General features: G+C 37.8%; 46 protein-coding genes and 1 tRNA gene (2 of these 47 only partly in view). 15 read left to right on the top strand and 32 right to left on the bottom strand.

From position 1 onward, the window contains the following. The 6 genes from D9O48_RS03065 to D9O48_RS03040 all read right to left on the bottom strand — a co-directional run. Positions 1 to 1,103: the 5' end (the start) of an outer membrane beta-barrel family protein gene (locus tag D9O48_RS03065; protein ID WP_126970451.1), read on the bottom strand. It extends 1,288 nt beyond the left edge of the window; the window shows 1,103 of its 2,391 coding nt (coding positions 1-1,103); its start codon is at positions 1,101 to 1,103; its stop codon lies beyond the left edge, outside the window. Between the two features lie 126 nt (positions 1,104 to 1,229). Then, entirely contained in the window at positions 1,230 to 2,306 is a 1,077-nt protein-coding gene (locus D9O48_RS03060) for a helix-turn-helix domain-containing protein (protein ID WP_126970449.1), read from the bottom strand. 204 nt (positions 2,307 to 2,510) lie between these two features. After that, entirely contained in the window at positions 2,511 to 3,365 is an 855-nt protein-coding gene (locus tag D9O48_RS03055; RefSeq protein WP_126970447.1) for a retropepsin-like aspartic protease, read from the bottom strand. 14 nt (positions 3,366 to 3,379) lie between these two features. Then, positions 3,380 to 3,790: an NUDIX hydrolase gene (locus D9O48_RS03050; RefSeq protein WP_126970446.1), complete on the bottom strand. Its 411-nt coding sequence runs from the start codon at positions 3,788 to 3,790 to the stop codon at positions 3,380 to 3,382. A gap of 169 nt (positions 3,791 to 3,959) precedes the next feature. After that, positions 3,960 to 4,922, bottom strand: coding sequence for an SRPBCC domain-containing protein (locus tag D9O48_RS03045; protein ID WP_126970444.1), 963 nt, complete (start codon positions 4,920 to 4,922; stop codon positions 3,960 to 3,962). Beyond that, positions 4,919 to 5,239 carry an ArsR/SmtB family transcription factor gene (locus D9O48_RS03040; protein ID WP_126970442.1) on the bottom strand — a complete coding sequence of 107 codons (321 nt, stop codon included), beginning with the start codon at positions 5,237 to 5,239 and terminating at the stop codon, positions 4,919 to 4,921. Before D9O48_RS03040 ends, D9O48_RS03045 begins: the two co-directional genes overlap by 4 nt. A gap of 526 nt (positions 5,240 to 5,765) precedes the next feature. Between D9O48_RS03040 and D9O48_RS03035 the strand changes: the two genes are divergently transcribed. Continuing rightward, complete coding sequence (locus tag D9O48_RS03035) at positions 5,766 to 7,055, top strand: hypothetical protein (protein WP_148114539.1); 1,290 nt, start codon at positions 5,766 to 5,768, stop codon at positions 7,053 to 7,055. Between the two features lie 3 nt (positions 7,056 to 7,058). Then, positions 7,059 to 8,594: a DUF4189 domain-containing protein gene (locus tag D9O48_RS03030; RefSeq protein ID WP_126970438.1), complete on the top strand. Its 1,536-nt coding sequence runs from the start codon at positions 7,059 to 7,061 to the stop codon at positions 8,592 to 8,594. A 68-nt stretch (positions 8,595 to 8,662) separates the two neighbouring features. Here the strand turns inward: D9O48_RS03030 and D9O48_RS03025 are convergent, their stop codons facing one another. The 3 genes from D9O48_RS03025 to D9O48_RS03015 all read right to left on the bottom strand — a co-directional run bounded on the left by D9O48_RS03025 (position 8,663) and on the right by D9O48_RS03015 (position 10,284). Further along, a complete protein-coding gene (locus D9O48_RS03025; RefSeq protein ID WP_126970436.1) occupies positions 8,663 to 8,896 on the bottom strand; it encodes a hypothetical protein in 234 nt (77 codons plus the stop codon). Positions 8,897 to 8,938: 42 nt separating this feature from the next. Further along, positions 8,939 to 9,208, bottom strand: a complete 270-nt coding sequence (locus tag D9O48_RS03020; protein ID WP_126970434.1) for a hypothetical protein — start codon at positions 9,206 to 9,208, stop codon at positions 8,939 to 8,941. Between the two features lie 251 nt (positions 9,209 to 9,459). Next, positions 9,460 to 10,284: a zinc ribbon domain-containing protein gene (locus tag D9O48_RS03015; protein ID WP_126970432.1), complete on the bottom strand. Its 825-nt coding sequence runs from the start codon at positions 10,282 to 10,284 to the stop codon at positions 9,460 to 9,462. Positions 10,285 to 10,656: 372 nt separating this feature from the next. On the opposite strand from D9O48_RS03015, the gene D9O48_RS03010 reads away from it, so the two are divergent. Then, the gene (locus D9O48_RS03010) at positions 10,657 to 11,751 is read left to right on the top strand and encodes a Fic family protein (protein WP_126970430.1); all 1,095 of its coding nucleotides are present in this window, start codon (positions 10,657 to 10,659) and stop codon (positions 11,749 to 11,751) included. A 549-nt stretch (positions 11,752 to 12,300) separates the two neighbouring features. Here the strand turns inward: D9O48_RS03010 and D9O48_RS03005 are convergent. Both D9O48_RS03005 and dnaA read right to left on the bottom strand, forming a co-directional pair. Further along, a tRNA-Ser gene (locus D9O48_RS03005) sits at positions 12,301 to 12,389 on the bottom strand. A 276-nt stretch (positions 12,390 to 12,665) separates the two neighbouring features. Further along, a complete protein-coding gene (gene dnaA / locus D9O48_RS03000; RefSeq protein WP_126970428.1) occupies positions 12,666 to 14,099 on the bottom strand; it encodes a chromosomal replication initiator protein DnaA in 1,434 nt (477 codons plus the stop codon). A gap of 763 nt (positions 14,100 to 14,862) precedes the next feature. Between dnaA and D9O48_RS02995 the strand changes: the two genes are divergently transcribed. The 3 genes from D9O48_RS02995 to D9O48_RS02985 all read left to right on the top strand — a co-directional run bounded on the left by D9O48_RS02995 (position 14,863) and on the right by D9O48_RS02985 (position 19,169). Further along, positions 14,863 to 16,428 (top strand): NAD(P)/FAD-dependent oxidoreductase, encoded by a 1,566-nt coding sequence (locus tag D9O48_RS02995; protein ID WP_126970426.1) that lies wholly within the window; start codon positions 14,863 to 14,865, stop codon positions 16,426 to 16,428. A gap of 499 nt (positions 16,429 to 16,927) precedes the next feature. Beyond that, positions 16,928 to 17,854 (top strand): ABC transporter ATP-binding protein, encoded by a 927-nt coding sequence (locus D9O48_RS02990; protein ID WP_126970424.1) that lies wholly within the window; start codon positions 16,928 to 16,930, stop codon positions 17,852 to 17,854. 10 nt (positions 17,855 to 17,864) lie between these two features. Beyond that, positions 17,865 to 19,169 carry an ABC transporter permease gene (locus D9O48_RS02985; protein ID WP_126970422.1) on the top strand — a complete coding sequence of 435 codons (1,305 nt, stop codon included), beginning with the start codon at positions 17,865 to 17,867 and terminating at the stop codon, positions 19,167 to 19,169. Between the two features lie 131 nt (positions 19,170 to 19,300). On the opposite strand, the gene D9O48_RS02980 is transcribed toward D9O48_RS02985, so the two are convergent. After that, positions 19,301 to 19,681: a carboxypeptidase-like regulatory domain-containing protein gene (locus D9O48_RS02980; protein ID WP_126970420.1), complete on the bottom strand. Its 381-nt coding sequence runs from the start codon at positions 19,679 to 19,681 to the stop codon at positions 19,301 to 19,303. A gap of 94 nt (positions 19,682 to 19,775) precedes the next feature. Continuing rightward, positions 19,776 to 20,774, bottom strand: coding sequence for a sugar phosphate nucleotidyltransferase (locus D9O48_RS02975; protein WP_126970855.1), 999 nt, complete (start codon positions 20,772 to 20,774; stop codon positions 19,776 to 19,778). Between the two features lie 140 nt (positions 20,775 to 20,914). On the opposite strand from D9O48_RS02975, the gene D9O48_RS02970 reads away from it, so the two are divergent. Further along, positions 20,915 to 22,195, top strand: a complete 1,281-nt coding sequence (locus tag D9O48_RS02970) for a serine hydroxymethyltransferase (RefSeq protein ID WP_126970418.1) — start codon at positions 20,915 to 20,917, stop codon at positions 22,193 to 22,195. A gap of 136 nt (positions 22,196 to 22,331) precedes the next feature. On the opposite strand, the gene D9O48_RS02965 is transcribed toward D9O48_RS02970, so the two are convergent. Further along, on the bottom strand, positions 22,332 to 22,727 hold the full coding sequence (locus D9O48_RS02965; RefSeq protein ID WP_126970416.1) for a hypothetical protein: 396 nt from the start codon (positions 22,725 to 22,727) through the stop codon (positions 22,332 to 22,334). A gap of 150 nt (positions 22,728 to 22,877) precedes the next feature. On the opposite strand from D9O48_RS02965, the gene D9O48_RS02960 reads away from it, so the two are divergent. Continuing rightward, positions 22,878 to 23,306, top strand: a complete 429-nt coding sequence (locus D9O48_RS02960) for a DUF4293 domain-containing protein (protein ID WP_126970414.1) — start codon at positions 22,878 to 22,880, stop codon at positions 23,304 to 23,306. A 76-nt stretch (positions 23,307 to 23,382) separates the two neighbouring features. On the opposite strand, the gene D9O48_RS02955 is transcribed toward D9O48_RS02960, so the two are convergent. Both D9O48_RS02955 and uvrA read right to left on the bottom strand, forming a co-directional pair. Beyond that, positions 23,383 to 23,868: a hypothetical protein gene (locus D9O48_RS02955; RefSeq protein ID WP_126970412.1), complete on the bottom strand. Its 486-nt coding sequence runs from the start codon at positions 23,866 to 23,868 to the stop codon at positions 23,383 to 23,385. Positions 23,869 to 24,035: 167 nt separating this feature from the next. Beyond that, entirely contained in the window at positions 24,036 to 26,837 is a 2,802-nt protein-coding gene (gene uvrA, locus D9O48_RS02950; protein ID WP_126970410.1) for an excinuclease ABC subunit UvrA, read from the bottom strand. Positions 26,838 to 27,098: 261 nt separating this feature from the next. On the opposite strand from uvrA, the gene D9O48_RS02945 reads away from it, so the two are divergent. Further along, entirely contained in the window at positions 27,099 to 27,680 is a 582-nt protein-coding gene (locus D9O48_RS02945; protein ID WP_126970408.1) for an RNA polymerase sigma factor, read from the top strand. Positions 27,681 to 28,023: 343 nt separating this feature from the next. Here D9O48_RS02945 and D9O48_RS02940 read toward each other — a convergent pair whose 3' ends face one another. The 4 genes from D9O48_RS02940 to D9O48_RS02925 all read right to left on the bottom strand — a co-directional run bounded on the left by D9O48_RS02940 (position 28,024) and on the right by D9O48_RS02925 (position 33,399). Beyond that, complete coding sequence (locus D9O48_RS02940) at positions 28,024 to 29,979, bottom strand: protein-disulfide reductase DsbD family protein (protein ID WP_126970406.1); 1,956 nt, start codon at positions 29,977 to 29,979, stop codon at positions 28,024 to 28,026. A gap of 76 nt (positions 29,980 to 30,055) precedes the next feature. Then, entirely contained in the window at positions 30,056 to 30,511 is a 456-nt protein-coding gene (locus D9O48_RS02935; RefSeq protein WP_126970404.1) for a protein-disulfide reductase DsbD domain-containing protein, read from the bottom strand. A gap of 335 nt (positions 30,512 to 30,846) precedes the next feature. Then, on the bottom strand, positions 30,847 to 31,824 hold the full coding sequence (locus D9O48_RS02930; RefSeq protein WP_126970402.1) for a DUF6427 family protein: 978 nt from the start codon (positions 31,822 to 31,824) through the stop codon (positions 30,847 to 30,849). Positions 31,825 to 31,842: 18 nt separating this feature from the next. Further along, positions 31,843 to 33,399, bottom strand: a complete 1,557-nt coding sequence (locus D9O48_RS02925; RefSeq protein ID WP_126970401.1) for a hypothetical protein — start codon at positions 33,397 to 33,399, stop codon at positions 31,843 to 31,845. 162 nt (positions 33,400 to 33,561) lie between these two features. On the opposite strand from D9O48_RS02925, the gene D9O48_RS02920 reads away from it, so the two are divergent. Beyond that, on the top strand, positions 33,562 to 35,538 hold the full coding sequence (locus D9O48_RS02920) for a KUP/HAK/KT family potassium transporter (RefSeq protein WP_126970399.1): 1,977 nt from the start codon (positions 33,562 to 33,564) through the stop codon (positions 35,536 to 35,538). A gap of 25 nt (positions 35,539 to 35,563) precedes the next feature. Further along, positions 35,564 to 36,268 carry an alpha/beta fold hydrolase gene (locus D9O48_RS02915; protein ID WP_126970397.1) on the top strand — a complete coding sequence of 235 codons (705 nt, stop codon included), beginning with the start codon at positions 35,564 to 35,566 and terminating at the stop codon, positions 36,266 to 36,268. A gap of 322 nt (positions 36,269 to 36,590) precedes the next feature. Here D9O48_RS02915 and D9O48_RS02910 read toward each other — a convergent pair whose 3' ends face one another. From D9O48_RS02910 to D9O48_RS02900, 3 genes are all read right to left on the bottom strand, one after another. Further along, positions 36,591 to 37,541 (bottom strand): hydrogen peroxide-inducible genes activator, encoded by a 951-nt coding sequence (locus D9O48_RS02910; protein WP_126970395.1) that lies wholly within the window; start codon positions 37,539 to 37,541, stop codon positions 36,591 to 36,593. Between the two features lie 233 nt (positions 37,542 to 37,774). After that, on the bottom strand, positions 37,775 to 38,680 hold the full coding sequence (locus D9O48_RS02905) for a S66 peptidase family protein (protein WP_126970393.1): 906 nt from the start codon (positions 38,678 to 38,680) through the stop codon (positions 37,775 to 37,777). A gap of 10 nt (positions 38,681 to 38,690) precedes the next feature. Next, positions 38,691 to 39,710: a S66 peptidase family protein gene (locus D9O48_RS02900; RefSeq protein ID WP_126970391.1), complete on the bottom strand. Its 1,020-nt coding sequence runs from the start codon at positions 39,708 to 39,710 to the stop codon at positions 38,691 to 38,693. A 211-nt stretch (positions 39,711 to 39,921) separates the two neighbouring features. Here D9O48_RS02900 and metG point away from each other — a divergent pair, with 211 nt between their 5' ends. Further along, positions 39,922 to 41,997: a methionine--tRNA ligase gene (gene metG / locus D9O48_RS02895; RefSeq protein ID WP_126970389.1), complete on the top strand. Its 2,076-nt coding sequence runs from the start codon at positions 39,922 to 39,924 to the stop codon at positions 41,995 to 41,997. Positions 41,998 to 42,095: 98 nt separating this feature from the next. On the opposite strand, the gene D9O48_RS02890 is transcribed toward metG, so the two are convergent. The 5 genes from D9O48_RS02890 to D9O48_RS02870 all read right to left on the bottom strand — a co-directional run bounded on the left by D9O48_RS02890 (position 42,096) and on the right by D9O48_RS02870 (position 46,167). After that, entirely contained in the window at positions 42,096 to 42,722 is a 627-nt protein-coding gene (locus D9O48_RS02890) for an RDD family protein (protein WP_126970387.1), read from the bottom strand. A 32-nt stretch (positions 42,723 to 42,754) separates the two neighbouring features. Continuing rightward, entirely contained in the window at positions 42,755 to 43,399 is a 645-nt protein-coding gene (locus tag D9O48_RS02885) for an RDD family protein (protein ID WP_126970385.1), read from the bottom strand. Positions 43,400 to 43,545: 146 nt separating this feature from the next. Continuing rightward, positions 43,546 to 44,433, bottom strand: coding sequence for a transglutaminase-like domain-containing protein (locus D9O48_RS02880; RefSeq protein ID WP_126970383.1), 888 nt, complete (start codon positions 44,431 to 44,433; stop codon positions 43,546 to 43,548). 132 nt (positions 44,434 to 44,565) lie between these two features. Further along, entirely contained in the window at positions 44,566 to 45,639 is a 1,074-nt protein-coding gene (locus D9O48_RS02875; RefSeq protein WP_233589165.1) for a type I restriction endonuclease, read from the bottom strand. Between the two features lie 231 nt (positions 45,640 to 45,870). Then, the gene (locus D9O48_RS02870) at positions 45,871 to 46,167 is read right to left on the bottom strand and encodes a GNAT family N-acetyltransferase (RefSeq protein WP_199750481.1); all 297 of its coding nucleotides are present in this window, start codon (positions 46,165 to 46,167) and stop codon (positions 45,871 to 45,873) included. A 228-nt stretch (positions 46,168 to 46,395) separates the two neighbouring features. Here D9O48_RS02870 and D9O48_RS02865 point away from each other — a divergent pair, with 228 nt between their 5' ends. Further along, positions 46,396 to 48,777 (top strand): 3-hydroxyacyl-CoA dehydrogenase/enoyl-CoA hydratase family protein, encoded by a 2,382-nt coding sequence (locus tag D9O48_RS02865; RefSeq protein ID WP_126970381.1) that lies wholly within the window; start codon positions 46,396 to 46,398, stop codon positions 48,775 to 48,777. Between the two features lie 107 nt (positions 48,778 to 48,884). Here the strand turns inward: D9O48_RS02865 and D9O48_RS02860 are convergent, their stop codons facing one another. After that, on the bottom strand, positions 48,885 to 50,438 hold the full coding sequence (locus D9O48_RS02860; protein ID WP_126970379.1) for a hypothetical protein: 1,554 nt from the start codon (positions 50,436 to 50,438) through the stop codon (positions 48,885 to 48,887). Between the two features lie 69 nt (positions 50,439 to 50,507). After that, complete coding sequence (locus tag D9O48_RS02855) at positions 50,508 to 53,534, bottom strand: SusC/RagA family TonB-linked outer membrane protein (protein ID WP_126970377.1); 3,027 nt, start codon at positions 53,532 to 53,534, stop codon at positions 50,508 to 50,510. Positions 53,535 to 54,176: 642 nt separating this feature from the next. Here D9O48_RS02855 and D9O48_RS02850 point away from each other — a divergent pair. Both D9O48_RS02850 and D9O48_RS02845 read left to right on the top strand, forming a co-directional pair. Then, positions 54,177 to 55,067 carry an ABC transporter ATP-binding protein gene (locus D9O48_RS02850; RefSeq protein WP_126970375.1) on the top strand — a complete coding sequence of 297 codons (891 nt, stop codon included), beginning with the start codon at positions 54,177 to 54,179 and terminating at the stop codon, positions 55,065 to 55,067. Positions 55,068 to 55,071: 4 nt separating this feature from the next. Next, complete coding sequence (locus tag D9O48_RS02845; RefSeq protein WP_126970373.1) at positions 55,072 to 55,869, top strand: ABC transporter permease; 798 nt, start codon at positions 55,072 to 55,074, stop codon at positions 55,867 to 55,869. A 2-nt stretch (positions 55,870 to 55,871) separates the two neighbouring features. On the opposite strand, the gene D9O48_RS02840 is transcribed toward D9O48_RS02845, so the two are convergent. Together D9O48_RS02840 and ftsZ are read right to left on the bottom strand one after the other, a co-directional pair. Continuing rightward, positions 55,872 to 56,798: a TIGR01777 family oxidoreductase gene (locus D9O48_RS02840; RefSeq protein WP_126970371.1), complete on the bottom strand. Its 927-nt coding sequence runs from the start codon at positions 56,796 to 56,798 to the stop codon at positions 55,872 to 55,874. Between the two features lie 129 nt (positions 56,799 to 56,927). Next, on the bottom strand, positions 56,928 to 57,671 hold the 3' end of the coding sequence (gene ftsZ / locus D9O48_RS02835; protein WP_126970369.1) for a cell division protein FtsZ. Its footprint extends 1,326 nt past the window's final position; 744 of the gene's 2,070 nt are visible here — the last part of the coding sequence; its start codon lies beyond the right edge, outside the window; it ends in the stop codon at positions 56,928 to 56,930.

The following is a 57,671-nucleotide window of genomic DNA, read 5'->3' as shown; positions in this document are numbered from 1 at the left end:
GCATAACTCAGTTGCTGAGGATCTGACAGATTCCGCGTTTCAAACCGTCCCTTGAGTATTTCTCCTGCAGGGTCTCTGAACTGTAAACTATTATCGGAGGTAGTATTTTTATCTGCTCTGTAGGTTCGAATCCATATATCGAGTGTATGTTGCTGACTCAGCCAGTAATTGGCCGATAGTACCATGTTTAAATTATTATTCGCTGTTCTGGTGAGCGTATTAGTATTCATATCATCTTCCGAGGCTAACTTTTGTAAAGCAGTATACCGGTAATAATCATCACCCAACACATAAGAGGTCGCCAAAGAGTACATTGATTTTTTTAACCGGTATGATAAGTTCAGGTTATTATCGGTAGAATAATAATAGTTTTTTCTTAATGCTGTGCTGATACTGCCTTTGATTCCCTGTTGCTGTTGCTGTTTCAGTTTTATGTCAATAATGGCCTTAAACTGGCCATCATAACGTCCGGAAGGATTTTCAATCACTTCAATCGACTCAATCATTTCAGGTAGTAATCTTTTGAGAAAAGCATCCTGCTCTTCAGCACTCATCGGTACCGGTTTACCATCGATGAACACAGCCGGAGCATTTCGCCCGGAGACCAGTAAAGTACCGTCGGGATTCACCAATATGCCCGGCAGTTTTGACAAAATATCCAATGAATTAGCAGATGCTTTGAATGGAGGATGATCTGCTACCTTCACCACTATCTTGCCATTGGCTGATCTGAAAGTCGGAGGCACTGACCGAACGACTACCTCGCTTAAAATATTTCCGGCATCTTCTAAAAGAACCGATACTTCCATTTGAGGCATTGTTGCAGATATATCAATAATTATCGCGTACGGTTGATAACCCACCGCAGATGCTTCCAGAATATACTTTGCTGCAGAAAGATTCCGGTACTCAAAAAAACCTGTCGAATCGGATTGTGTAGATTTCAAAAGAGTAGAATCTAAAACCTCTTTTAATACAATACTCACATACGAAACGGGTGTACCGGAAGAATTAATCACCTGTCCCTTTAATTGCACCTGTGCATGAACCACTTGTTTTACTGTTAGAAAACAAAGTAAAGAAAGAAAAATAGCCCTCATCATGTTTTACATTTATCGGATGAACAACCGTACAAATGTATCAGGTGAAGAATGACACGAAGTATTCCTTTATAGTTGAAGACGTCCTGATTTATAAATCAGGACTATTAAAAACCAATCGTTTATAAACTAAGCAGTAGCGGCACCTGCCTGGCCATACTTTTCTTTGTAAGCGGAGGGAGTCGTATTCTTTATTTTTTTAAACGCAGTATAAAAAGCAGATTTAGAGTTAAAACCCACTTCATAGCCGATAGCTTCGATAGAAAACGGATGGCCGGCCGCCATCATTTTACAGGCTTCTTCAATTCGATAGTCATTTACATACGAAGTAAAGTTTTTGCCCATTTGCTCATTAATAATATGCGACAACTGGTGAGTGGTCAGCTCCACAGCTTTTGCCAGAGTTGCTAAACTTAAAGCCGGATCTTTGTAAAGGGTCTGCTCCTTCATCGCAGCTTCTATCCGTTGCACCAATACCGGATTCGGAGCCTCGGTAATTTTCTTTTCTATTGGTTTCGGAGACAGTAGATAAAAACTTTTATTGCTCTTTTCTTTATAAAACCGGAATAAGATCATTCCGTATAATACCAATGAAAATACAATGGCCCCACTAAAGTAAAGATTTCCGTTCTTAAACAGCAGTGCAAACTGAAAGCTCAAATATATCAGCACATTAGCTACATAAGCTGCCAGCAGCCATTTTTCCGCAGGTTGTACATCCTTGTCTTTTCTGAAAAACGCGGCCATTACCGGCTTCAGATACCAACCTGCCAAAATGATATATATGAGCCACACCAGATAGATCGCCTGCACAATATAACTACCCCATAGTTCGGGATACAAAGCATACGGATAAACAATTCCGACCGCCAACACAGCCAGTGCACCAATAATTAACTGAACTTTCCATGATTTGGGTAAAGTAGCGGGTTGTTCAATAGCCGCACGTATAAAGAAATAAAAAAAAGGACCGATTAACAAGCAGGCAGACAATCCTATTTGCAGATAAATTTTTGCTAAAGCGGGATCAAAATAAATGAAAACAGATTTGCCGATACGGATACTTAACACAACCAGTAAACAGCCCAAAAGAATACCTGCCAGGCTTTTCTTTTTGGCTAATAGTGTGTAGTAGGTTCCCAGCATCAGGCCGTTAAAAACGCCAATGGCTCCCACAAAAAAAAGTAAGTAGGTTGAAAGATTCATTCATTACCATTGTAAATTCATACTAAAGATAGATCATTTAACAGCAATAATACAAGAGATATTTAAGCGGCTCCTCATGTTAAGCTGAGCCTATTTCTCAATCATTTATGTATCTTTTTGCTTTTAAAAAGATCAAAAAAAAACGGCTTTCCGCCATACTTGTTAAAAGTAACGAAAAACCGTTTTTTGAACGTCAGAGAATATTTATTTATCTAACTGATATATTTTTTTATCTTTTAAACTGATGGCAATCACTTTACCCAACCAGTCAATACTGAATTTACCCTCATAAATTAATCCGTCTACAAAAGTTACATCCGGACGCTCGATGCGGGCGATCGGACTACTGATAGATTGTATCTGGCCTTTGTAAAAAGTATTTTTATGCCCGGGCGCAAAATCACTTTCTTTTTCAGTGATCACAAACTCTTCAAAGTTAAATTTGAGCGTATCCATGAGATCTCTGTTCAGCCAATAAACACCAGCTCCGGCACCGGCATCCAGCATTACCTGAGCATTCGTGCTATCATCAATTTTAACCATCGTAAAAATATCCAATGCATTTCCGGCATAATCGGCAATCTGGATATCTATAGAAGCTAATTGATTTTTACCGGTTACGTCTCCGAAAATCAATTCTTTTTTATTATAGTCGATGGTAACATCCGTATCAATAAACATTTGCAGAGAAAGAATACCGTCCAGCCCCGGAATATCAAAATCAACATTCGTATAATCATAATCGGTATACACATCTCCTCCTAATACTATTTCACCTGATTTGTACAAAGATGCTTTTATAGGTTCTCCGGTAGATCGGTGTGCAATAAAAAATCTTTTCAGATTTTGTCCGTTTATCTTTTGAGCAAAAGTCTTAAAGAACATATTCAATCCTGCACCCGTATCAAAAATAAAATTTCCTTCTACACCATTTACGGTTGCTTTGATGAGTATATGTCCCTGTCCGGTTAATTCAAAAGGTACGGATGTTGTTTTTTGGTTTGTATTGTTACCGCAACTGATCAATACAAACAATAAGCATAAACGAAATAAACGCATATATCAAGTTTAAATTAAATAAATCCGTCTTTCTGAAGATAGTCAAAAGCCATGATCACGCCTACCACCTGTGCCGGTTCTTTTAAATACTCTTCCACACTAAAATATTTCACCGCTTCTATCTCATTAGACGCCTGAATATTGTTCATTACAGGATAAGTATAACAATCCTGTTCCATTATTATATTACGCTCTTCACCATAAGCCGGAGCTGTAATATGATAACAAAAGGTCAATAATTGAGGATCTAATTGCACATTTAATTCTTCTTCAATTTCCCTGATTAAAGCTTCTTTTGAAGTTTCATCACGATCTACTTTTCCACCGGGCAGATACCAGGCTTTTTTATTGCGGCTGTAAGTCAGTAACAACTTCTTATCTTTCAGCATCAACAATCCCGCTGTAGGTAATGCTACTTGCTCCATAAACAATCTTTCAGCAAATGTAAATAAAATGGATTATTTACAGGTGCTGCTTTATCACTCTTTCCGATAAAAAAAGAATGAAGTAAGAAGAGAGTTAATCTTATTCCCTTCATCACTTCATTCCCTTTACAGCTGTATTAAACAGATAAAATGATAAAAACTATAATTATTACTTCTGTTGATAGTGAATCATCCAGTTAACACCATAACGATCGGTGAAAGATGCATAATAAGCTCCCCAGAACATATCTCCTATTGGGTGTTCAACTTTTCCACCAGCTGATAATGCATCAAATAATCTTTTCGCCTCTTCTCTCGATAAAGGTTCTATATTGATGTGCATATTATTTCCGGAAGTAACGTTAAAACCCATTTCTTCAGGAGCATCGGTTGCCATGATGATGAACCCTTCCCATAACTCAACCTGCCCATGAATAATTAATTTTTTCATTGAATCAGTCATCGGAGGTGTTCCCGCCGGAGCTTCTATATCGCCGAAACGTTTCAGCTCCCCTATAATTTTCCCATTAAACACTGATGCATAAAACTGTAATGCTTCTTCGGTATTGCCGGGAAAATTTAAATAAAAAGTAGCTCTTCTGGCAGCATCCTTTTTGTATTCTTTTCTTAACTGAAATTGTGTATTGAGATAATGATCCAGGTTTTCCAATCCCATTGTAAAACCTTCCTTGAATCCCATTTCCACTATTTTCTCCAGATCAGTCAGCTGATCATATTGAATCACAATATCCACTACACTTTGTTCACCATCTGCTTTAAAGGTAAGATTCCAAACAGAACGTGGAAATGAAGTATTGATATTGCCGTTTTCATCACAAAATCCATCTTTACATGAAAAAAAATCTTCCGGATTTATTTTTATATAATCTGCAAAACTCCAGTGTTTATCGCCCTCCGGACCAACCATTGCATACAACCATCTTCCACCCTCTTTAAACTCCATCTTTTTCGTCTCTACTTTATAGGGTTGTGGTGCCCACCATTTATCTAAAATTTCGGCTGTCGTCCATGCTTTCCACACCAAGGTTACGGGTGCATCAAAGCTTCTTTCAACATGAATTTGTTTCTTTTCTTTTTCAACAGAAAAGTTCATCAGGATGGCAGGTTTCATTGTTTTTGATTTTTTAGTTGTTCTAAAACTTGATCGAGTTGCCCGAAACGTTTGTCTAGCAGAGAACGGAATTTCTCTAACCATACTTCAATTTCTTTCATTTTCTCAGATTGAAGATGATAAACAATTGTTCTGCCCTGCGGTTCCTGTTTCACCAGATCACAATCAGCCAGTACCTGCAAATGCTTAGATACAGCCTGGCGTGTTGTTTTGAAATGAGTGGCCAGGTCATTGGGTGTCATCGATTGAACCGCCAGCAAAAAAATGATAGCCCTCCGTGTAGGATCGGCTATTGCCTGAAATACATCTCTCCTCATAAAAATATATTTGCAACCATTCAGTTGCAAATATAAAAAATCTCTATTTACAACCGACAGTTTTAACAAAAAAATCGTGCTCAATTTGATTGAACAACCTTTACAAACTGAAAACCAATGATATAATTATATTTTAAAATTCCATTTTTTTTTCGTATCTTATTAGAATACACTCTTTACTTTATCACTATTATCAAATATCGTTGCCTCAGGTTTTTTATACTCACAACTTTACCCTTTTTAATCAATTTCATTCTTGTTTCCGCCCATATATTACTATCAGCTTTCATTCCGGGTAATCATAATTCCCCTTCGTTATCAATAATAATACTTTGATAAATATCAAAATAAAAAACATGAAACCTGAATCAAAAACATTTATATATATACTTTTTTATACATTCCATTATGTAGAACAATATTTCAATTTGTTTTTATGTTAATGTTTCTTTGACTATCTTACCTTACCCTATATTTAATACTAAACCAATACTTTAAAGTACCAATGAAGCCTTTTTTTATAGCAATGTCCATATTGCTCTCGCAAACACTTTTTGCGCAGGAAAACATTGAACGTATTGAAAAAATTGCCAAAGAAGTTTCAGACATTCAATACACTGCCAATAACTTAAGTTATCAGTCAGAGAACACTAGTTACACCATTAGTTTTGCCAAAAGCAGTTTTATTGTTTATCTGAATAACCTGACAGCCAGCCAAAGCTACTATTCTCAGGCCGCTTCAAAAGATACACTTTTTTTAATTGAAGATATTCCACTGCACAGAGTCAGCTCTATCGGCCTGAACGTAATAGGTAACCTGGAAGTTTATATCTTAAACTTTCCCTCTAACCTTATTACAGTTAATCAGTTTTACAATGGCAAACCGGCAGGAAGTAATAAACAGGATTTTGTTTACCTCTTCAGTCATGTAAATAAATTTGAGGATCAATTTGTAAAACTGGGATTACTGATTAACCTTGCCAAAGAAGAAAAGAATGTATTGGCAAAAGGAAAGGCCAACAAAATTTATTCAGAAGTACACAATTATCTGAATACTGCAAAAACCATCGAGCAACGGTTAGAAACAGCCAAAAAAATGATAGCCGCTGATGTAGGTATTTATCAGAATCTTTTTAAGGATGTTGCATCTTCTTTCGAACAACAGTTAGCCCATTATAGCAAAACCGCTTCTGAATACAGAATTTTAAAAAGCAGAATTGATACTGAATTAAAAACCGCTGCCACCTCTTATACAAAGTATAACTCCTATCTGATTATCGATACGATGACTACTGCGTTTCTGAAAAAATATTCACGTGACGATTTCAGAAACAATGAATATGGTACAATTACAAATATTAATATTGACGCCAGTTACCGTTACAAATGGAACAAAGAATTCGCTCAGAAATATGATCAGGTAAAGGCATACGATCAGTTGAAAGTAATGCTGGCTGAACGTGAGGCACATCGTCAACGCATGATCGCGAAAACCTATAGTGGCGGCGCACTTATCCGCACATTCATGCTTACTTTCGGAGGAATCTCTACGATGATGGGTACTTATGGTATGTTAGACAAGGAAGAGTCGGCCTTCAGTAAACCTACCTCTAAAGTTATGTTAACTGCAGGAGCTTCTACGGTAGTTACTTCACTGTTGTGGAGTGGTATCGTAAAAGGAAGAATCAGCAATGCCAATAAAAAATACCAACGTACGCAGGCAGAAATTAAAAAGCGTGAAAGAGAACTGGAAACTTTACTGGATAAAAGATCGGAAAAGAAAAATGGTACTCCTGTAATTCATGAAAACAAATAAACTATGAAATTCTTACAATATATTACTTGTTTACTCATCACTTTTTGTTCAATACAATGGGCGCAGGCACAGGCACACCGCCTCACTCCACCTACCAATTGTAAATTCGCTAAAGAACAATCAACAGGAAACTATCCTTGTCCTGCCTGTTCCGAAAAAGACAATGACGAAAAAGCATTTAAGCAGGATTTAGCTGATAAACGGGAGTATGAGCGATTAAAGATCGGCGCTTTGGCTATAGACCGTTCCAATGGATTTTACTATGGGTTTGCTTATGACTTTTCTACCAGAGAAGAAGCAGAAGCAAAAGCAGTAAGAGAATGCGAAAAGAAAGGCGGTAATTGCTCTGTTGTATTAGTATTTTCCGGAGAAGCCTGTGCAGCTTACAGAACCATTGACGGCAGCGTAGGAACTGCTTACGGCTGGGGTGTTGCTTCTACCAGAGAAGAAGCAGATCAGATCGCTTACCGCGAATGCGCCAGAAGAAGTAACGGAGCCGTACCCGGTAATTATGTATGGACCTGTAACTCCAAATCACCACAAGCCGCCCGTACCTTATACGAAGCCGGTGACGCCTTACCGGTTGTAAGCAAAAAAAATAAAATGAGTAGTATCAAAAGCGCTACTTTAACTGCCGATGGAATGTATTATACCGTTGTTGGAAACAACCGGGTAATTCAGATATTTGAAATTCCTTCATTAAATCTGGTTTTCGATGAAGATATTCATACACTTGATCAGAGCAATGCGCAATACAAATATGTATACGCAGCCGCTTTATCACCCGACTACCAATATCTTTATACCATTGAAGGAGGAAAAATAGTTAAGCGTAACTTTAAAACCAAACAAATAGTAGGTTCGTTGAACCTTCAGTTTTCAGAACCGAAAATAGATATCAGCAGTAATGGTAAACTGATTGCCGTTTCGAATGGCTCAGAAAGAACACCCAACTATATCATTGATGCCGACAGAATGGAATTGCACAAGAGCATCAATAATACCAGTTATAACGGAATGGGCAACGTTACGATATCTCCCAACAACCAGTACGTTGCATTCGGGGCGAGAATGGGATACTTACAGATCAATTCATTACAAACCGGAGCACTCATACAGAAAGTAAAGATCGGCGGAAATGTACAGGGGGGTAAATTCTCCAGCGACGGTTCTAAAATAACACTGTCTATCTTTGATGAGGATGACAGAGACAATTATATAGCAGATCATACAAGAGTAATAGACGTAAAAACCGGTAGTGTACTGAAGAAATATGGTAAACTGGCCAGTTTTGGATACAACTCTGCATTTATTGAAAATGATACCAAAGTACTGGAAGTTGATTATTCAGATACATTCAAAGTGTTAGACTATCAGACAGGTAATATATTACAGACAATGAAGGTTGGTAACTTCTGGTTTTTACACGTACCGAAATCAGGTAAGTCATTCGTTAGTGCTGGTGCAGGAGGTATCGAAGTATACGTTAAAGATGCATCGGGCAGATACGTTCAGAAAAGATATGTGAAGACTGATTAATTCAAAAAATAAGTATTACTATAAAAAAGCACCGTTGAACGGTGCTTTTTGTTTTATCAATGATTTCTTTAATCTTCATGATCATGAATACAAGGGTCATCATAACGGCCAATGATCTCTAATATTACAGTACCGGCACAATTGCCCGGATCATGTCCTACAAAATTGTAATAATCACCACATGAGAACCGTTGAACAATGTATAAATTTGCCACGCAACGAACATTTTCCTCTTTCGGAAGAGGCTTAAAAGATGTAAATAAAACTACACCAACAAACAATACCGCTAATATTTTCTTCATAAAATTCTTTTTAAATATTAAAAAATACTGTTTAAATAAAGACTAGTTGAGTCCGTCAGGGGGTGCACTATGATCATGTGTGCAAGGTTGTTCAGAACGATCAATAACAATATTAAGAATAACAGGGTGATTACAATCACCTGTTGTATTCACTGCCCCCACATAAACATCTCCGCAGTAATAACGAATAACGTCATAAATAGTTACCGGACAACTAGCTGCTGTTTCAGCAGGTTCGCTTAATTTTTTCTCTGGTACAAAAGAAGTGAAGGCGATAAAACTTACAGTTAGAACACATAAGAATTTCTTCATAAGTAAAATTTTAAAGTGTTAGAATGTAGAGGTACCATAACAATATAATCAAAAGATTCACAAAAAAATATATTGCACAGATTGAATCTTACATTTTAATACACTTCCATTTTACTTATCAAAAACATGAGTTATAAATCAAATATCTAAACAAATAGCTGTAACTACCTTATGAAACATATAATAAATTTATCTGCATCTTACCCAACAAAATTATTTTTCACATAAATATACAGGTTACTGATAGTCTATCACAATCGATCGAATATATCTTCATAGTGGTCATTATTCCACCTGTCCAGCTTTTTTAAAATACGGGCAACTTTTCTTCTTTTAAAAAAATTTACATCATCTGAATAAAGCGATCGGTTTTTCATTTGCACGAAAGTGAGGTCAGGTTCGGTGAATTTACCATTATGGTAACAACTGTTGCAAAACGATTTACTGAGTTTTCCGTTTTTTTCTTTTCCATATCTGATCATTGAAGAAAATCTTTTACCACAACTCTGACACCTGACAACATCAACACTCAAACTGGTTTGCTGATGCAAAAGAATTTTATCACGCAATAATTGCTGTTTTTGAATACCATAATAGCCAAGAAAAAAAATACCAAAACCGCAAAGACATATCAGCAAACATGTCAGAATATAAGCCATCGGTTTGTTTCTGATATAATTCAGATATTGGTGTTTTGCCATACTATTCTTTTGAATGATTGATAATGCTTTTACTTTATGCCGGTATTGCAGGTAAATCAATTCAAGACTATCTTTTATTTTACTACTGATAGTTAACAGGTTAACTTTTTGAATAAAAGCCGTATCGTCAATGCTTATCCCTTGTTTAATACCCTGTCGTTCATAAAGGTTCATTAATAAATGATCAGACTCGATTCTATTAATTTTCTTTTCAATCCTCACAGAGTCAAGCCGGCCATGTAAGTCATATACGGTTGTTTTTACCTCGTCGTGTTCTTTAAAAGTTTTAGTATAATCATAAATAGCATATCCTACTAAAAAAAGACCGATAGCAATGAGTATGCTGTGTAAATTTTCAGAAACTTGTGGTAACATTTTAATTTCATTAAGGCAATCAAAAATATTAGCCGCATAAAATTGGAGAGATCAGAAAGGGGGAATAAATCAGAGAAGTGCAATATAAAGCAAAAGCCTTTAATCAGTGATTAAAAGGCTTTGTGTGCTACAAGGTACCACTTTCTAACCTGTTTTTGTAGGATTAATCTATATTTATTCATGTTCTTTAGTACAATTTAATTTATGAAACTGATATTTGTAGTTGTACTGTATTGGTTGGCTTTTATTATAAACTAATTCTGAACGAGGGTAAAAATTACCCTTGTTCGCCGAACGAGGGCGAAATTTCTGTATATTTACCCTGGTCTTCTCATGGAAGGCAATTCTTGCCCACGCTTTAAAATTTAAAAAATGTCATACAATCCAACCATTCCATATAATGATCTGCCGTTATTACCACCAAAGAAAGACATAGAAGATATTACTATTCTTAAAAAGACTATTAGTGCCAGCCGTGCTTTATCAGAGCTTAAAGGAGCAATAACCAACCTGCCTAATCCTACACTATTTATTGATACTATTAATTTACAAGAAGCTCAGGCAAGTTCTGCCATTGAGAATATTATTACGACTCAGGATGAATTGTTCAGAGCTTCGATGAATGAACAAGGCAATAATTCTTCTGCCACTAAGGAAGTGATGCATTATAAAGATGCACTTTGGCATGGGATCAGACAGGTTCAAAAAAAACCTGATCTGACAACTAATCTCTTTATTTCGATAATGCAGATTATAAAGAAGAATAATTCTGGCATTCGCAATGTACCTGGAACACAGTTGAAAAATCCATCAACAGAGAAAGTCATTTACACGCCACCTGAAGGAGAATCTGTGATTAAAGAAAAATTGAAAAACCTTGAAGATTTCATCCATGCTGAAGATGGAATAGATCCACTGGTAAAAATGGCCGTTATTCATTATCAGTTTGAAGCTATACACCCATTTTTTGATGGTAATGGCCGTACAGGAAGAATTATCATATTGCTATACCTGCAATTGACAGGTTTATTGGATTTGCCGGCGTTGTATTTAAGTGATTATATTATTCGGCATAAGCATGAATATTATGTAGCCTTAAGAAGAGTAACAGAAGAGGAAGACTGGAGCAGCTGGATTTTATATATGCTCGATATGGTTGAGCAAACATCATTAAAAGGTCGTCATCAGATTATTGAAGTTGAAAAATTGATGGAGCAAATGAGTGCTGAAATTCAGCAAAAGTTGCCGAGATTATATTCCAAAGATCTTGTCGAAGTACTTTTCAAATTACCATATACTAAACGATCACAATTAGAATTAGCAGGACTAGGAAATCTAAAAACTGTTGGTGGTTATCTAAAGGCATTGGAAAATGAAGGTTTCTTGAAAAGTGAGCAAGTTGGAAAAGAAAAGCTGTATTTAAATTATAAATTATTGAACATCCTTAAACGTGCCGGTGGTAACTAAAAAAATAATATTTTTCAAAAGGTGTTTCAAAAGATAATTTAATTCATTTTCGAGAATTTTTGATGGATTTTCAATCAAAAGTATCAAAATCAAAGTCTCAATCTGAACTAAAAGAGTTAGTAGCCTCCTTTAACGATAACATTGAAGTTAGAATAAAAGATTTAACTGCAGTATTGAAAGATTCGATCCTAGAATCTTTTTTCACGTCATTAAAATCAAGATTAGTTTAAAATCTCCTGCATCCTGGCTAGCCGAAGCTGTTGCCGCCAACGAAAAGTTTGAAGCTTTTAATGTATCAGCATCTATCCAAGCTTTAGGGCTTGCAACAGTTGGGGCTATTGAGCTAACTACTAATTATGTACAATTACGAAATAAACAGAATTAGAACCTCAGAGAATCTCCCTTTGCATACTTATAGCAAAGAAATCTAAATTAGTTAGATAAAGGCCTTTATAAATCAACTACAGGTAAGTTATTAAATTTGATTATAATCAGAGAAAATGGGAATAATCAAGCCTAATAATACTTAATTATTCCCATTTAAACTTGCGGTGAGGGAGGGATTCGAACCCTCGGTACAGTTTAACCCGTACGACGGTTTAGCAAACCGTTCCTTTCGGCCACTCAGGCACCTCACCTGTTGTCGAATGGAGGGCAAAAATAATACGGTTTATTATATTTACCAATTTTTAGAGTCAGATTTTTCTAAAATTTTTATTCTCTAATTACAAGTAGTTCAGTTATTTAGCACAAAACCCGTCAAAGTGAGGTACAGCTTGTATTTGAACGGTTTCTTTTTATGAAAGAGGGGCAGACGAACAACCGCAAAACGGCTATAGCCTGATAGCAATTTGATCAATAAAAAAAAGAGGTTGTTAAACAACCTCTTTTAATATTTTTACAGCCGGCAGCTTTTACATAGCAGCCAGTTGAACTTTTTGTTGTAGTTCCATCACACTTTCTCTGAAAGTGCTATCGGTATCCATTAAATCCTTTACGGTTTGACAGGAGTGGATCACGGTAGTGTGATCGCGGCCTCCGAAATGCTCACCGATGGTTTTCAATGAATTTTTGGTAAATGCTTTTGCCAGGTACATAGTGATCTGACGGGCCTGTACGATTTCACGTTTACGCGTTTTCTGTAACAATTTATCGTAAGGTACATCAAAGAACTCACAGACCATTTTCTGAATGGTTTCAATAGTGATTTCTTTGCTGGATGTTTTTACAAAATTTCTCAGCACACGTTTTGCGAGTTCCAGGTCTATTTCACGTTTGTTTAATGAAGATTGTGCCAATAAAGAAATCAGGGCACCTTCCAGTTCACGTACATTACTGCTGATATTATAAGCAAGGTATTTTACGACTTCTTTGGGCATTTCCAGGCCGTCGTTTTTCATTTTGCGTTCTAATATCTCAATTCTTGTTTCATAGTCAGGAACCTGCAGATCTGCACTTAACCCCCAACGGAAACGGCTCAACAATCTTTCCTGAACACCTTCGAGGTCTTTCGGAGATTTATCAGAAGTTAAGATCAGCTGCTTACCGCTTTGGTGCAGGTGGTTAAAAATAGCGAAGAAAGCATCCTGTGATTTTTCTGCACGATTAAAAAACTGCACATCATCGATAATTAATACATCCACTAACTGATAGAAGTGAATGAAATCGTTGATTGCATTGTTTCTGCTATGATCCTGAAACTGATTAATAAATTTTTCTGAACTTACATATAATACAACCTTATTCGGTTGCACACGTTTAGTTTCGTTACCAATGGCTTGTGCCAGGTGGGTTTTACCAAGACCAACACTTCCATAAATCACAAGTGGATTAAACGAACTGGCTCCGGGTTTCTCCGCAACCGTTTTACCGGCTCTTCTGGCTACGCGATTAGAATCTCCTTCCACAAAACTATCGAATGTGTAGATGGGGTTTAATTGCGAATCAATATGCATTTTCTTTAATCCCGGAATAACAAAAGGATTCTTTACAGGATTATGAATAACTAATGGAAAATCCATTTCGTTATTAGCATATGTTTTATAACCATGTGCAGGAACATCCATAGTGAGCGGTTTATTATTGTGATTACCACTATCCACCATGATTCTGTATTCCAATCTGGCCTCTTTACCTAAAATTCTGCGTAACGTTTTTGCTAACAAATTAATGTAATGCTCTTCTAAGTACTCATAAAAGAATTGAGACGGCACTTGAATTACCAACACATTTGTATTTAGCTCCACAGGCTTAATAGGTTCAAACCAGGTCTTGAAATGTTGCCACTCAACAATATCCTTGATTATACCTAAACATTTTGACCAAACATTTTCTGCAGAGTTTGCCATTATTCAACTAACAATTTTTGTTGAGTTAAGAGAATCATTTCTTTCCGCAAGCCTGTATCTTATAGATGGAATATTTTATACACCATTTATTCATACAGGGGGGCGAATATCAAATTTTTTTGTTGAAAAAAAAATTTTTTATTCCCTGCTTTTTTTACCAATAAGCATAGTATTGAAACAGAAAAAATTTATTGATTCTTTTTTCAAATTTCACCAAACGCCTTACTGTGCTTAGTTCAATTGATTTTGTGTGCAATAAATATTTAAAACTTAATAGATGCTTAACTACATCATTATCACAAAAGTTATTAACATTATTCACAACAAATGAAAAATCATTTTGTTTTTCTAAACGGGCAATTCTTGCATAACAATTCTGCAACAAAAAAAATATTTTGTTGGTAGGCTATAAACAGCTTTCGAAATGTAATATTGAATTCTTTAGGGAGAAGAAAGTCGTTGTACTACGCTATGGATCTACGCTTGCTTTCTTCAGGGTTATTTGTACAGTTTCTGTGTTGTACAGAATCTGAAGATACAAAAATTTATATTTAACCTCCAAGGTTAAGAACCTTTTTTTTTTATTTTTCCTAACTCACTTAATTTATCGATTTTACGCTTGAGTGTTTATTTGTCATGACAAATTATTAAGTAATTATTCAACAAATTGATTCAAGCCAATATGACCGATTTCTTTTCAAAAACATTATAGTATTTTTACACTTTCTAACTATTGGGATTTTTAGGACAACTACCTAACATCATGCAAAAAGACATTCTACTCAAGCTTACACCGGCAGAAGCTGCCGACAACAAAGCTGTTCATAAAGCAATAGCAGGCACTATCGGTAAGCCTGTAAAAAATATTAATGGTTTTTATATTACCAAACGTTCAATCGATGCCCGCTCAAAGCAGCCATGGGTGCAGCTTAGTATCCGTGCCTTCATAGATGAACCGGTTATAGAAAGACCCGTTTCTGCCATACAACTTAAAGACGTTCACCAATCACCACATAGTGTTATCATCATCGGGGCAGGGCCCGCAGGTTTGTATGCAGCGCTCAAACTGATTGAAAACGGCGTTCAGCCAATTATACTTGAACGGGGTAAAGATGTAAGAGCCAGAAGAAGAGACCTTGCCGCACTCAATAAACAGGGTATCGTTAACCCCGAAAGCAACTACTGTTTCGGAGAAGGTGGAGCGGGAACCTATTCTGACGGTAAATTATATACCAGAAGTAATAAAAGAGGGGACATTAATCGCATCCTTAATATATTAGTACAGTTTGGAGCTGAGGATAAAATTCTCTACGAATCACATCCACACGTAGGAACTAATAAACTGCCACATATCATGACGGCTATGCGTGAAGCCATTACAGGCGCAGGAGGCCGCTTTTTATTCGAAAAGAAAGTAATTGACTTCATTATTAATAATAACATACTAAAAGGGGTGGTTACAGCCGATAACGATACTTTCAGAGCGGATGCGGTCATTTTGGCAACAGGACATTCTGCCAGAGATATTTTCGAATTACTTCAAAACAAAAATATACTCATAGAAGCAAAACCTTTTGCGCTGGGTGTAAGAATAGAACATCCGCAAATTTTAATTGATCAGATTCAGTACCACTGTCCTGTAAGAAACGAATTTCTACCTCCTGCCTCCTATAGCCTCGTGCAACAGGTACAGGAAAAAGGAGTATTCTCTTTCTGTATGTGCCCCGGTGGAATTATAGCACCTGCCGCTACCTCACCCGGTGAACTGGTCGTAAACGGATGGTCACCTTCAAAACGCAATAACCCGCACGCAAATTCAGGCATGGTAGTAACCGTTGAACCCGACAACTATCAATCACTGATTCCTAAACATCAGGCATTAGCAGCAATGGAGTTTCAACGCAATGTTGAACAAAAAGCTTATCAGGCAGGCGGTGGCCAGTTTGTAGCACCCGCACAAAGAATGGTTGATTTTGTCAATAATAAAGTTTCTTCTTCCCTACCCGATTGCTCGTATGTACCCGGATTAAACAGCGTAGACCTTCAACAGGTACTTCCCTCTTTTGTCAGCAAAGCTTTAAAAGGAGCATTTATTGAATTCGGTAAAAAAATGAAAGGTTATTATACCAATGAAGCGGTATTGGTAGCTACAGAATCCAGAACCTCTTCACCGGTTCGTATTCCTCGCGACCCTGTTTCATTAGAACACCCGCAAATACAACAACTCTACCCATGTGGTGAAGGTGCCGGTTATGCCGGAGGAATTGTTAGCGCTGCAATGGACGGAGAAAGAGTAGCACAAACCATCTTAGAGAAATTAAGAATGTAGAATGAAGAGTTAAAAATACAGGATGCAAAGTGGTATGCAATTATATTAAAACACCCATTTCCTTCGGGTGAACCCGTTTTGATCAACAGCGTTTTTTACTCTTTTTATAACCAAGAGTAAAATATAGTATTTTATTACACCATTCTCAATAAAAAACCAGAAAATTGTAAACGATTTTCCGGTAAAAACTATTCAAAAATGAAACAGTTTCAACCAACGACCTTCTGATTCAGCCGGCATATCAACCGTTTTATACGTAATCACCTGAAGAATTAAATCAGTGATAATTCTGTCTGCTATTAAAAATAAGCATCAAAGTCCGGTTTCACTCTTAACTCTTCATTCTTCATTAAACACGCCTCCCTTTTACCACCCAAAAACCGCCATTATTCAACAAATTAGTGTTATTGATCGGCTAATACTAAAATTTTCTATCCTTTTCTTGTAACTTTCTTGGCATTTGCGACACTAATAATGTAACAATAACCAAACTATAACTATGCTGAAAGTACAAAACTTAAAAAAATATTACTCTACCCAGAAAGCTGTAGATGATATCAGCTTTGAGATTCAACCGGGCAGTATATTTGGTTTACTTGGCCCCAACGGTGCCGGTAAAACTACGCTTATCAGAATGATTACCGGTATTATATTTCCTGATGAAGGACAAATATCACTCAACGGGCAACCTTTTAATGCCATTGGTGATGTTTTACAAATCGGGTATATGCCTGAAGAAAGAGGGCTTTACAAAAAAATGAAAATCGGCGAACAGGCAATGTATCTGGCACAATTAAAAGGTTTAGATAAAGCCGTTGCCTACAAAAATGTAAAAACCTGGTTCGAACGCCTTGAAATGGAATCGTGGTGGAATAAAAAAGTAGAAGACCTTTCTAAAGGGATGGGACAAAAACTTCAGTTTGTTACCACAGTTTTGCACGAGCCTAAACTCATCATTCTCGACGAACCTTTTAGTGGATTAGACCCGGTAAATGCCAATCTCATTAAAGATGAAATATACCGTTTGTCAAAAGAGGGTGCTACCATCATCTTCAGTACGCACCGCATGGAGCAGGTTGAAGAAATCTGCGATCAGATCATATTAGTAAATAAGGGAAAAAAGATATTAGACGGTACTGTGTCGAATGTAAAACAACAGTTCAAGCAACACCGCTTCAATATCGCTACAGATGGAGAACTGAACCTGAACAGTTCACACCTGTATGAAATCGTTCAACAAAAACAAGACAGTGCCCTGATTCAGTTAAAAGAAGGAGCTCAGCCAAATGATGTATTACAATCAGTAATGCAGTCTGGAAACAGAATCATTCATTTTAGTGAAGTATTACCAAGCTTAAATGAAATCTTTATTTCATTGGTAGAAGCCACTCCGAGTGCACGTCAATTTCAAACAGTAAACGACTAATTCCCTTTTTATGAATAAAACTTTAATAGTAGCCAAAAGAGAATTTTTAAGCAGGGTTCAGAAAAAAACCTTCTTATTAACCACTATACTTTTACCTCTTCTTATTATAGGCTTATACGCTGCAGGTATCTATTTCAGTGTAAGCGGTAACGACTCTTTCAAGGTGATCATTGCCGATCCGGGTAAATTCATCGATGACACCACAAATATCAATGATGCTACTTTTACTTATAGCAATCAACCCGAAAATGAAGTAAATCAACAATTGACTGATAAAAAAATTGACGGTTATATTTTCATTCCTGAGAACTATGATCCGTTAAGTAAACAGGCAATTACCGTAAAGTCAAGAAAAGCAGTTTCTTTTTCTACACAAGAAAGTATTCAGCGTAAATTTAATCAGCTTACAGAACAGAAGAAGTTAGCACAATTAAATATTGATACTACTTTATACAATCAGATTAAATCAAAAACTAAATTTGATTGGGTTACAGTATCCGACGATCCAAAACAATCGGGTAAAATTAACTCAGGCCTGAGTTATGGCTTAGGGTACGGAATGGGGCTATTCATCTATTTCATTCTCTTTATCTACGGATCAATGGTAATGAGAGGTGTAATGGAAGAAAAAGTGAGCAGAATTGCTGAAGTAATCGTTAGCTCAGTACGTCCGTTCCAGCTGTTGATGGGCAAAATTATCGGTATCGGAGCCGTAGGTGTTGTACAGTTTCTGATTTGGGCGATTTTGATTATTACTTTATCTACTGTATTCAACATGACGATCGGAGCAGATCAGGTAGAGCAATTAAGTTCGGTAAGCGCTGAAGTAAAAGAAACAGCTATTACCAGTTTTATGAAATCATTTGAATCGGTAAACGTTCCATTACTGGCAGTTTGTTTCTTATTTTACTTCCTGGGAGGATATCTGCTTTATTCATCGTTATTCGCAGCAGTAGGCTGTGCAGTTAACGAAGATCCACAAGATGCTCAATCTTTAATGATGCCGATTACACTTCCAATTATATTCGGTATTATTATTCTGAATAAAGCCGTATCCGATCCTTACAGCACTATTTCGGTTTTCGGTAGTTTATTCCCTTTAACTTCACCAATTGTAATGATGGGCCGCCTTGCACACGGCGTTCCGATGGGCGTAACTTATTGGGAACTTGGTTTAAGCTTACTCTTCCTTATTTTAGGCTTCCTGTTTACCACCTGGTTATCCGGACGAATTTACAGAGTAGGTATTCTGATGTATGGTAAAAAAATAACCTGGAAAGAACTCATCAAATGGGGCTTTCAAAAGAACATCTAAAAAGCAAACATTATAAAAAAACTCTCTCCCGATAAAGGAGAGAGTTTTTTATTTGCACATGCCGATGGCGTACAGGGTACTGCACTTTAAATTACAGGCAGTAAAAAAAAGCCCTCAACAAGGTTGAGGGGCTATCTGAATCTTATAAAAGGATGTATAAATTCGTCTTGTTTGGTGAGGTTGTAAATCAGTTGACCTGATTTAGCTTTTGCTTTCGCTTCTAATTTTTTGTATCCGTTTTTTTCTACTACAATTTGCACTTCTGCAACTTCCATGTTTGAAAGCACCACTTTGCCTTGTTCATCTGTTGTAACCCTTACTACCGAGTTATCATTCAGGTTTTTTATCAAAACCGTTACACCGGCCAGGGGTAACTTGGTTTTGGCATCTAAAATGATTGCTTCTGTAGGTTTATCTGCCCGATTTCCATCAGGCGTTCCGTTATTATCTGCGGCAAACAGATAAACAGGGGTGGCAACCAAGGCCAGGAATAAGGCGCGTAATTGGCTCATGGAAATTACGTTTACTTTACACAAATTTAATCATTCCTTGATGATAGGCAAGCCTTTTAGATTTAATTAACACCACTCCTCACATTTATTCCTATCATGACTCCCCTAAATTAATCTCAGTGTTATCACCAATGTTCAGACTTCGACTTTCGCCCCTTACCGCCGTATCACTTCCGATCAGAGATGAATCCAGCACTATATCATATAAGGTAGCAAATGAACTGATAATCGAGTTCTTTATAATTGAATACTTTATATTCGTTTTTTCTCCTATTGCCACATTAGGACCGATAATTGAATTCTTAATAACACAGCCTTTGGCAATACTCACGGGCGGAACGATGATGGTATTCTCAAAGTCATGGTCTTCAGATACTTTTCCGCCGAATTTCTTTAATAAAGTGGCATTAGAAGCCAGCAGGGTTTCTTTTCGTCCGCAATCAAACCAGTTCTGCACTTTAAAGGCGTGAAATTTAGCACCTTTCTGAATCATGCAGTCAATGGCATCGGTAATGCTGAATTCACCCCTTGATGTAACATTGTTGGTATAGTTGTTTCTCAAACAATCAAATAACCAATGAGTTTCTTTGATTTTGTAGATACCTACGAGTGCCATATTCGACTTAGGAATCTGCGGTTTTTCAACCACTTTGGCAATTGAATGGTCTTCATCCATTTCGGCCACTCCAAAGTTGCGGGGGTCATCAACCCGTTTCACGCAAAGAACAGAACCCGGAAATTCAAGTACTGCCTTTACATCATACTCACAGATCGTATCACCCAGAACGATATATACTTCATCATTTTGTACGATTTCCTCCGTTAGCTGAATGGCATGACCTACCCCATGACGCTCTTGCTGGTAAACAAAGTGAGCGGTAATGTCAGGATAAGTTTCTTTAACATAATCCTGGATTTTTTCTCCGAGATAGCCCACAATAAAAATGAACTCATTTACGCCGGCATCTCTTAACTGATCCACGATAATACTCAAAATCGTTCTGCCAGCCAGTGGAATGAGTGCTTTGGGTTGTGTGTAAGTGTGTGGTCGGAGTTTGGTACCTGCCCCGGCCACAGGAATTATTGCTTTCATCAAAAAAATCTGCTTGCTTTTGTGGAGTGAAAATACAAAATTCTCACCATACCGCCTCTTTCCGCGGGAAGTTGATGAAATATTAAGATTCCCGGGGATATTATTTCTGTTAATTCAACCGATTCAATTAATTTTGCGGCATGCAAAAGGACACTCAAATTTTCGACTTACTTCAGAGCGAACTAAAACGTCAACGCGACGGTATCGAGTTGATTGCCTCTGAAAATTTTACCTCCTTGCAGGTGATGCAAGCGATGGGCTCAGTAGCTACAAACAAATATGCAGAAGGCTATCCTGGTAAAAGATATTATGGCGGTTGTGAGGTGGTAGATGAAATTGAGACTTTAGCCATCAACCGTTTGAAAGAAATCTTCAACCTGAGCTGGGCAAACGTTCAGCCGCATAGTGGAGCACAGGCAAATACTGCCGTTTTTCTAGCGTGTCTGAAACCCGGTGATAAAATCCTGGGCTTAGATTTAAGCATGGGTGGTCACTTAACACACGGTAGCCCTGCTAACTTCAGTGGTAAAACTTATCAGGCTTTATTTTACGGTGTAAAAAAAGAAGACGGCCTGGTAGATTATGACCATTTAGAAGCTGTGGCCAGAGCAGAAAAACCTGCAATGATTATTTGTGGTGCATCTGCCTATAGCAGAGACTGGGATTATGCCAGAATCCGCAAAGTGGCCGATGAAATCGGTGCATTGGTTTTAGCAGATATTGCACACCCTGCCGGTTTAATTGCAAAAGGTTTATTAAATGATCCTTTCGATCATTGCCATATAGTAACTTCTACCACTCATAAAACTTTAAGAGGACCTCGTGGTGGTGTGATTATGATACGTCACGATTTCGAAAACCCGTGGGGTCTGAAAGATCCGAAAGGTAATGTACGAATGATGAGTGCATTACTGGACCTGGCAGTTTTCCCGGGTATGCAAGGTGGTCCTTTAGAGCATGTAATCGCTGCTAAAGCAGTTGCTTTCGGAGAAATTTTAAGCGACGAATATACTGCTTATGCAAAACAGGTTGTTGCAAATGCACAGGCAATGGCAAAATCTTTTGTTAGTAAAGGATATGACCTGATCAGTGGCGGTACCGATAACCACCTGATGCTTATTGACCTTCGTAATAAAAATATTACCGGTAAAAAAGCACAGGAAACATTAGACAAAGCACATATCACACTCAATAAAAACGCTGTTCCTTTCGACGATAAGAGTCCTTTCGTTACCAGCGGCATTCGTGTAGGTGTTGCAGCCATCACCAGCCGTTTAATGAAAGAAGAGCACATGGAAACAATCGTTACTTTAATAGACAAAGTATTGATGAATATTGATGATGAAAACGTTATTGCTTCAGTAAAAGAAGAAGTAAAAACTTTCATGAAACAGTTTCCTTTGTATCCTGAATTAGGTTAAAATTCATCAGGAAATACATTAACCATTAAGGAATTAAGTTCTTTTCAGTGAGGGGTGGATGTGTCATCCACCCCTCACTGGCTTATTCCCCGAAGCAACTTGTTGCTTCTCTTAATTCCTTAATGGTTAAATATTCTTATCGTTTGTCTATTACAAAATCACCTCTATTCTGGTTACCGACTCCCCAAACCCCTGTAATACGGTCTTTACTGGGCGTTATCTCACCATTTGCAAAATAACCTCCGTCATTTCCCCACTGAAACACAATCACCACACTATTATCATAGGTTGAAAAACGCCCACGGCCTTTCCGGGATGCATTCGCCGTATCTGTAATGGCGTTATAGATGAGCATCGTACTATCCGACTTCAGCACCATCAACCAGTCTTGTGTAGGATTGGCACCTACTGAATTGGAGTATTTTCCCTGCCACACACCAACGGCGTCTTCAAAGCGATAATACTTATCGTCACTTTTAGTACAGGCAACGAAAACGACCATCGCGGTAACAGCCACCAATATTTTTCTCATAAATGTTCACTTTGAATGTTCCAATACCAAAATAATGCCTGGGTTTTACGTAAGATTTCTTTGGTAATCCTTTCACATTAAATGCTGCATTTAATACTTTTTTTGATAATTTGCAGCTACTATTTTATTCGTTAAAGAGAAATATAAATTATGCTACAACGTATACAAAGTTTATGGTTATTAATTGCCGGCTTATTGATGGCAGCGACTTTTAAAATCGCTTTATTCAGCGGCAACATAGTAAAAACCGGACAACCAGCTCAATTTGAAAAATTAACTGCCGGTTCTTCGATCTTATTGGCTATTGTAGTTGCGGTAAGTGCATTATTATCTCTGTATATTATTTTTGTTTATAAAACCAGAAAACTACAAATCAAACTGGTATTGCTGAATCTGGTAGTATCAATTCTTGCCGTAATTCTATTTTACAAACAAACTCAGCAATATGTAGAAGGAGAATCCAGCCTTTTCATTCTGGCATTGGTATTTCCGGTAGTGTCTATTTTCTTTTTGATTCTTGCTTTAAGAGGAATCAACAGAGATGAAAAACTAATCAAAAGCTTAGATCGTTTACGATAATAAAAACTAAAAGGCCCTCCAGCATAGCTGGAGGGCCTTTTAGTTTAAATAATATTTTCGAATACAAATCTTCAGATCAGGAACCGAACTCAAATTCATACAACGTATTCTTCCGGTTACGGGCTTCGATGGTAATATGTTTTACTACAATTTTATCATTGCCCTTTACATAATAAATGTGGATCTGTGAATCAAACTGAAATTGTTCCTTAAACACATATCCGTTTTCAATCAGGTCGTCTAATATGTCTGCCATTTCCATTTTATCGAGTGTTCCGTAACGCAACATTCTATTTCTCACATTCTTCTGATATACATCTACGACAGATACATATTGATAATATGATTTTCCTGCCGAATCAATCCGGTGCGTCCATCTGAAATAATACGTATCATCTTCCTGTTCTTTCGGGCTGGCGATATATTGACGTTTCACCAGAAAAGTATCGATCTGGAAGTCTTTATAATCAAGTATTGTTCTTAAATCGTTGTAATTCAGGTTTTGCGAGTTTCCAACCACATAAATAGCCGAAAAAGCTATTACCAGGAGCAAATTTTTCATTCTACAAATTAAAGGTTTAGACTCTATAAGCTTTGTTAAATAACTGTTTTATCAGGACGGCTTTTTCTTAAATTCTACTGATTTTTTTTAACTTTAGTACAGAACTTTTTGCTCTCTCTTATATATCCGAATAATAAAGTGGCGGCCTTTCTATGCCGCCCTTTTTTTTATAAAAACTTGCTGGTTGCTGCTTTTTTTACCTTTTTAAATTCTTTAGGTGTTCCTGCAAAAACCAATTCGCCGCCGGCGTCTCCTGCATCAGGCCCCATTTCAATTACCCAGTCGGCCGAACGTATAACATCGATATTATGCTCAATCACAATCACGGTATGCCCCTGTTCTATCAAAGCCTGAAAACTTTTCAGCAATTTACTGATATCATGAAAATGCAATCCGGTAGTAGGTTCGTCAAATATAAACAAAACATGCCCCTGCGATCGTCCTTTACCCAGAAAACTCGCAAGTTTAATACGTTGTGCCTCCCCACCGCTGAGTGTATCACTTGACTGGCCGAGTTTTACATATCCCAATCCTACAGACTGTAATGGTGAAACCTTTTGAACAATATCTTTTTCCTCTTTAAAAAACTCAAGTGCCTGGTCAACACTCATTTCAAGAATATCAAAAATGTTTTTCTCTTTATAAGTAACTTCCAGTACTTCATCTTTGAATTTTCTTCCTTTACATACCTCACAAGTTAAATGTACATCTGCCAGAAACTGCATTTCCACTACCTGTTCGCCTTCACCTTTACAAGCCTCACATCTTCCTCCTTCTACATTAAATGAAAAATGTTTTGGCTGGTAACCTCTGATTTTACTTAACGGTTGTTTAGAATACAATTCACGGATTTCGTCGTAAGCTTTAATATATGTAACGGGATTGGATCGTGAACTTTTACCGATCGGATTCTGATCGACCATTTCAACATGGCTGATTGTTTTATAATCGCCCGACAATTTAGAGAATGCTCCGGGTTTTGTAGTGGATTCTCCAATTTCCTGCATAAGGGCGGGATACAGGATATGTTTGACGAGCGTTGTTTTTCCGCTACCGGAAACACCACTGATTGTTGTGAATACATTCAGCGGAAACTCTACGGTAATGTCTTTCAGATTATGTTGAGAAGCACCTTCTACCCGGATACTTTTTTTCCAGGGTCTTGTAACCGCCGGAGGTTCAATAGCTAAAGCGCCGGAAAGATATTTTCCGGTTAAGCTTTTAGGGTTATTGATGATTTCATCATAATTACCCACTGCCACCACTTCACCGCCCAGATGAGACGCTAATGGGCCCATATCGATAATATAATCGGCTTCACGCATAATCATTTCGTCGTGTTCCACTACAACAACCGTATTTCCTAAGTCTCGTAACGACTTGAGTACTTTTATTAAACGTTCGGTATCACGGCTATGTAACCCGATCGACGGTTCGTCAAGAATATACAAAGAGTTAGTAAGGTTTGATCCGAGTGAACGTGTCAGTTGAATTCTTTGAGATTCCCCACCGCTTAATGTATTTGCCAGGCGGTTTAAAGTAAGGTATCCCAACCCTACATCTAACAGTGTTTGTAAGCGTTGCTCTATTTCTATCAGTACACGTTTAGCCACACTTTGCTGATAAACTGATAATTTTAAATCGTTGAACCATTGTGTCAGTTCACCTATAGGCATTTCACAAATTTCACCGATATGCTTATCTCCTACCTTCACGTACAATGCCTCTTTGCGTAAACGATAACCTTCACAGTCAGGACAAGCGGTTCTACCCCTGTATCTCGACAATAATACTCTGTATTGAACTTTGTAAAGGTTCTGTTCTACCTCTCTGAAAAATTCATTGAGGCCTTGCACATGCTCATTACCTTTCCACAAAGTCTGGTATTGAGCTTTTGTAAGCTCTGCTATCGGTTTATGAATAGGAAAACTGAAGTTTTTGGCAGCTTTGATAAACTGATCTTTCCACCAGCTCATTTTTTCGCCTTTCCAGGGAGCAATAGCATTTTCGTACAGGCTCAACTTTTTATTGGGAATAACCAGGTCTTCGTCAATACCTAAAACCTGGCTGTATCCTTCGCAAGTCGGACAAGCACCAAAAGGATTATTAAACGAAAACAGATTTGGTACCGGTTCCTCAAAGCGGATACCGTCTAACTCAAACTTATTTGAGAAGTATAATTTTTTCTTTTGATTGATTTCAATCAGCATTTCACCTTCCCCTTCGTAGAACGCAGTTTGAACCGAATCACTCAAGCGATGAATATCATCTTCTTCAAAGTCTTTCACTACAATTCTATCGATCAGCAGATAAGTATTGTCGGAAGGTTTCCATTTAGGCTGTTCCAGCAACTCTTCAATATGTTGAACAGCACCGTCGATGTAAAGGCGTGAAAATCCTTTTTGAATGAGAATATTTAATTCTTCCGTTGGTTTTCTGTTAGCATGATGTTTAAACGGAATCAGTAAAACCACCTTATCGCCTTCCTTTAGCTTCTGAATAGCATGAATTACATCATGTACATCATGCTTTTTCACAATTTGACCGCTCACCGGTGAATAGGTGATACCGATGCGTGCGAACAATAAGCGAAGGTAATCGTAGATTTCAGTCATGCTACCAACGGTTGACCGTGGTGTTCTGGTAATCACTTTTTGTTCGATTGCAATTGCAGGGCAAAGCCCTTTGATGTAATCAACATCCGGTTTTTCCATTCTCGACATAAATTGCCGTGCGTATGCACTGATACTTTCAGCATATCTGCGTTGACCTTCAGCGAACAAGGTATCGATGGTCAGCGAAGATTTTCCACTGCCGGAAACACCTGTTACGACCACAAACTGATTTCGGGGAATACTGACGGAAACATTTTTGAGATTATGAACCCGTGCCCCTTTTATATAGATGTGATCAAATTCAGTAACTGAACTATCTTCTTTCTGTTTTAGTTGTTTGACTTTGTTTGACATATATCAAATAATACAAAATAACACTTAGTATCTACTAAAATTTCAATTTATATTGTTAAATTTACTGCGCGAAAATTAACAAGTTGAACTTGTAAAACTTTTCTTTGATACCTGAACCATTACTTTAAGTCTGAGTGAACTAACCAATTATTCAGATATTAGGGTAAAGCTAAAGAAAAGTTGCTTCTGCCCCCGAAAAACCATAAAAAAAAGACCTTAAATCCTATATATTCATCCAATAACCGAATAAACCGTAGAAGTATGCCAACACTTCCTAAAAAAACCGACAACGAACTTATCCAGGATTTCCAAGCAGGTGACGTTAATGCCTTAGAAGTTTTAATTGTACGTCACAAAGACAAAATGTTCACATCCATTCAATTTCTCGTAAAGGATAAGTATTTAGCAGAAGACATCTTCCAGGACGTTCTCATCAAAATCATCGACACAGTCAGAGCAGGCCGCTACACAGAAGAAGGTAAATTTTTACCGTGGGCAATGCGTATTGCACACAACTTATGTGTTGACCATTTCAGAAAAGTTAAACGTACTCCGTCTATTCGTACCAGCGACGACAGAGACATTTTCGAAGTACTCAACTTTACCGAAGATGGCGCTGATGTAAAAATGATGAAAAAACAATCACACGACAGAGTTCGTCAGATGTTAGACTTATTGCCAGAAGATCAACGTGAAGTGATTATCTTAAGACATTATGCCGATCTTTCTTTTAAAGAAATCGCACAACTTACAAATTGCAGCATCAATACTGCATTGGGAAGAATGCGTTACGGCCTGATCAATCTTAGAAAAATGATGATGCAAAAAAATATCGCATTATAGTTTTTAATAATTTTTTCACATTTGAATGATTTTTGATTCAAATCAATGCTTAAATTTGTTACGGAATAACAATTGAATCAAAATATTGTCATTCTGGTTCTCCCACTAACAGTGTTTCCATTGAATTGCTTGTCAGTTAGCAGGTTGAAACAGAATGACGCCTAATTAAAAGGCTGTTCTTTATCAGAACAGCCTTTTTTATTTTCATCTTTTTCTCAAAATATTTCACCATTAAAGTGTTACAAAACTTTAATATCTATTTACGAATACTTAACATTACTTATAATAAAAAATCCATACAGTTTTCTGTATGGATTTTTTATTACGAGAATATTTTTGATGATTAATTCTGCTTATGATATTTTTCTTTTACCTCTTCCAATATATTCACAAACCTTTGAATACTGGCATCATACCCACCGGCATCTTTTAACAGTTTGCCGTTCTCATCCACAAAAACATATAAAGGTTGTGCACTTTGTCCGAAGGTCTGTATCTCAAAGTCAAGGTTCTTATCGCCTATTGTTTTTACTTCCTGTCCTGATTTCGACTTGTATCTTTCTTCCACCGGAAGCCTGGTTTTATCATCTACATACAATGATACTACGATAAAATCATTTTGCAGGCGAGTCATTACTTCTTTATCGGCTAATACTTCCTGTTCCATTTTACGGCAATTAGCACAAGCGTGACCGGTAAAGTCGATCAGTATAGGTTTCTTTAATTGTTTAGCAGCTATCACCGCTTCATCATAATCAAAGAATGTTACTACACCAGGTATTTCAGATTTCAAAATATCGGTATACTTTTTCGGTTGAATATCGGGTGTATACGTAACTGTATTTGCATTCGCTGTACCGGAAGAAACAGTAATATTATTGAGATTAAAGTCTTGCGTTTTCATTTGCGGTAACCATGCACTGATAGATTTTAAAGGAGCTCCCCATAAGCCGGGAATCAGATAAACGGCAAATGACAATGCACCTACTGCAAACATCAGACGGGTTACAGTCAGATAAGGAATACCATAATCATTTTTAGGCAGTTCATCATCGTGATGAAATTTCAATTTACCTAACAGGTAAATTCCCAGTAAACCGAAAATAACTATCCACAATGCCAGATATACTTCTCTATCGAGAATTCTCCAGTGGTATGCGAGGTCTGCATTCGATAAAAACTTTAAAGCTAATGCGAGTTCAACAAATCCTAAAGAAACCTTTACGGTATTCAGCCATCCACCCGACTTAGCCATTTTATTCAGCATAGAAGGGAAAAAAGCGAACAATGCAAAAGGCAGTGATAACGCAAAAGAAAATCCTACAAAGCCTATGATCGGAGCAAGAAAACCACCGCGGCTGGTCCATACGGTTAATAAACCAATAAACGGAACTGTACAGCTAAACGATACGATCACCAGCGTAAGCGCCATGAAGAAAATTCCTGAATAACTATTGAAGTTGGCTTTAGAATCCATTTTAGAACTCCATGAAGCCGGTAGTGTAATTTCGAAAGCGCCGAGAAAACTGAATCCGAAAACCAAAAACATCGCAAATACAAGAATATTGAATATCGCGTTGCTCGATAAAGCGTTCAATGCACCGGGGCCGAAAGCCAATGTGATTAGAAAACCGGCCGCAGTAAAGATACCGATGATGGAGAGTGAGTAAATAATAGCATTTTTGATTCCCTGTTGGCGGGTGGTACTTCTCTTAGTAAAGAAACTTACGGTAATAGGAACCATTGCATAAATACAAGGCATAATGAATGCACCGAAACCGGCCGCCATTCCTCCTAAAAAGAATGACCAGAGTGATCCTGATTCGGCAGAAGGCGCTGCTTCCACAAAACTTTCATCAGCAATTACATTAAACTTCACTTCACCACTTGGAAATCCATCGCCCTCTTTTCCTAAAAACACTAAAGATCCTTCCACTTCATTGCTACTGTCTAAGGCAACTTTAGCAGTATATTCTACTGTTGATTCGAAATATTTAATTACCTGGTTGAGTTGATCGTCGGTAGTAATTTTTAACTCACCTTTTTCAGTAAATCCTTCTATTAATTTCGCTCCAAGTTCTTTACTAAGATGGATAGAAGAAATTAATTCGGTTTCATTGTCTGCATTAATCGTAAACAACTTAAACCCTTCAGGCAGATCAGCACTGATTGTAAGTATAGCAACAGAGTCATTGATTTTATTAAGAGAAGACTTTAACTCCGGAGTAGTAGTTTGAGCTTGTACAAACAAAAAAGGCAATAGCAAAAAACTCAACAATAATTTGAGTTGGTGTTTCATGTCAAATTCTGGTTATATGAAATAAATTAAACGGATTCCGAGGAATCCGTTTGAATATTATAATATTATTTAGTTATTACTCTCCGACAGCTAAAGAGAAAGTTACATCGGAAGGAGAAAGACAATGTTCATCAGAACATACCATGAATGTAATGGTACCGCCAACATTTGTTTTAGCCGCTGTTTTCAATTTTACTACCTGTACGAACTCAACTGAACCTTTATAATAATTCACTTTACCTCCCCACACAGCTTCGTGTTTACTGATTTTTGTACCTTTCTCAGCTACTTTTCCATCAACAGTCACTAAAGGATTTTTAGTAAACTCAAATGAAGTAGGAATAGGCCCTTCCGCTCCCACTTCCTGTGCATATAAGTGATAAGGAGGATTTACTACCGCTTTAAATTTTAATTCATACGTTTTGTCAGCAATTTTAGTGGCAGTATAAGTCCATCTAACTTCTTTTGAAGACTGTGCAAAACCTGCTACTGATAAAAGTAATACACCGAGAAATAAAAGGTACTTTTTCATATTATTTTTTATTACACAATTCTATTTTAAGCCTCAACTACCAAATTTAATTAATAGTCTTTAAATAGATGTGATTAAAAATCTTAAAAAGATGGCTTTCGACTGGATAAGTTACTATTTTAACAGTTCTTTATCTTAGCCGCCTTAAATATATATTTTTTTTAATACGCATTCAAAGGCCTGTTCTTTGATTTACAAAAGGCAGTAACTTTTGATCGCTGTAACTTTTAGCAAAGTGATTATGATCACACATCGTAGTTATACAATTTCTTGATTTCAATCATTTTGCACAGTTCGATCGCTATAGTTTATAAGGAGAAATGGTGCCGGTAAGTTTAGAAATTCCACATCTGGTAAACGCACCATCCGAATGTTCCCCAATGTAGCAGGTACACAAACCACATTTTTTTAGGATAATGGTAAGCTGCAGCATGAAATGCAGCGAAAGGAACCGCCGTTAATACCCAATCGCTAAGGTTATTTTCGAAATTAAGTAAGGCGATGGTAATACTAATCAGAATCATCAGCAGTAGCAAACTCCAGCTTTTACGTACCTGGATCAACATTTTATTGAGGCTGGCCTGTACCCAGAAAGCCCCCATCAGGAAAGGAAAGATCAATAAACTGAGACTAATGACCAGTTTCTGGTCTTTTAATAATACCGGCAGGTGAAAATCGAGGTCAGGTAAGATCACCGACCACGAGAATTTATCCGTCAGAAAGAGAATAACAGCTACAAAATAGTAAGGTGTTAGTACGCCCAGTAAACAGATCAGCCATTCTTTAAATCTGAAAGGCCGCATTACAAAAATGCCGATTAACACGAATGCTATAAACAATACCGCCGGCTGATAAAGTAGCGTGATAACAGCGGCGATAATACCGAAATTATACACATCAGCACGCGGCTGATTGGAAGTAAAGGATTTTGCCAACCCGTAAAACAACCATATCAGCAAACCGTTAATCAGCAGAGGGGCTGAAAATTCATTCCACGACGGAACCAGACTGGTGATGAGTACATAACTCATAGCTGGCAGGTAACTCGGTTTTCCTAAAAGCTTGAACTGATTAATGACTTTATTAAACAATAAAGCCTGAATGTAGATGAGAATAAATGTAAGCAGGTTAAAAATATACGAACCGCTCTTTGACGGATTTAAAAAAGCTGCCACTTCTTTAAACAAAAGATGATCTTCCGGCGACACGGTGATACTGATAGGTTCTCTGAAAAAACCTGATTTCAGTATTAAACCATATAAAAGAAGAAAAATAGGATGAGCAGCGTTTTTTTGCTTGAATATTTTTAACATAGGATTTATGTTCTGACCTTATAGCTCCACTTTGGCAAACATCAATGAGTTTCTATATTGGCATGGGATAATGACAACATTCGAACCCACCTGTTTTGCAAATTTAGGCATAAACTGCACATTTTTCATCAAGTTTCTCAAAGTCGGATAAGTGGTTATACTACCATCCGGAGCAATACTGGCATCTGATAATAGAACGGTACGTCGTTGCTGTGTATTGTGTATAAAGTGAAGTTGACCTCCTGTATTGACAATCGCATAACTCAACATATTATCGTTGTTATCAGCATATTGACTTTTTGCAATGACAGAGTTCCATTCTAATCGTCCGTCTTTATCAAAAGAGAATACCGAGATATTTTCAGCGTTGAATCTTTGTTGTTCGCGGTTGAAGTAATTGTATCTTCCGAAACCAGGCCAACCCCATCCGCCGTAAGGCCAATAACCACCGTAAGGGCTGCCGTACATGCCACGCATGTATCCGCCCCATCCCATCATATCCCAACGGTTAAGGCCATTGTAATTGGAAGAAGCATACATTTCTTCGGTTACCATTACAAAACCGCCGTCTTTTCTGATAATAATATTATTGATATAAAAATCATTAAATGCCATTTTCAGATTGCTGTTACCCGACTTGGCTTTCTGACGGATTTCATCATTAAAAGTTTTAGCATCTGAGTATACAAACTGACGGTTGGTTACATCAAACAGGTTCATATATAAGCCTTCCACATTTCCACGACGCTGACGGGTGTAGAAAGAGTTCAATAAATATCTTTTATTGGTATTATCAATTTTAATTACCACCTCGTCAACAATTACATCACTTAAATTCAGCGGATAGAGATTAAAGGTTGTGTCTTCACGGTATTTTACAACAAACCCGAAATCTTTAATCTGATCATTATTTCTTTTTCTGAATCTACCGAAAAGGAAGTTTCCCTGATTATCTAATAAAAACTCGGTATACTGGTCATTTTTCTCTTCCAAAGCAAAATCTACGTATGATTTTTCTTCGAGTTGCATGTTACTGTTGAACAGCAGGGTGGTAAAAAGGTGTAATTTGGGATTACGTGTATTCACCTTAAACACCATGATATTCTGCTTGTTATCAGAAAAAACGGTAGAATATATTTTAGAATCTGACGTCCAGCCGAGTTTAGTCGTATCTAATTGAATGGGTTCTTTTACCAGCTGACCATCTTTATTCAGCTGAGCAGCCATACAATACACCACTCCTTTTTCAACATATTGATAAATCATCCATACGTGGCTGGGATAAGGAATAAAATCTACATTTATCCAGCTTTGATTTCGGGCGTGCAGCGGTATGTTTTCGCGCAGACGCATATCAAAGTCATAAACTGAGATTTTGCGTTGGCCGCGGTCATTTTTAAAAACCAATATATTCTCGTCAACCTTTCCGATCACTTCGAACTCAGTACGGATGTTCTCCGCATTTGACTCGTCTGTATAAGTAATTTGTTGCGCATTTACAGTTACGATTGTACCCAACATCATCATTATACCCGTACACCAGGCTTTCGCAGATTGAGCAATAATTCTTACCATGGTTGATTATTTATACCACAATTTACAAAATGTAGAAAGTGAACCCAAGTTCCGGTCAAAAATTTAAGTTTTTTGTAAGCTTTGAGGCATAGTATTTACAATATTTAATTTTCATAAATATTTATACATTTGGCCCGAGAAACACACTTTCAAGCAATTCAAGTGAACAATAATAATAGCAAAATCACAGCCGCCGGCCTTTTGATCGCTTTAGGGATCATTTACGGAGATATCGGCACGTCCCCTTTGTATGTTTTTAATGCCATTATCAGCGACAGAACTATTACCGAAGCGCTGATTATCGGCAGTTTGTCGTGTATTATCTGGACAATCACCCTACAAACTACCCTGAAGTATGTTTTACTGGTACTGCGGGCAGATAATAAGGGCGAAGGAGGCACTTTCTCTTTGTACGCACTGGTACACCGGCGAAGGAAGTGGCTGGTCATTCCGGCTATGATCGGTGGTGCCACCTTGCTGGCCGACGGTATTATTACCCCTCCGATTTCCATTACTTCGGCAGTAGAGGGTTTAACCAAAGTCAGTTCATTCGCTTATCTGCAACCTTACCTGATTTATATCGTACTGGGTATTTTGTCGATTTTTTTCCTGATGCAACAGTTCGGAACCGGATCGATCGGTAAACTTTTTGGCCCGATCATGTTTTTGTGGTTTTCGCTGCTGGGTATTTTAGGAGCAATACATCTTTTAGACGACCCCAGTATCCTGAGAGCTTTTAACCCTTTCGAGGGGCTCCGCTTTCTGAACCAATATCCACAGGCTATCTGGATTTTGGGTGCAGTGTTTCTCTGTACCACCGGTGCTGAGGCTTTGTACAGCGACCTTGGACACTGCGGAAAAAAGAATATCCGCATTACCTGGATTTTTGTAAAGTCAACCTTACTACTAAATTATATCGGACAAGGAAGTGCCCTACTGAAAAATTATGAAGGAGCCACTATTTCTAACACTTTCAGAACGGCGAATGAAATACACGCATTCTATGATCTGATGCCCGACTGGTTTATGCTCGCCGGGGTAATTATTGCTACAACAGCCGCCATCATTGCGAGCCAGGCCATGATTTCAGGCTCTTTTACATTGATCAGTGAGGCGATGCGTTTAAATCTGTGGCCCAAAATGAAAATCAGGTATCCTTCAGAAGAAAAAGGACAACTGTTTATTCCGAACCTCAACGTTATGATGTACCTGGGATGTGTTGCTGTAGTATTATATTTCAAAACATCCAATGCCATGGAAGCCGCTTATGGGCTGGCCATCATCCTGACGATGATCTCGACCACCATACTCTTTGCCAACTTCCTTGTTCTAAAAAGAGTAAAACCCTGGTTGATCTACTGTTTCCTGGTGGGTTTTCTGGTGATAGAAATTACCTACTTCATTGCATTGATGCAAAAATTTGAAAAAGGCGGTTATTTTACCTTTCTGGTGGCCTGTATGTTTTTTGGTATTATGTATATCTGGTACAGAAGCAGAAAAATCAAAAACAGGTATGTTGAGTTTGTACGCCTTGAAAACTATATTCCGCAAATACAAGAACTTAGTCAGGACAATTCAGTGCCTAAATACGCTACCCACCTCGTATATTTAACATCGGCTAACAATCACAAAGAAGTGGAGCATAAAATCGTTTACTCCATATTAAACCGCAAACCGAAACGAGCCGATATTTATTGGTTAATACACGTTGATACACTCGACGACCCGTATTCCTGCGAATACACCGTAGAACAGATTGTTCCGAATAAAATCATCAGGGTAGAGTTCCGCCTCGGGTTCAGAATTCAACCCAGAATATATGTGATGTTCAAACAGGTAGTGGCTGACCTGGTAGACAAAAAAGAGGTAAATATCACCAGCCGTTACGATAGCCTGGAGAAAAATAATGTTCCGGGAGACTTCCAGTTTATCGTTTCAGAGAAGTTTCTCAGTCAGGAAAATGAACTGCCACTCTCCGAACAGGTGATTATGAAATCATTTTTCTGGCTAAAACACTTCAGCTTAACAGAAGAAAAAGCCTTCGGACTCGAAGCCAGTTCGGTTATTATTGAGAAATTTCCGCTGATCGTAAAGCCTATTGCCAAATTGAATATGAAAAGAGTAGATTTGAATCACTAGCTTTGCAGCTGATTAAAGAACGATCATGAGCAGAAAAGCAATTATTCAGGTACTCATTATAGTATATTGTTTAGGGGGAATTTTGATTTATCATTTCCATGAGAAATGGATATTCAAGCCCAATAATGAAAAAGTAGCGTACACATTAAAACATGAATGGAGGAATATAGATATTCCCATAAATCAGCAATCAGGAATGCACCTGTTACAGGTACTTCCTAAAGACTCCCCGAAAGGAGTGGTACTTTACTTTGGCAGCAGAAAAGGAAACGTATGGTCACAAAAACAACGTTTTGAAAATATTCCGGACGAAGGATATGAAGTAATTGCGATGGATTATCCCGGATACGGTACCAGTAAAGGTTCTTTCACAGAAGACAGTGTATATTTCAGAGCGCTCACCGCTTATACATTTGCCCGTGCACGCTATGAACCCAAAGATATTATTTTGTATGGTAACGAACTGGGTAGTGCGGTAGCAGCCTATGTAGCAACCAAAAAAGATGTAAAAGCTGTTGTATTGGAACATCCGATCGCTCATTACAAAGACTTTATTGCGTTACCTATCTACCCGTTAAAAAGAATGCTGAATTATAAATTCGCAACGGAAGATTATCTGAAAGAAGTAATAGCACCGGTAGTAGTGATAGATGAAAAGATGAAGATACCTGACTGGGTAGCATCGGGTGCGCGTAATACGATGGCGATAAAATCGATAAAAGATTTATAAGGTTAGCTCTCAACGGCAAAACAGCTTAAATTCTAAATTCGTCCTATGTTTGAAATGTTAAATGGGAAACATGAAGAGAATGAAGGTATGAAGGTAAAGCAGCGCAGAAAACAGCACTTCATTGGCTTTTCAGCTTCATTACCTTCCTGTTTAAATTGTAATGAGAAACATGAAGAGAATGAAGGTATGAAGGTAAAACAGCGCGGAAGACAGCACTTGATTCGCTTTTCAACTTCATCTTCTTCCTGTTTTAATTGCAATTAACAGATAGAATGATACAAAGCGAAGCGGCAGGAGCTTCTTAATTCTTAATGGTTAAAAATCAGCTTTCCACTTCTTTGATTTTAACAATATTATTTTTAGAATTACTCAATACTTTTTCGGGAACAGATTGCAGAATGGTAGAGGCTAATGCTTCTATCATTCTTTTTTTAACAAAGTCGCGGTGTGTAATAATAGAAACTTCACGCATGGGTTGCGGTTTTTTAAAAGGCCGGATCATTTTTTTACGTTTAGGGTCCATATCTTCTACCGACAATTCAGGCAGAATAGTGATGCCTTCATTGAGTTCGACCATTCTGCGTAAAGCTTCGATACTACCAGCACGGTACTCAAATTGTTCTTTAATCAATGAATCTTTTCGCAGTTCGCAGAGATTCATGATCTGCGACCGGAAACAATGCCCTTCTTCTAACAACCAAAGCTCATTCGGATCAATATCCTTTGCCAGAACATAATTTTTTTTATAGGTCTGATTAGACTTAGAAGCATATACCAACAGTTCTTCATAGAACAAAACATGTTCTGAAATTCCTTTTTCATTTAAAGGTGTAACTACCACTCCGGCATCCAGTACACCTTCTTTCAGCAGCTGAATAATCTGTGTGGTAATTCCTTCCTGAACGATCAGTTTTACATTCGGATAACTCTTATTAAAACGTTGAATAAACAATGGGAGCAGATAGGGAGCCAGCGTAGGGATAATACCAATTTTCAACTCACCTGATAAAATGCCTTTATGTTCATTTACCGTTTCAAACAATCTTTCTTTATCGGCTAATAAGGTACGTGCCTGTTCAATAATAGTCTTTCCTATTTCAGTGGGCATGACCGGTTGTTTCGAGCGATCAAAAATCTTCACCTTCAACTCATCTTCCAGCTTTTGAATTTGCATGCTCAATGTCGGCTGCGTAACAAAACATCTGTTTGCCGCCTCTGCAAAATGCCTGTAGGTATCCACCGCCACAATGTATTCGAGTTGAATAAAGGTCATTTCAATAGATTTTATCTATAAAGATACGTCTTTGATAAATTTATCTTATTAAGAATTTATGATCGTATTGAAGATCAGGTGAAGTGTTGATTATCAAGCGAATTCATCCGGAGTTGAGGTTAGAGGTACAAAAAACCTCTTCGCGTGAAGAGGTTTCAAGATTTTATATATAACGTTAATACATATTCGTAAAACTAATTCTTTTTTCGTATCTTTTAAGAAGGGGGAATATTTTAATCCAGAATCACTTTATTGCTTCCTACCCGTAAACGGTGCCCCATTCCGATGCGTAAGGCAACATTATCTTTTTCATGGCTTACGGGAAACCCGTAACAGATCGGATACGGATAGTCTTTTACTATTTCATGAATAATATCAATTACATCTTTTCCGTAAGGGCGAACCGTATCTCTGGTTTCACTAAAACCACCTATGATCAAACCCGACAGATCGTCGAATTTACCGGCACGTTTCAGTTGCCAGAACATTCTGTCGATTGTATACTTGAGCTCTCCTACTTCTTCAATAAAAAGTATTTTATTTTTCGTTTTCACTTCACTTTTAGTGCCGATTGTATTGACAAGCAGCGAGAGGTTACCGCCTGTTAGTTCACCAACGCAAACTCCTTTTTTATTGTAAGGATGCGGTTCAACCACGTAATTGCTTCTTTTACCGGTTAAGGCTCCCAGTAAACTGTCGTTAAATGGTTTTCCTTCTTCGCCGTTATTAAAGGCTCCGGCCATTGGCCCATGAATACTGGCTATTTTGTGTTTTGCCAACAGGTGATTGAGTAAAATAGTAATATCACTATAACCCACGATCCATTTAGGGCGTTTTTTAAATTTCTTAAAACTGATCTGGTCTACGATTCTGACTGTTCCGTATCCGCCTCTTCCGCATACAATGGCTTTGATTGATGAATCATCCATCATTTGTTGCAGATCTTCTAACCGTTCTTCGTCTGTTCCTGAAAAATAGGTTTCCGAACTGCTGCCAACGGTTTTCCCCACCACTACTTCAAACCCCCATTCTTCCAGTTGTTTTTTACACGCTTCGATACGTGTGTATTCCATGTATCCTGCCGGGCAAACAATTCCGATTTTATCACCTGGTTTGATGTTCTTAGGAACAGTAATCATACTTATTAATTTAATGTAATGCTCTTAAAATGGTTCCGTCATTGTTAACGGTCAATTCATGTTCAATACCACATTTGAGCGCAAAGTTATCTACTTGATGTCCAACCGGAAAATCAAAACATACCGGATAATTATATTCTTTTACAAGATTTGTAACGATTTCTGTGAGTTCTATTCCGAATATTTCATCAGGCGGGTCGGGTTTGATTTTAAATCCACCCACTATCAGCCCTGCCAGTGCTGATAATTTTCCCGAACGTTTAAGATTCCAGAACATGCGGTCGATGCTGTATAAAGGTTCGCTGACATCTTCCACAAACAAAATTTTTCCTTTGGTATCGAGGTCAGAGGGCGTACCACCCATTGATTCTATAATTTTCAGGTTACCACCTACGAGGATACCTTTGGCAGTTCCGGGCCGGTTAAAAATAGTTTTTGGAGCGGGGTATTCCATTTTTTCGCCTGTCAATGCACTTCTGATCGAGTCAATGGTAGCTCTTTGTACCCCTGTGGCAGCCGTCCAGTTTTCAGGAAAGCTGTTACACATTTTAGCATGTATTGATGCAATGCCCAGCTGTTTATTGAGATGGCTGTGCAAAACGGTAATATCGCTGAATCCGATAATCCATTTCGGATGCTGCGCAAATCTGGTGAAATCAAGGCGGTCAATGATCCGGGAAAAGCCATATCCACCCCTTGCACACAGAATGGCTTTAATATCGGGGTCATCTAACATTTGTTGAAAATCTTGTGTACGTACCTCATCCGTTCCGCCGAACGTATATTCACGCTGGCCGATAGCTGATCCTATTTTAACTTTAAAGCCCCACTCCTGTAAGCGTTCTATTGCAGGTAACACCCGCTCTTTCATTAAATAACCTGCGGGAGAAGTGATTCCGATCAGGTCACCTTTTTTTAAATACTTAGGTTGCTTACCTGCCACCGCATCTGTTACCGTAGCCTCAAAACCCAGTAAAGGTACAGACAGACCTGTTGTTAAACAGGCACTAATAAATTTTTTACGGTTCATATTCTAAAGTTATTCAAACTTTTACGAAATCCGAAAGGATAGTTCAAAGGCTTTGTGTGGTGTTGTGCCGGTAATCATGCAGCCCTGCCCCCCCCCATTCTTCATTATTCATTATTAATTCCTAATTCCCCAAAAGCCTTCTCTTCTAATTTAACGGAAATCGGTATTTTTGCACCTGCCCCTCATTAGGGCAACAACAAACTGAATAACAATGACAAATCCGAAGAGATATTTGGTAACCGCGGCTTTGCCGTATGCGAATGGACCGGTTCATATTGGACACCTGGCGGGATGTTATCTGCCTGCCGACATTTATGTTCGTTTTCAAAGAGCGAAAAAAGAAGATATCCTATTCATTGGTGGCAGTGACGAACATGGCGTTCCGATTACAATCCGTGCAATGAAAGAAGGTACTACTCCTCAACAGGTTGTAGACAAATACCACGCGCTGATCAAAGAAAGTTTTGAGCAGATGGGTATCTCATTTGATATATATTCACGTACTTCTAATCAGATTCATCACGAAACATCTGCAGCATTCTTTAGAAAATTGTATGATGAGGGTTTGTTTGAAGAAAAAGAGAGTGAACAGTATTATGATGAAAAAACCAATACTTTTTTAGCAGACAGATATATAGTAGGAACTTGTCCTGTTTGTGCGAATGAAAATGCCTATGGCGATCAGTGTGAAAAGTGTGGAACAAGTTTAAGTCCGGAACAACTCATTAATCCGCGTTCAACATTAAGTGATGCCACTCCTGTGAAGAAAAAAACCAGGCACTGGTATTTTCCGTTACAGAATTATGAAGCATTTCTGAAAGATTGGATTGTAAACGGACATCCGGAGTGGAAGAATAACGTATTAGGCCAATGTAAGAGTTGGTTAGACAACGGATTACAATCACGTGCAATGACGCGTGATAGCAATTGGGGTGTAAAAGTTCCGATTGAAGGTGCTGACGGAAAGGTATTGTATGTATGGTTTGATGCGCCGATCGGATATATTTCCGCTACAAAAGAACTAACCGACAAGTGGGCAGATTACTGGTGCCAGGAAGATACGAAACTGGTACATTTCATAGGAAAAGACAATATTGTATTTCATTGTATCATATTCCCGGCCATGTTAAAAGCACATGGTGGTTTTGTTTTACCGGATAATGTTCCTGCAAATGAGTTTTTGAACATTGAAGGAGAAAAAGTATCCACTTCCAGAAACTGGGCGGTATGGGTACATGAATATGTACAGGATTTTCCGGATATGCAGGATGCATTACGTTATGTACTTTGTTCAAATGCTCCAGAAACCAAAGACAATGATTTTACCTGGAAAGATTTTCAGGACAAGAATAACAGTGAGCTGGTAGCTATTTTCGGCAACTTTGTAAACAGAACGTTTGTATTAATGCACAAACTGTGCGGAGGTAAAGTTCCTGCATTTCATACCGATATCGCCGACGATGCGGATAAAACGATGATGAATGAATTTGAAACAGCAGCAAAGAGAGTAGCTGAGCTGATTGAACAGTTCAAATTCAGAGATGCCCTGTTTGAAGTGATTGACCTGGCGAGAAAAGGAAATAAATACATGCAGGACAAAGAACCCTGGATCGTTGCAAAATCATTAGCAGAGAAACCGGAGAATCAAAAGTTAATAGATAACTGTTTACATATTTGTTTACAATTAACGGCCAACCTGAGTATTCTGATCAACCCGTTTTTACCGTCTATTGCACAAAAGATGTTATACATGATGAAGGTAGTAGATAAAATGCTGGATTGGGAAAATGCAGGAAAGGCTAAACTTTTAAGCGTCGGCTATTCATTACGCGAGCCTCAGTTATTGTTCCGTAAAATAGAAGATACAGAGATCACGGCACAGGTAGAAAAATTAAAATCAGGACTGGTAAAACCAGCTGCTGCGCCGGTAGCGGAAGCGCCTACTTCTCCCGCATTAAAAGATACCATTCAGTTTGATGATTTTGCCAAAATCGATTTACGCGTAGGTACTATTAAATCAGCAGAAAAAGTAGCCAAAGCTGACAAGTTACTGAAATTAGAAATTGATCTTGGATTTGAAGTAAGAACGGTCGTTTCGGGTATTGCCTTACATCACAATGCTGAAGAAATCATAGGCAAACAAGTAGTGGTAGTGGCCAATCTGGCTCCCCGTAAAATGAAAGGAATTGAAAGTAACGGGATGATATTGATGGCAGAAGATGCAGAAGGAAAACTATTGTTTGTAAATCCGGATGGTTCAGGAAAGGAAGGAAATACGGTCAATTAATTTATATATATATATAAATAAGTAAAGTCCGGTACCAGCTCTGGTACCGGACTTTTTTATCATTCAAGTTTAAATAATATGTATCTGAATTTATTGAGTTATTCACTGACTGTTGATTGCTGCTGTTTATCACTCATTTCCTCTCTGATATCATCGATGTAAATATCTTTCACAACTACTGTTCCAGCGAGAAAATCATGCAAAGCTTGTTTTCTTTTATTTAACAATAACGTTACCAGCTCACTCAACACCCATAAAACAGTTAAGGTTTGCAGAATAATCATGGTATAAGCTAACCAGTGGTCGCTTACCCCTTCCAGTATTGCGACTAGTTCATAATAATCAAAAACGCCTTTATTTGCCTGCGAGATTATATAGATCATTGCGGCATTAAAAATAATAAGCACCAATAGATTTACCGACTCTCTCATCAAAGCTTCTTTCCAGGATACATCCTCTCCATTCAACTTTATAATTCTTATATTCATAATTCGTTTTCCGGGCGTACCTCCATAATGTTGTACGAGGTATACATAATAAAAAACAGTAAATACAACTTCCAGCAATAGCGGAACATATAAGTAGTTATTCAGCAGCGATACCAGCCAAAAAGCTGCTTTAATGATTATGCCATCAATGAATAAAGAAGCAAACCTTGGCCAAAAACCTGCATAGATATCATCATTTAATCGTTCAATGGTTACGGGAATTATTTTGTCAGTCATTTAGTTCCGGTTTTATTTTTTTATAGTAATAGTTAGAATTGTGTATCTGCATTCACCTGTTCATTCTTCCCGGCACTCATGTATACCCTTATTTTATGTACGTATTTTTCATTCACCACAACAGTTCCCGCAATAAAGTCATGAATAGAACGTCTTCTCTTGTTTGTGAGTAATACAACCAATTCGCTGTATACCCATACATTACTAAGCCATGTATTTATTGTAAACAAAGCAGGCGCCAGTGCCAATAAATATTCGGCCCTCTCTACAAAAGTTAAAGAGCGATAGTGCGCATCGTTTGCCTGAGACAGTGAGTAAATAATAATAGCCTGAGTAAATAAGGCAATAAGTATGTTTACACTTTCTCTTAATACAGCCTCGCGCCATGTAACATCCTCTCCGTTAAGTTTAAGAATTTTAATATTCAATGCAAGTTTTCCCGGTGTTCCTCCAAATCGTTTTACCAGAAAGATATTATAGAAAAAGACAAAAGCCAAAGCCAGCGGTATAGTCAGATAATAAGCAGTAATACTAATTGACTGAATGCTATGGAGGATATAAATCCATGGAATCATTATAATAACATCCAGTAGTATTGAACCCAGTCTTCTCCAGAAACCTGCATATAAAGTTGCATTAACTCCCTCTATCTGAAGAGGTATTTTGCTATTATTCATTCAAATATTTATTGTTTAGGGGGTGGGTGAAATATCAAAATAAGCAAAAAAGTTCTATCGGTGATAGAACTTTTTACTCAATTAATCTATAATTTGATATTTATCTATAAAATAGAAAATGCTGTCGTTTTCAACTAAGTGTAACCTTATAGCACAGGATAGAAATCAGCAGTAGAATGCGTGTAATAAGCATTATTCAACCGCATCAGTTTCTGAAAATATTTTGGTTTTTCCGCACCATGCGGATAAAGCGTGAGTTGTTTTTTGTTACCGCCAATACGGTCCCAGATTCCTATGCGCTGACCATTAATTCCTATTGTAAAGTAATACAGATAAGGGCCTACCCATTGCTGGTATTCATCTTTGGTAATCGTTTTGTTTGGATTAACCAGCTCAAAATCTTTTGCATTAGCTATACAATATTGTAATTCCACTGCATTTAAAGGTTGTCCATTATAAGTGGTAATTACATCATACTGAGGATCGATAAAAACCCATTTTTTTATATCGTCAAGATATACCTCATTCACAACATGCCCGCCGCCCCATTTTACGTCACTGATATCTTTTGCCATTAATCCGAGTGTACGCACTCTGAATCCTAATGCTGCAAGACACTGATTGGCAACAATACTATATTCCACACACCGGAAACGTCTGCCCTTTTCAGCTTCTTTGAGAATATACATTGCATCGTTATATTCAGGAACATTTTCTCCGTCATGCTTCCATCTGCCCTGTACCCAGCTTTGTATTTTGGAAAGTTTCTCAAAATCAGTTTTACTATCCTTTACAATACTATCTAACTGATATTCTTTTCTTAAAGCTACCAGGTTCTCCCGTGCTGAAATATTTTCATACACCAGATGATAATTGTGGGTAGACACAGAATCAAACTCCAGAAAAAAGATTTCCTGATCGATGCGCTCTTTTCCCATAGCGATCAATCCGCCTAAACGGGGCGACATCCAGAAGGAGAAGGCCGTTAATATCAATATAATAACCAGAAATATTTTTAAAATTTTCTTTATCATAAGCCGGAAATAAATCTATGATCAATGATTCAGCTAAATGAATGCTGCATATAATTCAGACAACTGAACAATTACCACAAGGTAACAAAAGTATTTATATCCCGGTATGATTCAATCATTCAAACATTCATTTTATTGATCGTAAAAATGAACGATTTTAATCAGCTTGTCTGCATGTTCATAAATACTCTCAATGGTCTCCAGTTCAAATTTCGTTTCTTTTTTTTCAGCATCAAAAATACCGATCTGCTTTCTTCTTTCCGACAGATATAGACGGCAAATAGTTTTTCTGTTATTGTCATCCAGCAGAATAGCAAAATAAGATTGTGCATCACGATAAACAATCCGGCCGGGTTTAATTCTCATACATAAAATTGCGCGAACAATGTAAAAGGTATCCAATTCTTCCTGAGTAGTAACAATTTTTGTTTCTGCTATTTCTGCATTTAACAACTTTTCTTCTTCTATTTTCTTTTGCGATTCAGACTCTTTAGTCAGGGCTGATTTTAACCGGTCAGTGACCAGATCATTAATTTGTTGGGTAAATGATTTTTTAATCAGGTCAGAAAACTGCTCCACAATTCTTTGAGTAACACTACCGGAATAAATCTGACGGGCAAAATGGCGTACAAATTCGGTAGAGGGACTATTAATTTCAGTGTTGATCAGTTTTTTAAGTTCATTTGTATATTTCAGTTCGCTGGCGGTATTAACAATATTTTCAAAGTCGAAATATGATTTATGAAATTTTTTCAATTCTTCTACCTGATTATCTTTTATCTGAGTAATATCAAAAACAAAAAAAGGTTTTTCATCCATCTTATTTGCTTCTACCAGATCGGTATAAAATTTATACTCGATACCATTTGTTAATATAGCGAACTTAGCCTTTGTAGTATGAAAATACCTGAAAAGCTGGGAAGCATTATTAATCGTTAATGACTGTCCATGCCATTTACATTCAATTAATAATACGGGGTCCTGCTCTTTTAATATTGCGTAATCTATTTTTTCACCCTGTTTGATACCAACATCAGCTACAAACTCCGGAATAACTTCCAGTGGATTAAACACATCGTAGCCCAATTCTTTAATAAAAGGCATTACAAATGCATTTTTGGTAGCTTCTTCGGTATTCACCTGTTCTTTTAATTTGTTAACTCTATCACCGAGCAGTTTTATCTGGTCTCTGAAATCAATACTCATATCTTTTAAATTGTTTTATAGTATCTATGATAAGGAGTATAGATGGCATGCCACCTATGCGTCTTAAAAAAAATAACAATTAAAAATAATGAGCCGGTGGCCGCTAAAAATACGGTAAACCGTAAAGCTGGTTATTATTGTTGACAGACATCAGCGATAGAGAGAAACAACAAGGCGTTATCTTTTATAAGATAACGCCTTGTATGGTTGTTGCTAGTAAATGCTAGAAAATTATTCATTTGTAGTTAATACATCGCTGTATTCTGTACGTCTCCTAAATACAGCATTTGCGAAAGGGCATAACGGAATTATTTTTTTATCCGTCTTACGAACATAGTCGACTGCGGCCTCGACTAACTTTTCACCTAAATTTTTTCCCTGAAACTCAGGGTCAATTTCAGTATGTTCAATAATCATTACATCTTCATTTTCCCATAAATAGGTCATTTTTCCTACTACTTCATTATTGCTTTCGTTAACCAATCTAAAATCTCCACTTTTATCGTGATTCATGTGTTCTACTTTCATAATAACGGTTTTTAGTTTTACTGAATTAACAGGATTTTCACTCAAACAATTATGCCACCGGAGAATATTTGCATTCGAGGCATAACCTGCTTAAAACCATATAAACTTTATGTGAATACTGTTAGAAAATTGGCCTGGAATGTTTCTCAATTCAAAAATTTGGACTATCTTCGATAAACATAGTTGTTTAGCTAACTATTGATTAACTAATTATTTAACGATTATCATATGGCCAATCGAATCATTAGAAAAGTGGCGGTTTTAGGTAGCGGAGTGATGGGTTCTCGTATTGCTTGTCATTTTGCAGGCGTCGGTATTCCTGTTATTTTATTAGACATGGTGCCGAAAGGTGCTGAGGAGAGTAAAAAACCTGCAGAGCGTAATAAACTGGTAAATGATGCTTTACAGGCTGCGGTAAAGAGTAATCCGTCGCCGCTTTATACGAAATCGGCTTTGAATCTGATTACAACAGGCAATTTCACAGACAATATGAAAGACATTGCTGCATGTGATTGGATCATTGAAGTAGTGGTTGAGCGCCTGGATATCAAGCAACAGATTTTTGCTCAGGTGGAACAGTTTCGCCGCCCTGGTACGATCATCAGCTCTAACACCTCTGGTATTCCGATTCATATGATGGCCGAAGGCAGATCTGAGGATTTTAAGAAACACTTTTTAGGTACACACTTCTTTAATCCGCCAAGATATTTAAGATTACTGGAAATTATTCCCACTCCACATACAGACACTTCGATTATTGACTTTTTAATGGAGTATGGTAACAAGCAATTAGGCAAAACAACGGTATTGTGTAAAGATACGCCTGCATTTATTGCTAACCGCGTGGGGGTATACGGGATCATGTCAATTTTTAAATTGATGGATAAGCTGGAACTAACGATTGACGAAATTGATTCCTTAACCGGTACAATTATCGGACGTCCTAAGTCTGCCACTTTCCGCACAGCTGACGTTGTAGGTATAGATACCCTTGTAAGAGTAGCTAAAGGAGTTGCTGAAAATTGTCCGGATGATGAATCCAGAGACATCTTTACAATTCCCGCATGGTTACAAAAAATGATTGATGAAAACCGTTTAGGCGATAAATCAGGGCGTGGCTTTTTTGAGAAGAAAAAGTCAGACAAAGGTAAAAGTGAAATTTACACTTTAGACCTGAAAACTTTTGAGTACCAGCCTCGTCAGAAAGCAAAGTTCAGCAGTGTTGATGCAGCCAAACAAATTGACGACTTAAAAACACGTTTAAAGGCACTTTACACGTCACCTGATAAAGCAGGAGATTTTTATCGTCAGTTTCACTTTGGTTTATTCAGTTACGTTTCTAACAGAATTCCTGAAATTGCCGATGAATTATACAGAATCGACGATGCCATGATGGCTGGTTTTGGCTGGGAGATCGGGGCATTTGAAAGCTGGGATGTATTTGGCGTAGCGAAAACCGTAGAGAAAATGGAAGCGGCAAAAATACCGGTAGCGGCATGGGTTAAAGAAATGCTGGCAGCTGGTATTGAAAGCTTTTATAAAACGGAAAACGGAAAAAAATATTACTATGATATTGCTACTAAACAGTATCAGCCGATGCCGGGAGGGGAAGCTTTCATCGTCATGCGCAATTTTGAGAACCAAACAGTATGGAAAAATAATGCAGCCCGTATTTACCATTTAGGAGATGATGTTCTTGGCCTTGAATGGTATACCAAAATGGGTAGTATGGGAGGAGAAGTATTAGATGGTATTACTAAAGCTGTCGGGTTAGCTGAAGAAAAGTATAAAGGATTGGTGATTGCCAATGAGGGTAATAACTTTAGTGCCGGAGCAAATGTGGCTTTAATTTTCATGTATGCAATTGAGCAGGAATATGACGAACTGGATATTGCCGTGAGAACATTCCAAAGTACCATGATGCGCGTACGACACAGCGGCATTCCGGTAGTTGTTGCACCACATGCGTTAACATTAGGCGGAGCTTGTGAATTAAGCTTACATGCCGATAAATGCACACCTGCAGCTGAAACTTATATCGGACTTGTTGAACTGGGCGTAGGTTTGATTCCTGGTGGTGGCGGTACTAAAGAATTTGTATTGAGAGCAGCTGATGAACTGCATCCGGACGAACCGGATTTCAACACCTTAAAAGATCGTTTTTTCAATATTGCTACTGCTAAAGTTTCAACCTCAGCAAAAGAAGGTTTTGAAAACGGAATCTTCCGTAAAGGAGTAGACGAAATAGTATACAATCAGTCACGAAGAATCAGTGTAGCCAAACAGTCGGTTATTGATTTATTCGATAGTGGTTATGTAACACCTACCCAGCGTACAGATATAAAAGTGTTAGGGAGAAGCGTATTAGGAGCTCTTTATGCCGGTATTAACGGTATGTGGAGAGGACAATATGCTACTGACCACGATGCTTTGGTAGCACGTAAACTGGCTTATGTAATGGCAGGTGGAGATCTGAGTGAACCAACAATGGTATCGGAACAATATTTACTGGACCTTGAGCGGGAAGCCTTCCTGAGCTTAACAGGCGAGAGAAAAACACTCGAGCGTTTACAAAGTGTATTGACTTCCGGAAAACCGGTAAGAAACTAATAGCATTACTGACAGATGTATGTTTATCAGTTCACAATATTTTTTAGCAATAACGGCGGGCAAAAGCCCGCCGTTTTGTTGATGGATACTGAAAATGAGAAAAAATATTAATCTTTCCAGGCACCGACACCTGATGCAGCTGTTGTTTCACCCCATTTACCTTTTGCGCCGGCATTTGCCGCACCACCAAAAGAATAAACTGATTCGGATGTAAATAAAAGCTGACGCTCGGGAATCGGAAATTCTGTAGGCGTTCCTTTTTGTAAAAGATTATTTCTACGCATGAATGTCCACGGATTAGTACATCCACCGGCTAAATCAATACTGATTGAATATTCATAATGTAAGGTATGCCTTACTGCTGCTTCGGTTGAAGCAATGGAAGGTAAAGTACCTATTGCTATTCTGTCTGCTGCAGGATCGTTTAATTCTGCTGCTGCACCTGCTATATCACCCAACCACATTTTAGCTTCTGCTCTCAATAAACGAACTTCCTCTGCCAGAAATACAGGATTAGGATAGCCTGTAACGTTGGTTGTGTTCGGATAAGAGCCTGGTTGTGACCATCTGTTGTGTTTGTAGTTAGAGAATAGATTACGCCCTCTGTCAAGCCGCAGATATCCGAAGTTCTGCGTATACTTGAAATAACGGGTAAACCTTTCATCATCTGTTTCAACAGGAGCCAGCATTACAGATTCATCCAGGGGATAACTATTCGGATACGTACCCGTTTTATCAGCCAGATAAGGTATTTTGATATCTGCAGGCAGGTAAGGACCGCCACCTGCTTCTACCAAGCCATAATAAACATTATAATTATAGTAACCACCACTCACATAAGGAGCAATAAAGTCTGTAGTAAAACCTCCATTCGCATAATTCAAAACTCTTGTCCAGAACGCATTTCCTAAAGCTTCAGACTCTTCTTTATCTCTGGGAATAGATGCGTACAGGCGGGCCGCCATTGAGTTGATTAAACGGATAAAGCCGGCTTTATCAAGGTTCATATTCACGTAGTAATCTGAAAGATTAAAACTGGTCAGTGAATTCGCAGCGGTTAATGCACGATCAAAATGAGACGCAGCATTTTCTATCATTTCTTTGTAAGAATTAGAAAATTCTCTGGCACCTTGTGCACCGAGGTTTTCGTCAGCAATAATTCCTCTGTCAAAAATAGATCCCAGATAACCTTGCGCTACCCCTTTAATAAAGTGCGCCATTGCACGCACTTCAGTTGTTCTGTCATTGCCTGATTCATCCAGAGCTGACTCTCCGCCATCCAATGCTTCGAGAATAATATTGGCGTTCATATTCGCCAGGTAAAAATAATAGTAAGGATAATAAAAATGACTTTCACCTGCGTAAGAACGTGCATTGTTTAAAGGCACGCGTGGCTCTATCGCAAAATCCCACCACTCGTTTACACGATTGGTAAAAGTTGATTGATCGGCTAAGCCTCCATAACCAAAACCATAATAGTATCCGTCATTTGCCCGGAACATTACAGACTGAAAGTTTCCGGTGGCTAACTTGTAATAATAGTCAGTTACGTAGAGTTTTGCTTCCTCTATAGTATATGTTGTCGGATCATCAAATTGCATTTTCTCGCAAGAAGTAAAAAACAAAAATGATAACGCAACTATATATGCAATTTTTTTCATTGAAATAAATTTGATGTTGTATAATCTATAATATAACCCTTATACTTATTCGAATTTTATCATCACATCTTATAAGTTAAGAATAAGCCTTGCCGTATAAGTTCTGAAAACGGGGTAAGGGAAATATTCACTGGCTCCCTCAGGATTTGACCCCGGGAATTTTGTCCAGGTAAACAAATTCCTTCCTACCAAAGCTATTTTTGCGCTTTTGTATAAATTCCATTTTTTAGGAGCGGGAATATCATAGCTAACAGATAATTCTCTCAGTGAAAAATAAGTACTGTTCATTACCCAGTAATTCGTGTAAGAGTTACCATTGTATAATCCTTGAATAAATGCTAATGGCAAACCACTCGAAGCATAGTCTTGCCAGATAGCTGATCGGCCTCCTGAAGTTAAGTATTGGGTAGTTTGATCGTATTTCTGTCCACCTTGTTTCCAATCAAATACAGAGTAGATAGAGAAACGTTTAAAGAAAGTGAATGTATTAGAGAATCCTAGTTGAAAATCCGGTTGTACATCACCAATTTGCGTAGAGATATTAGAACCTTCCTTCTGAAGGAATAACGGCGCTTCGGTAGAAGTACCTACAGTGCTTGCCAGTACAACAAAACCTCTGTCATTCACCACAAACTCATCCAGTGTACGTGTTCCTCCTGCTGCATTCACAACTAAGCCTGTATTTTTATCCACTTCCAGTTGATCCAGACTGGTTAAGGCAACCTGTCCCCACATAGCAAAAGGACTTAATCCTGCATCTTTAAAATACAATCCGCTTGGGAACGGTGTAAGCCCCTCTCCTAATTCTATAATTTTACTTCTAACACGTCCGAAAGTAAGTGTGAAATCCCAGGCGAAGTTCTTAGTAGAAACTGCATTCCCGTTTACTTCCAGTTCAAGTGAGCGTGATTTAGTAACGCCGAAGTTTTTGTAAACACCTGCGCCTTCCCATGGAATAAACGCTCCGGGGTTCACAACATCACCCTGGCTTTTTGCGAACGCATAGTTAAAGTTTACATTTATTTTGTTGTACAAAATCGCATCAAAACCCAACTCCCACTCGTGTGTAATTGAACGTGACAATTTAGTATTCTCGAGGCGGTCTATTCTTAAACCTGTACTGGTGATAGTTGCCAAACTGTTTTTATAATTATATCCCGGAACACTACCGGCAGCTCCCCAGTTAACTCTCAATTTAAGATCTGTAATTGCATTACCTAAATCATAATCTTCCGAAATACGATATGCCAATGCAAAACGCGGGAAGAAAGCATCCTGTGCTTCTGAACCATATCTTGAGCTCTGGTCGATACGTGCCAATACATCAAAAAATACTTTTTCTCTCCATCCTGATTGCACATTCAGATAATAACCATAGTTAACGGTTTTATTGGTAAACATATCTGAACCGCTACCAGACCTAAAGTCCTGCCGTGTATTACCTATTACATAGATATCACCCGGAGATCCGGAGAAGTCATAACCACTCACGCCAAAACCTTTACTATACCAGTTTTCATATACCATTTTAGCAGTAGCACCGAAAGTAAAATCATTACCGAATTTGGTATTGTAATTCAACAAAGCCTGTCCGTTCGTCATTTGATAGGCACTATAGTTCAATGCCAGGTTACCGTTATTCAGGGTTTCACTGGTATTCTGTGTTTCATATCCTTTAGGATAAAGGCTGGAGCTGGTATAGTTTTGCTTACGCATAGAACCTTGTAATTCCATCGTAAGGTTATCCAGAATTTTATATCTGAACTTTAATCCACCCAAATAATCATCCGTATTATTCGTGTATTTACGTTTACTCCATTCGTATAACGGATTACCCAGATTAGCCGCCTGAATAGCTGCTCCTGCCGGTAATAATGGATAAGATCCGTCAGGATTTTGCGCTGTTAAATTAATAAACGGTTCCCACTGCAAAGAAGCAGCGAAGAAGGTACCCTGGTCATTACTGGTAACAGCAGAAGAAGGCTTTATTTCATTAAAATAGTTTAAAGAAAATTCTGCTTCTACTTTTTTAGTAGGGCGGAATTGCGCACGCATTGTTAAACTACGTTTTTTGTTCGGATCCATTGGTGCTACCACTCCACCGGTTTCCTGGTTTCTGAAAGACAAAAAAGCATTGAACTTGTCTCCCGAAGTAGCCAGCGATACGTAATTATTAAAGTAGGTATTGTTATTTAATAGTGCAGCAGTATTATCGTAATTGTTTTTATAAGGACTTAGCTCTACAGAGTATCCATTGTCTTTATAATTGATCTGGCGTGAATTTCCGACAAGGCTGAAGCCAAATTCATTATTCTGATCAGGAATATAATGGTGTAATGTAGCCAGATCCGGTAAACGTTGAATATTGTTTACGCCGACTTCATTATCGATAGTAATATTTACCCCTTTGGTATTTCTGCCTTTTTTTGAGATTACCTGAATTACTCCGCCTTCCGCGCGCGTACCATAAAGCGCTGATGCTGCCGCACCTTTTACAACTTCGATAGTTTCAACATCCTGTGGGTTGAGATCACCTAACGACAGGTTAGTAACCATTCCGTCTAATACAATCAATGGGGCAATGTTACCAAACATTGATTTAGCGCCTCTAAGGAAAACAGAAGCAGCATCATCACCCTGAGTTTGGCTGATCTGAATACCTGCAACTTTCGCACGCAAAGACTGTGAAAGATCCAGAGCCGGTACAGTATTAATTAATTCGGTGGTAACTTTTGAAACACTGAAGGGAATTTTACGCTGGCTGGTTGCCTGAGATACACCCGTCACTACAACATCGGCCATCAGGGCACCTTCAGTAAGCAGTTTTACAGTAATTGAACTTTGATTTCCGACAGTAATTTCCTGTGGCTGGAACCCGATGCCTGAAATAACAAGTACAGTTCCCGGATTCACTTCGATGGAGAAAGAACCGTCCAGTTTGGTGGTAGTTCCGGTATTCGTTCCTTTGATTATAACAGAAGCGCTTGGCACAGGCTGGGCTTGTTCATCAATAACAGTTCCCGTTATCCTTCTCTGCTGCGACCAGACAATAAGAGTGCAGCACAAGAAAGAAAACAACATAAGGAGTTTTCTCATGTGAGTTTAATTTTGGTTACGTGTAGATAAATGTGAAAAATCCCTATGGCAAGAATAATCGTGTAGAATCGGGATCCCTAATACCTGTGCAGGTTATAAACAATTTAGTTAAAAAATTTAACATAAAGAACACATGAAAATATTTTTTATGCCAATTAGTCCACTTTATACAGCTGTTATTCTTTTTAATGACACAATATCACCTATCTTATGTATATAAATTGACACATATATTTTAAAAAAAATTATGAAAAATAAATAGAGAAAGAATGTAAACAAACGCAAATACCAGTATTTTTTGCTCAAAAAATGCAATAAAATGCTGAAAAAGTGCTGAAAAATTCTCCTTTTATGTATTTCCCATTTTTTTTGAATTCATTTCAACACAGTAAAATTATTTATTATTGGTTAGGGTAATGTCTGTGATATCCGGAGTTGTACTTTATTACTCTTTTTCGAACTGAAATCATTTACATAAAAAACGCCTTTTTGCGTTTATACAGGATAGGCTTTTCTGAATAGTATTTACTTCTGTAAAGTGTACAGAATAAATACCCGACAGAAGTAGAAGTTTAAAATTTCTTTTAATAAATTGTAACAATCATTTCTTTTCAACTACTTATTATTATATAATCAAAAAGCATGAACATTTTAAGTATTAACAACTTATCTAAAGAATACGGCTTTCTGAAAGCTTTAGATAATGTCAGCTTCAACATACCTGAGGGTTCTATTTACGGAATATTAGGTCCAAACGGAAGCGGTAAAACAACGTTACTTTCTATTTTATTAAATATAGTATTACCCAACAGCGGTTCTTTTCAATTCGACACAAATGAGGAAATGAAAGATTATCGCAAGAATGTAGGTACTTTATTAGAAACGCCCAATTTCTATCACTATCTCACAGCTGAGCAAAACCTCCGCATTGTTGCCGCTATCAGAGGTAAAGGCGAAGATCGTATTGAAGAGGTTTTAAAAACAGTAGATCTCTGGAAGAAGAGACATCTTAAATTCAAAGGCTTTTCATTAGGTATGCGCCAACGTCTGGCAATTGCATCTGCATTGCTATCTGATCCTAAATTACTGATTCTGGATGAGCCGACGAACGGTTTAGACCCTCAGGGTATTCATGAAATCAGAGAGCTGATTAAAAGTATTCACAGAAGCGGTAAAACCATTATCATGGCTTCGCACCTTTTAGATGAGGTAGAAAAAACCTGTACACATGTAGCCGTGTTACAACAAGGTAAACTGATTACAGAAGGAACTGTGGGTTCAATTGTTTCGGAAGATCAGATTCTGGAGATCAATGCTACCGACATTAACAGGTTATCTGAAATACTTTCACAACTGGAAGGAGTGAGAAGCATTGAAAACTTCCCTCAGTTTGTAAAAGTACATATCGACCAAAGTGTGTTAAGTGCTGAAAAAATAAATCAGTATTGCTTTAACCATGGCATTGTATTAAATCATTTAAGAACAACCAAACAAAGTCTTGAAGCAAAATTCTTAGCACTTACACAAAACTAATTTTATGAAATACTTATTAAATATAGAATGGTTAAAATATAAACACTACAAACCTTTTTGGTTATTGACCGGTTTATATGCCTTATCCATTGTAGTGATCAATTATATTGTTTTTAAAATCAACGCTTTCATTCATACCGAAGAATCATCTCCTCAGTTAGAAATGTTAATCGGTAAATCGGCAATGGCATTTCCTTATGTATGGGAATCTGTTTCGTATGCCAGCAGTTTCATTTTGAGCATATTGGGGTTATTAGTAATTCTTGTAACCACCAATGAATATACTTTTAAAACACACCGTCAGAATATTATTGACGGTTTCAGCCGGGAACAGTTCATTACTTCGAAAATTATTTCGGCTGTTATTCTGAGTATTGTAAGCACTTTGATCGTAACAGTAACAGCAATAGTAGCCGGATTGGCGGAAGTAAACAGCAGCTTTACTTTATCGGGAAGCATATCAATTCTGTACTTTTTCATACAAACACTTTCCTATACAATGTTAGCATTACTGATTGCTACATTTTTCAGAAGAGGTGCAATTGCAATTGGTATTTACTTATTGTATATCTGGATGATAGAGCCATTGATCATGGTAGGCTTATGGAGAATCGAGTTTCCGTACGCGGCTTACTTACCGATTCAGTCTGCGGATGATTTAATCAGTTTTCCGAGCTTTGATAATATCAAGAAGTTCGGACCAAGTTTAGGACAGGTACCCAGTGTATTTTTCGTTCCTTTGATTTATGTAGGTTTGATGGTTTATTTTACTTATAAAAGATTCGTAAAATCTGACTTATAATATTATCGTTTTCGGATAAGATGAGCGATGGCGGGTTCAATCATTGGATACATAAATTGAAAACCGGCATCGCTTATTTTTTTACTCGACACCGTTACACTTTTAAGTACCTCTTCTTTTAATTCTCCCATGATGATAGAAAGAACAAATCCCGGAACATGGATGCCGATAGAATTTTTAGGATAGAGTACCTTTAATGTCTGCACCAGCTCTTTGTTAGTAACCGGCCTCGGTGCCACAGCATTGTATACTCCTTCTATTTTATCGTGATTAATAGCAAACTGAATCAATCTTACCAGATCCAGTTCATGGATCCAGCTAACCGTTTGTTTTCCACTGCCCATAATTGGCGCTACCCCCTTTTCCATTGGTTTCATAAACTCAACCAATGCACCTCCGCGGTTTGACAATACCATACCAAACCGAAGTTTTACTAATCTGATATTCATTTGTGCAATGGGCTGGATAGCTGCTTCCCACTCCTGGCAGGTAGTTCCCAAAAAATCGTTTACCGGAGAAGCTTCTTCTGTAAAGTAGGCGCGCATGCCGTAATCGGCATCAGGGCCATACCAACCGATAGCTGAAGCATTGATTACAGCTTTAACCCGGTGGGGAATTTTTTTCAGGTTTTCAACAATTGTTTGTGCTGCCTGTACTCGTGACTGAACGATTTCCTGTTTACGTTGTGGCGTCCATCTCTTATCGGCAATACCGGCACCAGCCAGATTGACGATATATTCCACTTTTTGCAGGGTAGCAATATCGATATAAAGCTGGGAAGGGTCCCATTGAATCGTTTTTACATTCAAATGATTAGCAGGTGCTGACGAGCGGGAAGCAATGATTACTTCGTGACCTGCGTTAGCGAGTTCTTTTACTAATAAAGAACCGACCAATCCTGTACCTCCTGTAACTAATATACTTGCCATAGCTCTTCAAATATAAACAAAAAAATCCCTGTCTTTCGACAGGGACTACAACTAAAAACAACAATTGTCATAATTTTAATAAGCAATTAAGAAATGAATTTCTATTTGCTTCGACCTTGATAACAACTATCAGTCAGGCTTTTTTCCGTCCAAAAACGTATTAATGGTGGAAATCTGACTTTTATTTTCATCGTCAGCCTTAATTTCATAATTACTGTAGAAATTTTCTACACTTGAATAAGTGTTGTAGAGATCCAGGTTTCTACGAATATAGGCTGGAACGGTTTCAAACTCATTGTTCGGATCAGCAGCATTGATATTAAAGCTGAGATTTCTTAGTTTCTGAATTCTTTCCATTGCCTTTCTTTTATCCAACTCTTCTTTATTCAGATTACTAACATCATCTGCGCCAATGGCATTTTCATGAAAAATCGCTTGTTCCTGCTTATTTTCTTTGATCACCAGTTGCATTTCATCCATCTCGTTCTGATTATTTTCTACCGGATTAACAGTAGAGTTGATCTGAGCAGGAGGTTCAGGTTGTTTTGGTGCTGGCTGCGGGGCAGCGTTTACCGGTTTTTGAGGTGCTATATTTTGTACAGGAGGAACAGCCGGAGCCTGTTGCACGTAAGCTTTCGGAGCTGGTGATGCAGGTGGAGGCGGTGTTTCCTGGCTATAAATATTTTTTGGGCGCGCTAAATATCCTCCGCTAACCGGTGGTTTAACGTCATTCGTATAGAAAGCAGCATCTGCTGAATTATTAGCCGGCGCTTTAGGTTGCGGAACATCCTGCGGAGGAGTTGTTGCATCCGGTGTTTCATCACCCAAAACCCATTCAATTCTTTCTACCGATTCACCCGGTTCATCAGTGGG

Origin of the sequence: Gynurincola endophyticus, from assembly GCF_003991195.1 — a bacterium.
Taxonomy (GTDB): Bacteria; Bacteroidota; Bacteroidia; order Chitinophagales; family Chitinophagaceae; genus Gynurincola; species Gynurincola endophyticus.
Note: the sequence above shows the minus strand (reverse complement) of the source record. Positions and strands in the feature narration are given on the sequence as shown.

Excerpts from the sequence above, each read along its gene's own strand:
- D9O48_RS02865 (WP_126970381.1), top strand. The coding sequence starts at position 46,396 with ATGGCCAATCGAATCATTAGAAAAGTGGCGGTTTTAGGTAGCGGAGTG.
- D9O48_RS02955 (WP_126970412.1), bottom strand. The coding sequence starts at position 23,868 with ATGAAAAATTTGCTCCTGGTAATAGCTTTTTCGGCTATTTATGTGGTT.
- D9O48_RS02870 (WP_199750481.1), bottom strand. The coding sequence starts at position 46,167 with ATGAAAGTAGAACACATGAATCACGATAAAAGTGGAGATTTTAGATTG.
- D9O48_RS02890 (WP_126970387.1), bottom strand. The coding sequence starts at position 42,722 with ATGACTGACAAAATAATTCCCGTAACCATTGAACGATTAAATGATGAT.
- D9O48_RS02915 (WP_126970397.1), top strand. The coding sequence starts at position 35,564 with ATGAGCAGAAAAGCAATTATTCAGGTACTCATTATAGTATATTGTTTA.
- dnaA (WP_126970428.1), bottom strand. The coding sequence starts at position 14,099 with ATGGCAAACTCTGCAGAAAATGTTTGGTCAAAATGTTTAGGTATAATC.
- D9O48_RS03040 (WP_126970442.1), bottom strand. The coding sequence starts at position 5,239 with ATGAGGAGAGATGTATTTCAGGCAATAGCCGATCCTACACGGAGGGCT.
- D9O48_RS03020 (WP_126970434.1), bottom strand. The coding sequence starts at position 9,208 with ATGAAGAAATTCTTATGTGTTCTAACTGTAAGTTTTATCGCCTTCACT.
- D9O48_RS03010 (WP_126970430.1), top strand. The coding sequence starts at position 10,657 with ATGTCATACAATCCAACCATTCCATATAATGATCTGCCGTTATTACCA.
- D9O48_RS02875 (WP_233589165.1), bottom strand. The coding sequence starts at position 45,639 with ATGAGTATTGATTTCAGAGACCAGATAAAACTGCTCGGTGATAGAGTT.
- D9O48_RS02975 (WP_126970855.1), bottom strand. The coding sequence starts at position 20,774 with ATGAAAGCAATAATTCCTGTGGCCGGGGCAGGTACCAAACTCCGACCA.
- D9O48_RS03045 (WP_126970444.1), bottom strand. The coding sequence starts at position 4,922 with ATGAAACCTGCCATCCTGATGAACTTTTCTGTTGAAAAAGAAAAGAAA.
- D9O48_RS02845 (WP_126970373.1), top strand. The coding sequence starts at position 55,072 with ATGAAATACTTATTAAATATAGAATGGTTAAAATATAAACACTACAAA.
- D9O48_RS02945 (WP_126970408.1), top strand. The coding sequence starts at position 27,099 with ATGCCAACACTTCCTAAAAAAACCGACAACGAACTTATCCAGGATTTC.
- D9O48_RS02905 (WP_126970393.1), bottom strand. The coding sequence starts at position 38,680 with ATGATTACTGTTCCTAAGAACATCAAACCAGGTGATAAAATCGGAATT.
- uvrA (WP_126970410.1), bottom strand. The coding sequence starts at position 26,837 with ATGTCAAACAAAGTCAAACAACTAAAACAGAAAGAAGATAGTTCAGTT.
- D9O48_RS02940 (WP_126970406.1), bottom strand. The coding sequence starts at position 29,979 with ATGAAACACCAACTCAAATTATTGTTGAGTTTTTTGCTATTGCCTTTT.
- D9O48_RS02985 (WP_126970422.1), top strand. The coding sequence starts at position 17,865 with ATGAATAAAACTTTAATAGTAGCCAAAAGAGAATTTTTAAGCAGGGTT.
- D9O48_RS02925 (WP_126970401.1), bottom strand. The coding sequence starts at position 33,399 with ATGGTAAGAATTATTGCTCAATCTGCGAAAGCCTGGTGTACGGGTATA.
- D9O48_RS02850 (WP_126970375.1), top strand. The coding sequence starts at position 54,177 with ATGAACATTTTAAGTATTAACAACTTATCTAAAGAATACGGCTTTCTG.
- D9O48_RS03050 (WP_126970446.1), bottom strand. The coding sequence starts at position 3,790 with ATGGAGCAAGTAGCATTACCTACAGCGGGATTGTTGATGCTGAAAGAT.
- D9O48_RS02930 (WP_126970402.1), bottom strand. The coding sequence starts at position 31,824 with ATGTTAAAAATATTCAAGCAAAAAAACGCTGCTCATCCTATTTTTCTT.
- D9O48_RS02900 (WP_126970391.1), bottom strand. The coding sequence starts at position 39,710 with ATGAACCGTAAAAAATTTATTAGTGCCTGTTTAACAACAGGTCTGTCT.
- D9O48_RS02980 (WP_126970420.1), bottom strand. The coding sequence starts at position 19,681 with ATGAGCCAATTACGCGCCTTATTCCTGGCCTTGGTTGCCACCCCTGTT.
- D9O48_RS03025 (WP_126970436.1), bottom strand. The coding sequence starts at position 8,896 with ATGAAGAAAATATTAGCGGTATTGTTTGTTGGTGTAGTTTTATTTACA.
- D9O48_RS02965 (WP_126970416.1), bottom strand. The coding sequence starts at position 22,727 with ATGAGAAAAATATTGGTGGCTGTTACCGCGATGGTCGTTTTCGTTGCC.
- D9O48_RS02860 (WP_126970379.1), bottom strand. The coding sequence starts at position 50,438 with ATGAAAAAAATTGCATATATAGTTGCGTTATCATTTTTGTTTTTTACT.
- D9O48_RS02995 (WP_126970426.1), top strand. The coding sequence starts at position 14,863 with ATGCAAAAAGACATTCTACTCAAGCTTACACCGGCAGAAGCTGCCGAC.
- D9O48_RS02910 (WP_126970395.1), bottom strand. The coding sequence starts at position 37,541 with ATGACCTTTATTCAACTCGAATACATTGTGGCGGTGGATACCTACAGG.
- D9O48_RS02935 (WP_126970404.1), bottom strand. The coding sequence starts at position 30,511 with ATGAAAAAGTACCTTTTATTTCTCGGTGTATTACTTTTATCAGTAGCA.
- D9O48_RS02855 (WP_126970377.1), bottom strand. The coding sequence starts at position 53,534 with ATGAGAAAACTCCTTATGTTGTTTTCTTTCTTGTGCTGCACTCTTATT.
- metG (WP_126970389.1), top strand. The coding sequence starts at position 39,922 with ATGACAAATCCGAAGAGATATTTGGTAACCGCGGCTTTGCCGTATGCG.
- D9O48_RS03030 (WP_126970438.1), top strand. The coding sequence starts at position 7,059 with ATGAAATTCTTACAATATATTACTTGTTTACTCATCACTTTTTGTTCA.
- D9O48_RS03035 (WP_148114539.1), top strand. The coding sequence starts at position 5,766 with ATGTCCATATTGCTCTCGCAAACACTTTTTGCGCAGGAAAACATTGAA.
- D9O48_RS03015 (WP_126970432.1), bottom strand. The coding sequence starts at position 10,284 with ATGTTACCACAAGTTTCTGAAAATTTACACAGCATACTCATTGCTATC.
- D9O48_RS03060 (WP_126970449.1), bottom strand. The coding sequence starts at position 2,306 with ATGAATCTTTCAACCTACTTACTTTTTTTTGTGGGAGCCATTGGCGTT.
- D9O48_RS02970 (WP_126970418.1), top strand. The coding sequence starts at position 20,915 with ATGCAAAAGGACACTCAAATTTTCGACTTACTTCAGAGCGAACTAAAA.
- D9O48_RS03055 (WP_126970447.1), bottom strand. The coding sequence starts at position 3,365 with ATGCGTTTATTTCGTTTATGCTTATTGTTTGTATTGATCAGTTGCGGT.
- D9O48_RS02840 (WP_126970371.1), bottom strand. The coding sequence starts at position 56,798 with ATGGCAAGTATATTAGTTACAGGAGGTACAGGATTGGTCGGTTCTTTA.
- D9O48_RS02990 (WP_126970424.1), top strand. The coding sequence starts at position 16,928 with ATGCTGAAAGTACAAAACTTAAAAAAATATTACTCTACCCAGAAAGCT.
- D9O48_RS02880 (WP_126970383.1), bottom strand. The coding sequence starts at position 44,433 with ATGATAAAGAAAATTTTAAAAATATTTCTGGTTATTATATTGATATTA.
- D9O48_RS02960 (WP_126970414.1), top strand. The coding sequence starts at position 22,878 with ATGCTACAACGTATACAAAGTTTATGGTTATTAATTGCCGGCTTATTG.
- D9O48_RS02885 (WP_126970385.1), bottom strand. The coding sequence starts at position 43,399 with ATGAATAATAGCAAAATACCTCTTCAGATAGAGGGAGTTAATGCAACT.